Below are 55,969 nucleotides of genomic sequence, written 5' to 3'. Positions count from 1 at the left end.
GCTGCACTACGGCGCCCCAGAGAAGCAGGATGTTGATGCCGCTATAGCTTCGACCCGTGCTGGCATTCTTCGGCAAGCCGAGCGGGGCTTTCGCAGCGGACGTTCCCCAGGGCCGCACCCAGGGCACGCGGCCCTCTTCCAGCTCGGCGATGATCTTGTTGGTGATTTCGTCGTAGAGGTTCGCCCTCGCCGAGCCGGCGCGTCGGGTGCGATCATATCTGGACATCGCGGTTCTCCGCGACGGGCGCCGGAAACCACTTCTCCAGCTTCCAACCCGTCACGGCAAACCCCGTCCGCACTCTCACTCTCAGGGGGCGTTGCGGGGCCTCCCCGCAAAAGGGGGTGGCCGGCAACGCAGTGCCGACCAGGGGGAAGGCCTTCCCCCGCATAGTCGTAAAGCCGTATAGGCGGAACGCAGGATTTCAGAACGCGAACACCACCTGTGCATTCGGCTTGCGCAACCGCGAAACGGGCCTGGAAACGCGCGGGCAAGGGTCGAAGCAGATCTTCTTCCTCTCCACATCACATCCAGCCAAGCCACGCGCTGCTTACGTCCCGACCCGGACCAACTGACGCTCAAAATAGCGTTCAACATCCTGGTTCACCTCAATTGCCAAGGTCGCAAAGGCCTCAGGCCTCCCCGTGACGCAGAGTGCCAGATCCCGGTAACATGGAACCATTTATCCCTGGCATGTAAGATGATGGTTTCGCATTGCTTGAGCGATATGACGATCACACTCCTCAGAAGAATGACGCTTTATGCGTTGGCGGTTTTAAGGCACCGACACGCATTCCTTCGACCCAAGTGTAACTGCTAATTATAAAGCTATGGCTTTCAAATATGGTCGCTTAATAAATTCCTGGCTTTATCAATTGAATTAATATATCAAGTCATAACTTGATAAATACTCATCTTTAATAAAGTCACAAGTTTATGAAACCCGCGATTCGGAACAGAGCCCGGGATCGGCTCGACAGCAAACTGGCGTCGATCAAACCAATCGACAGGTTCGCCAGGCCATCAAAAGGATGGGTCCGCGCCATTCGCGACGCGATCGGCATGACGGGCGCCCAGCTCGGAAAAAGGCTTGGCATGACCGCCCAGGGCATTGTCAGCCTCGAGCGCTCTGAGGCGGGTGGCACGATCCAGCTCAACACGCTACGTCGCGCTGCTGAGGCGATGGACTGCGTGCTTGTCTATGCGCTCGTGCCCAAGACAAGCCTCACCGAGATGGTCGATCACAGGGCGCGCGAAATTGCCTTGCAAGCACTCGGCCGCGTCTCGCATTCCATGGCGCTCGAGGATCAGCAGGTCGATCGCGACCTGGAGAAGCGCATCCAGACCTATATCGAGACGGCGTTGCGCGATCGCGATCTCTGGGAGACCACGTGAGCGACGTCTTTGCACAGCCCGACGATGCAACGCCCCTTGATGCAGAAGAGCGAGAGGGACTGCTGCAGACGTGGATCACGACCCGTGCCGACCCTCAATGAAGCTGAGCAGGCGAATATAGATGATGCGGTCGCCTGGATCGATCGCCGCCGCAGTGCGGATCTATTGACCGAAGGTTTCGTTTTCGAGCTGCACAAGAGGATGTTTGGAGATGTCTGGTCGTGGGCTGGCTCGGTCCGGAAAACCGGAAAGAATATCGGCATCGACCCGCAACAAATCCATCTGCAACTCGGCGGCTTGCTGCGCGACGTCCAGTACTGGATTGGGCACGGCTCCTTCTCGCCCGATGAAATCGCAGTTCGGCTTCATCACGGGGTCGTTGCCATCCACCCCTTTCCCAATGGAAATGGCCGTCACGCTTGACTCATGGCGGATCTTCTCATCGCCCGGCTCGGAGGTGAGCCTTTCAGTTGGGGCGGCGGAACTCTGCGTGACATCGGAACTCTTCGCGCCGAATATATCGCCGCGCTGCGCGCTGCCGACAATCACGATTTCGCGCCGCTGCTGGCGTTTGCGAGAAGCTGATGATCGCGGTTACGTCCCAGTTTGGCGATGCCAGCTTCCGACCGTTGCTGAGCTTCGTACGTGAGCATCGCGCAACGATCCTCGAGCAGTTCACGCCGACCGACTTTTGCCTGGCGTTGATCGACGGTCGAAATCAACCCGATCTTGTTACGGAGGCGCTAGCGCTCTTGGCCCCGCCTGAGCCCGATGTTCAAGACTATGCGATATCGAGCGCCTACGCTCGTCTGATTGGGGAAGATGTGCGCAAGGCACTCTCAGAACCGCGACGAGGCCGATCTCGGCACCGAGATGCCTGGGATCGGCGGCTTTCTTGAAAAGGATGGTGTAGACGACCGCCTTGTTTTGGAAGGCAACCGCTGCGATCTCGGCGGGCAGCGTGAACACCACGTGGAAATAGGGCACCGGCAGAAGTTCGCTCGCACGCGCGGCCAGCCAGTCCCGCGCCACCGCGGCCTGGCACTTCGGGCAGTGCCGGTTGCGGCAGGAATTGTAGGCCACACGCACCGCTCCGCAGGCCCGGCACCCCTCGATATGGCCACCAAGCACGGCGGTGCGGCACAGCTCGATCGCGCTCATCACGCGCCGCTCGACGCGGCCCAGATGACCGTGATGGGCTTGCCGATAGGCTTCGCCATGGTGGTGGAAGATATCCGCCACCTCCAGTCTCGCCGACATGGGACTGCGTCAGTTCGGCGGCACCACTTCGATCTTGAGCCGGTCGAGCGGGTTTTGCGTGCGCCGAATGAGACCGCTGGAAACTTCGGTGTAGCACCGTGCTTGACAGGTTGTTGTGGCCGAGCAGAACCTGGATGATGCGGATGACGATGCCGTTCTCAAGCAGATGTGTTGCGAAGGAGTGCCTAAGCGTGTGCACCGTCACGCGCTTGCCTATGCCGGCGGCGGCCCGCGCCGACCTGCAGGCGGCATGAAGAACCGTAATGCTGATCGGGCCGGACCCGTCGCGGCGGGGAAACAGCCAATCGGGAGGCCGCGCCAGCCACCAGTAGATTCGCAGGATATGCAGGAGTGCGCGGACAGCATCACTTAGCGGTCCATGCCGCCCTTACTGTGGCGGACCCGAATGACACCGCGCTGGCGGTCGATGTCGGCCACCTTAAGGCTGACTACTTCGGAAACACGTAGACCCGCCAGATAGGCCGCAGTCAGTGCCGTGCGCGCTTTAAGCGTTCGGTCCACGCAAAAATGTCCTCGAAATCCAATACCAAAATCCTCCAAAGAAACGCAAATTCAGCCACTTCCAGGAGGAGGTCAACAAATCAAACGATTGCCCTTGGCTCCGCGTAACGCCCAGATGCTAACGCACGATCATCCGGCTGCCGATCAAGCGGCCACGGTCATGTATGGAGAGTATGAACCAACCAACCCCGAGCAACAATGGATTGCTGCTGTGAAAATTTCCCGCCTAAATCGATTTTTTCCACTTTTAATTTAGTCGAAGATTAGATAGCAAATAAACAGACTAGCAATTTTTACGAGGGTCTAGGTATGATTTTGACGGGTGAAGCCGAAAAAGTAAGACCATTTATTGGCGTTCAGACTGTCAACGACACACTTAAAACGCGTATATCGAACTTCCTTAAAGGAAGTGCCGCTGAATCTAACAGCAACTTGCGGGAAGACATTATCAGATGGATTTTCGACGAGGATTTTCTGGTCGTCAACATCGCGAATTTTTGCTCAAATCTACAAAGTTTTCGCGAATTCTGCATTCAACTTTCGGAACTTCTTGGGACGTTGATGATCCAAAATGATGCCGGCGATACCGTCATTGAAGTGTTTAACCGGAATGTCGGCAGGATTGAGCAAGGAGCCCGATATCACCAGACACGGCAAGGCGGGGACATTCACACCGATTCCGTCAACCGTATCGAGCCGATGGATTACCTGGTGCTGGGGTGCGCGGCACCGGCCTTGATCGGCGGCGAAACGATCCTGCTTCGGGCACAAGATGTCGTGAACGAACTCGCGCATCTGCCGGACGTGCTGAATATCCTGCGTTCCAAATTCTATTTCGAGGGACGGGGAATGTCTTCGGACGTTCAACTCTTCGAACTCCCCGTTCTCTCCGAAAAGGATGGAAAGCCCAGATTCCGGTATCTCCGTTCCTATATTGCATCTGCTCACGAAAGGGCGGGTGAACCCCTGACGGCTGATCAGGAGTATGCCTTCGACGTTCTGGACTCCGCGCTGGAGACTTCCAGCCTGCAGTACCGCGTAACACTTCGCGCGGGCGACATCCTGATCGCCGAAGACACGTCGGTTTTTCATGGACGGACCAGTTTTGTCGACGGTCCCGTTCCGGGAGGCTGGGCGCCGCGAAGGCACATGCTTCGCTGCTGGATTTCCTGACCTCCTCTCATCGATCCCGTTGTGAGTTCATCAACAATGTCAAAGTTTTCCTTGGCCATCGTCGGTGGCGGCCCAAATGCACTTTATTGTATCGAGCGTTTGCTTGCGCGCACCGAAAAGAGCCCGGCACTCGCGAAGCTTCTGTCAATCCATGTCTATGACGCGCAGGGAAATTTCGGAGCTGGGTGTCACTACCCGGACCAGCCGGTCACCAACCACCTGAACAGGATAGCGTCGCAGATTTCCTTCGGTGCGGACGAAAGCAACCGGGATCAGGTTTCGGCATTGTTGCCGGAACATCGGCGGGAAACGCTTTTTTCCTGGTGCATGAAACAATACGCAGAGACCAGGAATGAGCGTTACAACGTTTCTGAAAGAGAGTGGGTGGACAGGGGACTGTTCGGCGAAGCGTCCTGTGACGTCTTCAAACAGTACGTTGCCGCCCTAAAGGCGCATGGTGTGAAGGTCGAGCTTGTCCGGGACAAGGTCACCGGGGTTCAAAAGAAGGGCGAAGAGTACCTTCTGAGCCTGGAAAAAGGTGGCCTCCCAGCCCGGCATGCGGCAATCATGCTGTGTACGGGTCATCCCATTTCTGAACAAAGCCAGGCATCCCGCAAAGATTCGGCAAATGGTGAGGCGAACTACGTTCACAGCGTCTACCCGATCGAGCGTATTGACGCAGATGTCATCAAGCCGGGTGAAACGGCGATATGCAAGGGAATGGGATTGGCCGCGATCGACGTCATCCTGAGGTTGACGGAGGGGCGCGGCGGATATTTCGTTCCGACCGGCGATACCGTCCGGCCTCTCAGATATGTGCGCAGCGGTTTCGAGCCGAAACAAATCTTTGCTTACAGCTCGACCGGAGTGTTTCTGTTCGCACGGGCCTATAACGAAAAGCTCAACGATCCCGATCTTTTCGAGACGGGTCATTATTTCACGCCAGGCTTGATCGACCGTTTGCGCCAGTCCGTCGGGATCGCAGCTCACGACCCGCGCGGAAACGAAATACGTCAGCTGGACTTCGGGCGCTTCGTTCTTCCGGTCATGGTGCTGGAAATGCAGCGGATCTACTATCAGACCCTATTCGGAAAGCCGGAATTCGAAAAGTTCCGAAGCGAAGTTGATACTCTCGTCGACTGGTTTGCCGACGGTGGCGCGCAGAGCTTCGATAGCATCAATGCGGCGCTGCACGGATTGTCCGAACCCGTGGAAAGATATTTCACGGAGCTCGCCGGGCGCCTGTCCCGCGCACTGGACGGAAGCGAAGGCCTGGCCGAAACGGATGTTCCGGCACTGTGCGCGTTTGTCAGGGTCTATGCGGGTCGACGCGTGCAAGAAGGCGAACCTTTGGCCGTGCTGGCCGAGGCGCGGACAATTCTGGCCGAGCCTTCGCCGTTCCTCCATGAGCCGTGCCCCATCCGGCATGTGTTCAAGTGGACCGCGTTGATTGAACCGCTGAAGACTTTCCGGGACGCACCCCGGGAAGCCCTGCGGCAGTCTGCCTATTCTGCCTTTCTCAAGGACCTGGCGGAGGCGACGCAGGGGAACATATCCAATCCCCGGAAAGCCGCGATCGACGGCGTTTGGCGCGATATGCGCGATACGGTCAGATATTGTGTCGAATTTGGCGCGCTGCTGCCGGATTCCCAGAAGTTTTTCATGAACACGGTGCACCGGATCACCAACCGGGTCGCCGTCGGCACTTCGCTGAAAATGATGACCAAGATCATGGCGCTGGTCGATGCTGGCATTCTGGATCTGTCCTTTGGACTTGCACCTGATCTCGAGGAAACGTCCGGCGGATTTCAACTGTCCAGAAATGGAGGGGCGGAACGCGTCCGCGGGCAGGTCCTGTTCAATGCCTCTGTTCACAAGTTCGACCTTTCGCGCACACAAGACCCGCTTTACCGCTCGCTTGCCGAGAACGGACTGATCCGCGAATGGGTCGTTTCGTCGACTGACGGCGGGCGGTTTGCAACGGGTGGCGTCGAAGTCGATCGCCAGACCAATCTGGTGGTTGGCGCTGATGGTCTTGTGAATCCCCGCATCGGGCTGCTCGGCACGCCAAGCGAAGGACCGCTGTATTTCCACCTCGCTGCGGTTCGACCCTACTGCGCCGATCCCGTGATCGCAGACGCCGACAAGGCAATCTCCGCATTGCTGCAAAACCTTCAGGAGGATCTCCCGGAATACGGAGACCTCTGCTTCACGGGTGTTTCCGCAAAAGACAAGGAGTTGCGACCATGACGACGACGCTGGAGGAATTCCGGGACGCTTTCCAGACCTCCGAGCTGCTCGTTTACGCGAACGAGAGCTGGACCTGGTCCGTCCGTCCACAGCAGTCGACCTTAGGCGCATCCGTTCTTTCGCTGAACCGTTTTGCCGCACGCATGTCGGATTTGACGGAGCGGGAGGCGCTGGATTTGCGCGATGCGCTCACGAAGATGGAAGCCGGACTACGCAGTGCCTTCGGGTTTGAAAAATTCAATTACCTGATGCTGATGATGGTGGACGACCATCTCCATTATCACTGCATTCCCCGCTACTCCCAACCCAAGGACTTTGGCGGACGAGCGTTTCCGGACACGGGCTGGCCGAAGTTTCCGGCACTGGGTGACGATGCCGCAAGCGGTGACCAGGCGGTTCTCAAGGCAATCGCCGAACACCTGAAAAAGACGCTCTAGGGGAACCGATGTTTTTTTGTCCTTTGAATAATCCCGATGCGCCATTTGCGATTGCTTTCGTCGGTAATGACGGCGCGGGAAAAAGCACGCTGTCGAAGGCAATTCGTTCAGAACTCGAAAATCGGGTTTCGGTGAAGCGCATCGACAAGTGGGATGTTATCCGAGAGGATATTTATCCCGAATATTCCTTTATGGGCAACGATCTGCCGCTGCTGCGCCGGTGCACGTCACAGATGCAGGAGGTGACGCGGACGCTGTTTTTGTTCTGGACCCTTCACGGCACCTTGAAACCGGAAGTCCTCCAGGGCTGCGATGTCGTGGTGCTTGACGGCTACTGGCCGAAACATGCCGCCTCCGAAATCCGCTATTCGGGACAGACCGCATTGGTCGAAGCCGCCGTTCAGGCGATGCCGGTTCCCAATATCACTTTCTTTCTGGATATCGAGCCGGCCGAGTCCTATCGCCGCCGGTCAGAGGATGGCGATATTCCGCTGGTTCCCTACGAGTGCGGTCTGGATCAGGACCTGTCGGAAACTTCGTTCCTGCGCCATCAGGGCGCGGTGCGGGACCAGCTCATCGACTGGAGCGAAAAATTCAACTGGCACCGTATCGATGCCGCGCGTCCCTGCGACGAGATACGTGCCGAAATACTGGACCTGATATCCATGGCTCTACAGGAGAAAGCAGATGCTGCAGCATAAGATTGCGCTGCCGGTCAACGCGACAGAGAGCAGTGTCTACGACCTGTGCAACATTTCGGCTGACGCATATCTCCGGGAAACCGATGTTGCCTTTGCCGGCGGTTCGATCGTCGAGGGTCTCGGAAACCGGTTTTCGGACGTCGATGTTCACGTGATCACGGATCGGTACCGCCTGTCGGAAGAGATCGACGTCGCCCGTCACTATCGTGTGCTTACGCCGTCGCGAAGCATCGTCAAGGAGGGCGATACCGGCCAAGAGATTTTTCTCATTCACACCCTGATCCCGGGCACGCAAATCAAGGTCGATATTGAATATCGCACATATGAAGGTCTCGATGCGCTTGTCGACCGTCTGCACGAGGTATTCGACTACGCAGTCAACTCGCCCCTGCTCTTGACCAAGGACATCGACCACCGGGAAAAAGCCTTCCTGAACCGGCTGTTCACCGGGATCACACTCCACAACGAAGACAGACTGGCCGATATTCGCAAGGCTATTGGCAAAGACCGGTTTCTGTATCTTCTCTACCGCTGGAAAGCCTCGGATTTTTCGGTCCTTATCGACTTGATCGGCGCCTATGAACAGGACGAACTCGAGCGGGCCTGCGATCTGGCGCGCGAACGGCTCATTGCCGAGTTCCAGGCATTCGTTCATCTGGCTGGCTGCACGAATTTCAATCGAAAGTGGCTGCTGTCCTACGCCCGTAAAGTCTCGATCGATCCGGGCCTGCTTGCGCGCTTCGAGCGGTTGTTTCTGCTGGACGGATATGACCTTCGGCAGAACCCGCGAAAATATGTGCGCGACACCGTGGATTTTGTCGACGACGTGATGTTCGCGTCGGAAGCCTATCTTACCGGATCGCAGATCTATCCACGAAAGGAGGCGGTGCTGAGCGCCATAGACGCCACTCTCGAAGGTGTCGACGACGCGTATGCACACAGTGAAGCGGAATACAGGAAGAAGGCCTATGGCGTCGCAGGCAAACCGACATGGAGGCAGTTTGAGCAGCCATGAGCAGCCGCGTCCCCGTCATCGGAATCTCCTGCTGTTTTCGCACGATTGACGTCGCGAATATCGGAGCGGTCCGCCATCACACGGTCTACGAGATGTATGCCGACTATGTGCGGGATATTCTTGGTGCAGCGCCGGTTCTGATACCGGCCCTTTACAAAAACGCCGGTCCTGAGGTTCTCGGCGCGCTTCTGGACACACTGGACGGCCTCCTGCTTACGGGCAGCCCCTCCAATGTCCGCTTGAGGCCCGATCCGTCCAGCAAGGACGGGTTCAGTGAGACCGAAGACTTTGTGGGCGGAGAGGATACGCGCCGAGACTGGACGACGCTGCCGCTGTTGAAACGCGCCCTGGAGCGTGGACTGCCGGTTCTCGGGATCTGCCGTGGCATGCAGGAAATGAATGTTCTGCGCGGGGGCAGCATGATCAATGAATTGCATCTCAGGCAAGGCAGGATTGATCATCGCTCCGACAAGACAGTGCCTTATTGGGAGCGGTATGGCCCGGCGCATCCCGTGATACCGCAACCCGATAGCTGGATCGCGGACCAGTTGGCCAAAGCCGGTAACGGCAATGCGCCGGTAGTGGTCAATTCACTCCATACGCAAGCCGTCGACAAACCTGGAGCGGGCATCTCGGTCGAACTCCTGGCCGAGGACGGAACGGTCGAAGCCATTCGTATCGCCGACGCCGGCAATTTCGCATACGGCGTTCAATGGCACATCGAATGGCACCACGACGATGCAGCCGTCAACAGGATCATTTCGTCGGCGTATCTTGAGGCGTGCCGGTCGCACGCCGCTTTGCGAGGCAAGGCCCCGATATGAACCTGGTTGCGACAACCTCAGAGGGACGGCCTTCACGGATTGCTTCTTCCTGCACCGGTGGCTTCGCCGACGATGTTAAAATCTGGAAAGGGATGCCCGATCCGGGAAAGATCTTTGTCAGCGACAAGCGGGCAAGTTCGGGTTCTCTGTGTCTGCCCCTGGGCCTTGACTGCAGCTCCTATGTGGCAAGCGTCGCCTTTCCCCGCACTCAAGGGTTCCAGCCCGATGCGGAACTTGTTGCGCGGACCTATGGACAACTGGTGGCACTCGCCGTCGAGGCAGGATGCGGGCGTCTGACGCTCGTGCCTCCGGATGCTGCCGAACACGTCCTGCCCTGCCTGGTCGAGGCCCTCGTCCGTCAGGACATGGCTGGAGCAGGCACGCTCGAGCTCAATCTGTCGGCCTTTCCGGAGAACATTCGCCGGCAAGCTGAACGAGTGGCGCAGGGAAAGTCGCTGGCGCGGCAGATCACGGAAGCGACGCCTGACCTTCCGGTCTTTGAGTTGGCCGAACTGGCAGCTCACACACTGGCGACGGCCGGTGTAAAGGTTGAAGCGGTCTCCGAGAAAGCCATTTCCGAAGAGTACCCCCTGCTTTCCGCTGTGGCAGCCGCAACTTCCGCCAATCCGGATCGCCGTCCCAGCGTCTTGCGGATACAGCTTGGCTCCCCGAGTGCCCGGCGTGCTCTCTTTTGCGCCGGCAAGGGTGTTGTCATGGATACCGGCGGGGTGGACCTAAAGCCTGCAGGCCAGTTCGGTATGTCGCGCGACAAGGGAGGAGCCGGAGCGCTTGCCGGCTTCCTTCTGGCGGCAGCCGGGGCAATGCCGGAAGATCTCTTTATCCGTGCGGAACTGGCTTTCACCTGGAACGGTCTCGGCGGTAACGCCATAACGCCGGACCATTGCCTGACATCTGCAAGTGGATTGCGGGTACAGGTCGGCAACACCGATGCCGAGGGCCGCCTTCTTCTGTCCGATGTTGTCGCCTCCCTCTTGTCGGCCCGGGCGGCCGCTTCGGCCCAGTCAGCCGATTTCATAGCGCTCGCGACGCTGACCGGCCACGCCGGGAGAGCATTCGGCAAACGAAGTGTTCTCGTCGGCGATGACACAGCACAGCAGCGCGGGCTTGACCGAATGCTCTTCGATGCGGCATCCCGTATGGGCGAACGGGCGGCAGTCTCTCCGTTGTGTCCGGAAGACTTTGACGTGATGCGGTCTGCAAGACCGGGGATCGATCTTGTTGCCGCAACTCCGGCCAATTCGGTCTCGACACCGCGCGGCCACCAGTATCCCTGTGCTGTCATCAAAAAATTGTCCGGCTGGTTTTCGAAACCTGTGCCGGAAGCCGATTGCTTTCTTCTTGCTGACATAGCCGGGGCGAATACGCGTTCCGACGTTGTGGGCCAACGTGCGGGTGCGCCGATGGTCGGGGCTCTGGCCGCCCATTACCTGTTCACCGAGGAGGCAGCAGCATGAAAGCCGTGTCTCCCAAGCGCAGCGTTGTCATCAAACTGGGCGGTGCATTTTTCTCGGACAAGAACAAGCCCGGAGTCGTTCACCACGAAAAACTGTCCAGGTTCTGCACCGATCTCGCCCACGTGTTGGAGAATGACACCAGATCGGCCGGGGTGTCCGTACTTCTTGTATCGGGAGGCGGCAGCATCGGTCACCACGCAGCAAGCCGCTACAAGGTTACGGAAGGGGCCCTTGGCTGCGACCTTCGGAACGTCTACCGGATGTCCAGGGCCATGTTCGAGATGAAGTCGGACCTGTGCGAACGCTTCGCCGAGCTTGGCGTCGCTGCGTTTCCGCTGCAGGAAGCCGCCCTTTTGTCGGTGAACAGCCGAGGGACGCTCGATCTGGATATTTCCCAGCTCGGACTGATCATCTCGCTTGGCATGATGCCCGTCATGTCAGGGGGCTTTGTCTTCAGCCAGTCCACAGGTGTTACCGCGTTGAACGGTGACCGTCTTGTTATGCAACTGGGACTGGAGCGGGACCTGGGCGTCGAAAGAGCGCTCTTCCTGTCTGGAGAGGACGGGTTGCTGGATGGCGATTTGAACCCTGTCGCCGTTCTTTATCCGGACCAGCAAGCGTTCGCGATGCAGCTCGTGCGTGATTTTCCACGCGCTGGATTGGATGTCACCGGCGGTATGCGCACGAAACTCGAAAGTTGCTTTGCTCTTGCGCGGGCCGGCGTTGAAACAAGGATCTTCTCCGGAAACTCCTGCGTTCGTGAAACGCTTGCATCCGCCCTCTTTGGCCAATCGGACGCCGGAACTCTGTTCCACCCGGAAAAAACAAAACAATATGAGTGTCTTCAGCCATGATCATTCCCGCTGAAATCTGGTCGTTTGTCGTTCTGCTCAGTGCCGTCACGCTTGTTCCAGGGCCGAACGTCATCATCGTTGTTCAAAACGCCCTGCAGGGGGGACTCTCTGAAGGCATCAAGACGATATTCGGCAATCTAACGGCGCTGTTGGCAATGGCTGCCGTGGCCGCGTTCGGTCTGGGGAGTCTATTCCTGATATATCCGCAGTCGTTGACGGTGTTGAGGCTGCTCGGTTCGGCCTACCTATTGTATGTCGCCTGGAATCTCAGCCGCAGCGCCCTGAAATCGCTGGGCGATTCGGTAACCGTCAGTCTGGACGCCGGAATTGCCGGGAAGCGGAACAGCTATCGGGACGGCTTGCTGATCTCGTTTTCCAATCCAAAGGCCATCATCTTCCTGATGTCGGTCTTTCCTCAGTACATTGACCCCTCACAGAGCCGCTTCGGCCAATTTGTTGCCTTGTTCGGCGCTCTGATCGCGGTCGTGTTCGCAATCCATTTCGGCTTCGCAAGCCTTGGTGCGCAACTCCGGCGCACCGGTCGCATGAAAGCCGTTCTGATCGCAACCAAACTTGTCGCAGCGGTGCTTCTCGCCGTGTTTTCCATCGCAACCTGGAAATCCATCTTCTTCTAGACAGGAGACGTCAAAATGTCTGAACCGAGCACTCTTGGTATCGATCATTTGGGCCTGAGCGTCAGGGACCTCGATGCCAGCAGGACCTTCTTTGAAAAAGCGCTGGGGTGGACCCAGTTCGGTGGCAACCCGGATTATCCTTCAGCCTATATGACTGACGGCACTTCCAAAATCACATTGTGGCAGTGCAAGGGCGACGCGATCAACGGATTCAACCGGCACAGCAATGTTGGTCTCCACCATCTCGCCCTCAAGGTGCCGACGGCCAATGCATTGCGCGAGACCTTCGAATCCGTGCGCGCCTGGCCGGGCGTGGAAGTCGAGTTTGCTCCAGAGTTTTCCGGAACGGGGCCGAAAGAACATTTCATGATTTACGAGCCCGGCGGAACGCGGCTCGAAGTTTCCTACGATCCACGCTGAATTTTCAAGGTCTCCCTAGGGGAAAGAAAGATGATTGAAGACGTTTCTTCCAAAAGCAAAAAACTGAAAGACATGTTGACGAGCAACTCGCTCGAATTTCTTATGGAAGCTCATAACGGGCTCACCGCAAAGATCGTGGAACGGACGGGTTTCAAGGCCATTTGGGCTTCAGGATTGTCGATTTCTACCGCCTTCGGTGTTCGCGACAGGAATGAAGCCTCCTGGACCCAGGTCCTCGACACGGTAGAGTTCATGTCGGACTCCACGGAGATTCCGATCCTTGTCGATGGAGACACCGGGTACGGCGACTTCAACAACACTGCCCGGCTCGTGAAAAAGCTGAGCCAGCGGGGCATCGGCGGCGTTTGCATCGAAGACAAACTGTTTCCGAAGCAGAATTCGTTTGTCGGCGAAAAACAGCCCCTGCTTTCAATTGACGACTTCACGGCAAAAATCAAAGCGGGCAAGGACGCGCAGCGGGATAACAATTTCTGCTTTGTTGCCCGTATCGAAGCGCTGATTTCGGGATACTCGATGCAGGAGGCCCTGGACAGGGCGGATGCCTACAGATCCGCTGGTGCCGATGCCATTCTAATCCATTCAAAAAAGTCCAACGCTGACGAAATTGCCGAATTCTGCACCCGGTGGAACAACGCGTGTCCCGTGGTGATCGTCCCCACCAAATATTATCAGACGCCGGTTCAGGTTTTCCGCGACCTCAATGTTTCGGCCGTCATCTGGGCAAATCACAACATGCGCGCGGCGGTATCCGCGATGTCCCTGATTTCTCAGCAGATCTTCGAGCGCCAGTCTATCGACGGCGTTGAAGGCACGATTGCAACGTTGTCCGAGATATTCGAACTGACCGGCGAGCATGAGTTCGAGAGCTATGCAAACAAGTACCTGACCTGAGGAGCGCGTCGTGATTACAACGGTAAACTGGGCGTCCGCATTGATTGCTGCCGGTTACAGGTTCGCCGCAGGTGTTCCCTGTTCCAGCCTCGCGCCGTTGCAGAATTTTTGTCAGAACATGCCAGAGGCAACCTACGTTGCCGCCCCGAATGAAGGCATGGCCGTGGCTGTTGCCGCCGGCGCTGCAATGACGGGTCAAAAGTCCCTCGTTCTCATGCAGAACTCAGGACTGGGAAACGCAGTCAATCCACTCACGTCGCTGGTGGAACCTTTCAAGGTGCCGACACTTCTGGTTACAAGCTGGAGAGGAAAGCCCGACACCAAGGACGAACCGCAACATGCCCGGATGGGACTTTCGACGCACGCGCTCCTCGACGCCTTGAATATTCCCTGGTTCGAATTGCCGGAAGACGAGGCGGCTGCTCTCGCACAGCTGCGCAAAGCCATAAGAACCGCAGAAACCGGACGCAGGTGTGCAGCGATAATCGTTCCCGATGGACGTTTTACCAAGGTTATGGACCAGAGCTCACAGTTGCCGTCTCCACGGCGCGGACATTTTACGGATCTTCGCGAAGGTGGGGAAGCTCCCACTCGCTTCGAAGTCCTGAAAAAGCTCACAAAGGACGTTTCCGGCGGCACTCTGAAAATCGCCACCACCGGCAAAACGGGAAGGGAGCTGTTCGTCGCGAATGACGGCCCGCAGAATCTCTACGTTGTCGGATCCATGGGACTGGCATCCTCCATCGGTCTTGGCATGTCCATGGCGTCGGACAATCCGATAATGATCCTGGACGGCGACGGTGCGGCGTTGATGCATCTCGGAGCACTGCCGATGATCGCGGCTTATGCGCCGCGCTCTTTCGTACATCTGCTTCTTGACAACGGTTGTTACGATTCCACCGGAGCTCAACGAACCTTGTCCGGAAGTGTGCCATTTGCCGAGATGGCAGCCGGCTGCGGCTACTCCGCAAGCTGTTGCGTGGATTCCCTGAACGGGCTTTCAGAAGCGCTCGCCGCGAACCCAGGCGAAGGACCGGTGTTTGTCCATGCCAGGATCCGTCCTGGCTCATTGGCCAACCTGCCCAGGCCGGACAAGACACCGGCCGAAGTGCTGCAACGCCTGCAACGCCATTTCGGTTTCGATGCTCTCACTGAGCCGAAACTGATGAGTACGGATGCCTGATCGAAATCACTGAAAAGACCAGATATGCAATCATATTTGTTTACACCCGGACCGCTGACAACCACCGAGACTGTTCGCAATGCGCAATTGCGGGACTGGGGATCGCGGGACACGGAATTTATCGCGTTGACAAAACGTGTCAGCGAACGTCTGGCCTTCATTTCCAATGCCGGTGACAGTCACGTGCCGGTTCTCCTGCAGGGACCGGGCACCTACGCCGTGGAAGCAACGATTGCGACACTGGTGGCCCCGGCGGACAGGCTCCTGGTCCTGGTGAACGGCGCCTATGGGCACCGGATCGCGGAGATCGCCCGCCGGCTCAAGCTGAATGTCGAAATAATGGAACAGGACGAATTCCATTCTATCGACCGGGAAGCTGTGGCAACGTACCTGGAAGACAGGGGCCCTTTTGATTTCATGGCAGTCGTTCATCTCGAAACGACAACAGGGTTGCTCAACCCAATCCATGAGCTGTCCGATCTGGCGACCCGTTTCGATGCTGGTTTGATCGTCGATGCCATGAGCAGTTTTGGCGCTTATCCAATCGACTTGCAAATGCTGAGATGCAGCGCTCTCGTCGCTTCGTCGAACAAATGCCTGCATGGGGTTCCAGGCTTGTCCTTTGCGATATGCAACAGGAAGACCCTCCACCAGAAAGACCACAGCGCCCCGTCGCTCAGCCTTGATCTCAAGCATCAGGCCGACGGCTTCGACCGGAGCGGAGAGTGGCGCTTCACGCCCCCGACACACTGTCTGGCCGCATTTGATCAGGCGCTGGATGAATTTCTCGCAGACGGTGGAGTGCCTGCCCGGCGAACCCGGTATGCGCGCAATGCAAATATTGTAAGTACGCGGCTGAGAACTCTCGGCTTCAACTTGGTTCTCAAGGAAAGCTGCAGGTCGGATGTCATTCTGACATTTGCCTACCCGGAGGGAGACTGGTTCGACTTCGATCGGCTGTACGACACGCTGGCAAGTCAGTCCTTTTACATCTACCGGGGAAAACTCACCCGAACGGAATCGTTCAGGATCGGCTGTATCGGCGCCCTCGACAGCGGGCACTTCAATGCAATGCTTGATCTGTTCGCCTCGGTTGTCGAGGAGATGAAGACCGGCCCGAAAACGGTGGTGTGCGTAGGTTAAGGAGCCGGAGGCTGGTTCAGAGGCACCTGTTTCCCATTTTTGATCCGAGAGAGAGGACAGGCTCCAAGCACGGATATTTTTATTGCCAACACCAAAATTCTCCGATGATGGCGCGATTGCTGGCGAATCCATGATGAGATTAACAATTAAAACGATCACTCTCTGTTCCCCGAGATGCGCAAATGTGCACGCTCGGGCCCCTTGTCTTCATTATCACCCACTTCGCCGTCGTGCTTAGGGTGTCATTTCGACCTCTGCGGAACCGAACCGTAAATGTCAGCTTCTGACAGTTCAGCTTTGGCGCAATGCGCGCCGGGCAGACGGCGTAACACCAAATTTAGCCTGAAAGGCCCGGCCGAAGGCTTCCTTAGACGCATAGCCAACACGTTCGGCGATGGCGTCAATTGGGAGGTTCGAGTGCAGAAGCGCTTCATCTGCCTGCTCAAGCTGTAAAAAGGCAAGGGGGCCTGGCGCCGATCGGCATCGCAAGCCGTTGAAGTCACATATGCTGACGGGGTCATTCGGTGGAGCCGCTCCACACCGCTGCACGGCTTCGGCGAGTTCATAGTCATGGATCCGGCCGTAGTCCGGACAGTGACGGCGCGCAGGTCGACCCGACCGTTGTCGGTCTCTAACGTCTTGATCTGTTCGGCCCGGTTCGAGGCCAGACCGTATTGCAGGTTGATGCCGGCAAGTGCTGCAGGAAGCTGTCGGCGATAGGCTCCCGGCGCGCCCACCAAGCTGGCCAACTGGCCGAAGGACTAGTGCGTCGGAGCGACGGGTGCTTCCGCACCGGGCAAATGCAGTGCCATCCGCTCGGGATTGTCCCGGGTCGCTTCGACTTGGATCACCGCACTCTCCACCACACGAGACCGGCTGCGCTCGGAGCGCACACGAACCGACTGGGTCAGGTCGTCCAGAGGCAGATAGCGTTCGTCGTCGGGCCGCGAAAACCACTCCGACGACACGCGGTCGATCCGTTCGCCGCGCGAGACGTCCACCTTGTAGCCGCCGCGCGCTTCACTGCGGCCATCGAGAAACTCAACCTAAGTCATTGGAAAATATCTCCACGACGGGCACCGAAGGCGCTCCTCCAGCTTTCAACCCGTCGCGGAGGTCACTCCCGCACTCTCACTCTAATTCCTCAAAGTACATCGAACGTTGTTGCGACCCTCTCTTCGTTTTAAAATCAGATTACAACTCGGTTAAAGGATCAGTTCCTTCACTGAGAATCAGGAGATATCGCCGATAGCCAAACACACGTCCCCGCTTGCGACCAGTCACCTCTTCGACGATACCCAGCCGCTCCAGGTCCGCGAGTGCCGCATTTACGGTTGGCATGGTAAGCCCTGTTTGCTCGACGAGTTGCCCAGCAGTCAAAAAGGGATGTTGTTGAAGAAGGTCATGAAGACGCAAGGCCGAGCCTGCCCGATCGCTCTGAGCAGTTATTATTTCCCGATCCTCTTTGAACAACTCGACAATGCGGGTTGAAGCGTCGAACGCCTGGTTCGCCGTTTCTGCAATGCCTTGAAGGAAAAATTCGAGCCAGGCCTCCCAGGCTCCTTGCTCTCGCACCTCCTGCAGAAGACGATAGTAGTCGCACCTGTTCGATTTCAGATACAGACTGAGGTAGAGAAGCGGCCTTTTCAGCACCCCGTGGACGCATAGGTAAAGCGTTACCAATAGCCGACCGATACGGCCATTACCGTCCAGAAAGGGGTGAATAGTCTCGAATTGAACATGGAGCAAGCCAGCCTTGATCAGCGCAGGCAGCTGAGATCGATCCTCATGCATAAAAACTTCAAGCGCTTCGAGACAATTGTCGAGTTCATTGACGGGCGGAGGGACAAACAGTGCATTGCCCGGACGATTGCCGCCGATCCAGTTCTGAGAGCGCCGGAATTCTCCCGGGTTCTTGGTTCCTCCGCGTCCGCTTTCGAGCAGGCGGGCATGCATCTCCCGGATGAGCCGAAGCGAAAGTGGTAGTTCATTCAACCGCTCCAGGCCATATATCATCGCATCGACGTAATTCGAGACTTCGCGAACGTCATCAACCGGCTGCCCGGCCTGTGCCTCCGTCTCGAAGCGCAAAAGGTCAGTCAAGGTCGATTGCGTTCCCTCAATCTGAGATGAAAGCACGGCCTCTTTTCGGACGTACATATACAGGAACAATTCCTGACGTGGCAGAATGGTCGTGATGCCATCGAGCCGGCCGAGAGCCCTTTCGGCGCTGGTCAGGTGCGGGAGGAGTGGCAGAATGTCAATTGGCGGGTTTGGTGGCAGCGGCGAAGGCACAAAGGCTCGTACCGTCTCTCCTCCGACACTTGTCTCTACAAATCGGCCCAGCCGCGAATCTGTTGCGTGTGTCTCTGCCATCTTTTCAATATGGACGGCGCGCCTTATTTAAGCAATTGCCGCTTGGCTTAAATAGAGATCATGCTAAGGTAAGTCGGCTTAATTAGCGATACGAAGGTGACAAGGGAGCTACGCACGTGAGCACGACAATGGCTTCACGAGAGCCATATAAAATGAAGCAACTGTGCTCAAGGAATGCGTTTGGCGGACCTGAACCAAAGGGCTGCAAGTTGCCTGCAGGTCAAAAAATTGCTGCGCCGCACACAAGGCAAAATGCCTTCGGTTGCTTCCCCCCTGCTTCCCCGCTTACGAAAAAGGGGCCGGGGAAGCAAAAAACGCCCCGAAGGGCGTTTTCTAAGCCTCAGAAATCACTGAGGAAATTTGGAGCGGGCGATGGGATTCGAACCCACGACCCCAACCTTGGCAAGGTTGTGCTCTACCCCTGAGCTACACCCGCATATGTGACCGGAGCGCTTTGGCGGGACCGCCTCTGCGTCGGTGGCGCAGTATATGAACTAAGCCGGAAAGGATTGCAACAAGGAATTTGAAGAATTTTTTTTAGCTGTCTTTGCTGTGGACGGACTGTGCATTCCAATCACCAAGCCGTTGGAAAATTGCCGCTTTTCAAGGCGTTTTCTCCTTGTCCCGGCAGCTTGAAACAGGCTAGACAGCCCGGAGCTGAGACAACACCGGGAAAATCATGCCAGCAACACGCGCCGAATTGATGGCCTTTTTGAAGGACCTGAACATCGAAGTGACCACGGTCGACCACGCCCCGGTGTTCACCGTGGCCGAGTCCGGCGATCTGCATGAGACGATCCCGGGCGGGCATACCAAGAACCTGTTCGTGAAGGACAAGAAGGGCCGGCTGTTTTTGATCGTCGCTCTTCATGACGCGGAAATAGACCTGAAAAAAGTGCACCAGATCATCGGCGCCCAGGGCCGGGTCTCCTTTGGCAATGCGGATCTTCTGGGCGACGTTCTGGGCGTCGAGCCCGGCTCAGTCACCCCGTTTGCCCTGATCAATGACCGCGCGGCGCAAAAGGTGACGCCGGTTTTTGACGCGGCCATGATGCAGCACCAGATTGTCAATTATCATCCTTTGAAGAATGACGCGACCACGACCATCCGCGCCGGGGACTTGATCACCTTTGCCAAGGCCTGTGGCCATGAGCCGAAGGTGCTGGCGGTCAGTGCCGAGGCGCAGGAGGCCGGGCTCTGAAAGCCCGCGGGAAAAAGACGGTTTTGGCCGGATGTGGCCGGTTCTTGGAAGGAATGGCCTTGAGCCCTGGAGGAAAGCCTCTTCCCATGGGTGAATAGTAAACAAGGCTTGAGAAAAGCGCCGGGTTTGTATTTCCGGGCGCAGCGCTCCATGTTAGGAGCACCTTTATGGATGTAAGCATGACGACAGGCCGGGGGCACCCGAACCGGCCGGACAAACACGAGGCGGGCAGATGAGCAATGGCAACTACAGCGTCGGCGGCCAGGTGAGCGGCGGCTTCGGCGCCAGCATGGGCGGCGGTGGATATGGCGGCCAGGGGCATGGTTTCAGCGGCGGTGGCGGCGGCAATGACGGCGGCGGCAGCGCGCCGGGCGGCGACCTGATCTTCGACGTGACCACCCAGACCTTTCTAGCAGATGTTCTGGAAGCCTCCCGCACCCAGCCGGTTCTTGTTGATTTCTGGGCGCCCTGGTGCGGCCCGTGCAAGCAGTTGACGCCGATCATCGAAGACGCCGTGCGCGCTGCTGGCGGCACCGTCAAGCTGGCCAAGATGAATATCGACGATCATCCCGAAATCGCCGGGCAGATGGGCATCCAGTCCATTCCTGCCGTGGTGGCCTTCAAGGACGGCCAGCCGGTGGATGGCTTCATGGGCGCTCAGCAGGAAAGCCAGGTGAAAGCCTTTATCGAGAAGCTTGGCGGTCCGGCCCCGGCCAATCAGGCCGACGCCTTTCTGGAGCAGGCAGCGGAGCTGTTGAGTGCCAAGGATTTCGGCCAGGCCGCTCAGCTTTTCGGCGCGGTGATGCAGATGGAACCGGACAATGTTGCCGCCATTTCAGGCCTTGCCCAGTGCTATCTCGGCGCCGATGAACTGGAGCGGGCCCGGCAGGCGCTGGAGCTGGTGCCGCAGGACAAGCAGACGGACGAGGCCTATGTGGCGGCCAAGGCGGCGCTGGACCTTGCCGAACAGGCAGCCTCCCTCGGCGACCTTGCCGAATTCCAGGACCGGATTGCCAAGGACCCACTGGATCATCAGGCCCGGTTTGACCTGGCCCTCGGCCTTAACGGCAAGGGCGACAAGGAAGGCGCGGTGGATCAGCTGATCGAGATCGTGCGCCGGGACCGGGAGTGGAACGAGGACGCCGCCCGTAAGCAGCTTCTGCAATTCTTTGAGGCCTGGGGCTTCAAGGATCCGGCAAGTAATTATGGCCGCCGCAAGCTTTCCGCCGTTCTGTTTTCTTGACGGCTGCCGGTTCTGACACATCTAAAGGCAACGGGCCGGAGAACGTTCCCCGGTCCCGGGAGAACAACAAGAAGGCGTGAAAATGCAGGCGGGAAATGCCATCTACGACACCATCGCGGACCTCCCCCCGGTTCTGCCTGTGTTTCCCCTGCCGGGCGCGCTGCTTCTTCCCCGGACCCAGCTGCCGCTGAACATTTTTGAGCAGCGCTATCTGGACATGATCGACACCGCCCTTGCTGGCAACCGGCTGATCGGTATGGTGCAGCCTGCCAGCGCGAATGGCAGGACCGCCGGCGGAACCGGCTCCAACGCAGACCTTGACGCAGGCTCCGACCGGCCGGTTCTGTCCAGCGTTGGCTGTGTCGGCCGCCTGACCAGCTTTCAGGAAACCGGGGATGGCCGCTATCTGGTCACGCTGCAGGGCATCACCCGCTTCGCCCTTGGCAAGGAAGTGACCGCCTACAGCACCTTCCGCCAGGTGGAATGCGACTTCGCCCCCTTTGCCCGGGACCTGACCTGCGGTGATGGCGAAGAGGATGTCGACCGCACCGGGCTTTTAAAGACCTTGCGCAACTATCTGGACGCCAACAATCTGGAGGCGGACTGGCAAAGCGTGTCGGAAGCCGAAACCGAGGTACTGGTCAATGCCCTTTGCATGATGTGCCCCTATGGCCCCCAGGAAAAACAGGCTCTCCTGGAAGCCCGCGACCTGAAGACGCGGGCGGAAACCCTGATTGCCATCACCGAAATGGATCTGGCAAAGTCCCAGAACGAGGGCGGCTCAACGCTGCAATAGCTTTGCAGAGGCCTGCCGTTCCGAACCACGTCATGACCTGATTTCCTGAAGAAAGACACGCCAATGACCGACCCGAAGGATGCCGAGGACCCGGCTGACCGGCCCGTTGACCGCAAACTGCTGGAATTGCTGGTCTGCCCGGTGACCAAATCCTCTCTGGACTATGATGCGCAGGCCAGGGAACTGATCTCCCGCGCGGCCAAGCTCGCCTACCCGATCCGGAACGGCATCCCGATCATGCTGCCGGACGAGGCCCGCAAGCTCGACGACTGATACCAACCTCACTAGATAGGAACCGATCTGACCGTGTTTGGGGACTGTTCGTCAAGGAGCAGGTTGCAGGGCGATATGGTTTATCGTTCAAAACCTGGGACGCAGCTGAACAGTCCTCAAACACGGCCTCGGTGGCCTGCTCCGGCCCGCCGGACTGCGTTGCGCCGCTTGAACGGCCAACCAGGCCGTCCTGCGCAAAGCGCCTTGACGGCCAATCCGGACCAGCGCAATCAGATGGGTTTCTATCTATTCAGGTTGGTATGAAGCACTCTAGCGGCCTCAAGAACAAACGGCAGGCTTCGCTTCTTCTTTCTTCAACAACGTCCCCTGAAGCCGTTTCCCGGCAGCCCGCCGGGATACGATGTGCCCTGACCAGGCCGGCCCCAATCAGGCTCAAGGCCGCGGCGGCGGAAAGAACGGGAGTGAAAAATACGGCTCCCGCAGACCAGCCCTGTGCCGTTCTCAAGAACATCTCTCCAGCCCGCATTTCTTTTACATGTCTTTTGCAAACTTTGCGGCTTAGAGCCTCGTGCGATCAGTCTGCACGATTTGACCGGATCTGCTTTGTCTGCTGAGGAGGCGGATCGCGCGCCTTGGTGTTTCCCACCACAAGTGCGACCCAACGATGTCAGCGGGCAAAGCAGACCGGCCCCTCGGGTGATGGAACGCAGCCCATCGGCGGCGTTGCGTCGCTTGACCGATACACCGCATCCCGCTGCGCAAAGTGCCTTGCCGAAGGATCTGCTTTCCAGCATCAAATGGTGCAGACTATTCGCACGATGCTCCTGACCTTTTTCTCAAGCCCCACAATCACGAAAGATCCTTTCATGGCAGATCTGGACAGAACCGACCGGAAGATCCTGCGGCTCCTGCAGCTCGATGGGCGGCTAACCAATGCGGAGATTGCAAAGGCCGTCAATGTCAGCCCCGCCACCTGCCACCGGCGCCTGCAGCGGCTTTTTGACGAAGGCATTGTGTCCGGCATCACGGCACGGGTTCAGCCCGACGCGGTGGATTTGAGCGTCCAGGTGCTGGTGGGAGCGGTTCTGGAGAAATCCACGCCCGAAAGCTTTGAGGCCTTCGAGGCGGCAATTCTCAAATTTCCCTTCGTTCTGGAATGCCAGTGCGTCGCGGGAGATTTTGACTATTTCCTGAAAGTGCGCGTGAAGGACATTGCCGATTTCAACACCCGTCACCGTGCCCAGTTGCTCACCCTGCCCGGCGTGCGCCAGCTGCGCAGTTTTTTTGTCTTGAAAGAGGTCATCGAAAACGCGCCGCTGGACTTTTGAGACAGAGCCCCTTGCCGCAAAAAGGCGCCACCTGCCCGAAAGACACCGCCTAAGCAGCAAAAAGCCCGAACCACCACCCGACCCGGGCTGGCTTGATCAGCCGGATCTCTATCAAGTGCGGTTGGTCTTCAGACTCAGTATCCGCTTACAAGGGGCAGAATGTTGATGACGATAATCTGCCGGAGGAAGATGATGCCGAGCAGCAGAACAACAGGAGAAATGTCGATCCCGCCCAGATCCGGCATGAACCTGCGGATCGGCCGCAAGGCGGGCTCGGTCAGATTGTAGAGCACCCGCCCGATCGAATTGATCAGCTGATTGCTGGAATTCACGATGTTGAAGGCGTAGAGCCAGGAAAAGATCGCACTGGCAATGATCACGTAGGTATAAAGCTCCAGCGCGATAAGGATAACATTGAATAATGCGGTCATGGTCTGGTCCGTTGCCGTTATGAGTTCTTTGCACCTTCATGTAGCTCCCGGACCGCATACCTGCAAGATCGCCGGGACAAGAAGACCCAATTGTTTGCCGTCCTGACACCGCCCGGACCACCAGCTCCGATGTGTGCGGTGCCAATATGCAACACTTGTTCAAAACCCGGTTTCCTTAGGGTTTGAGTAAGGCGGCTTCGTGTTATCTTTGCGGCCAATGTTTTCCAATTGGATGTGGCCGAATGTTCAAACTCTTGTCGCACGCCGCGCTTGCCCTGTCGCTTGGCGCCCTTTCCCTTGGGGCTGTGTCCGGCACAGCTCAGGCCCAAAGCGGTGAAGTGTCCGCTCAAGATGCTACACGGCAATTTGTGATCGATCTGGGCATTGGCGCCATTGTGAAGCCAAAATATGAATCGGCCGATTCCTATCTGGTCTATCCGATGCCGCTCGTCTCGGTCGGCCGGTTCTACCTGCCGGGCCTCGGCCAGGTGGTTGACGGACGCCGGCGCACCGGTGTGTTCTTCTTTCCATCCTTCAACTATATCGGCGAGCGCAAGGCAAGCGACAGCTCGGACCTGACCGGAACCGACAAAGTCGACTGGGCTCTGGAACTCGGTCTGGGCGGTGGATTCCGTACGGAGCATTTCCGCGCCTTTGCTGAATTGCGCCAGGGCATTAACGGCCACCACGGCCAGGTCGGCCAGCTCGGTCTCGACGGCATCATTTATCCGGCCGAGAAATGGGAACTCAGCATCGGCCCGCGCGCCGCGTTCGCGTCTGAGGACTACATGGAGACCTATTTCGGCGTGAGCGCCCGGGAAGCTGCCAACAGCGGCGGCCGCTTGAGCGAATATGATCCGGGCGCCGGCTTCAAGAGCATCGGTGTGGCAGCCCGCGCGAGCTATGACTGGAACGATGATGTGCGCCTGCACCTGCGCGGCGGCTATGACCGGCTGGTGGGCGATGCCGCCGACAGCCCGATTGCCGATGCCGGCAGCAAGGACCAGTTCAGCATCGGTCTCGGCGTGACCTACCGCTTCGCTTTTGACGTCTTCAATTAAGCGCGGTCAACCGCACTTCCAAAGGAGCCCGGCCTTCGAAAGAAGCGCCGGGCTTTTTTGAGCGTGCCGAGCAGCCTGCGCACCGCTGCCCTGCCCGTCTCGCTCACGCCCGTAAATAAAACAAGCAGGCCGAGCGTCAGTAAGAACAGTCGGGCAGCGTGATGCCCTTGGGCAGTTTGGTCGTCTTATCGCCGCACGCGCCCAGAATGCGGCCCGGATCCAGATTGGAGGCCCCGGTCAGGTCGGCGCCCACAAGACGGGTCCGGCGCAAAAGAGCACCGTCAAAATCCACCCCGGTCAGATTGGCGCCGGTGAGATCCGCGCTCACCAAACGCACCCCGGAAAAATCCGCATTTGAAAAATTCGCGCCGACTGCCTTGATCCGGTCCAGCTTGGCATGGCGCAAACGGGCGTTGCTGAGATTGGCGCCGGATATGTCACCGCGCTCAAAATTGATCTGATCCATCTTCGCCCCCTTGAAGGAGGCCCCTGGCGCCATGGTGCGGATAAAGCCCGAACCGCGTAGATCCGCCTCGTCAAATATGGCCCCGTTAGCCGTGCTCGCATTCAGGTCCGCATCCCTGAGGTCAACATCCGTCAGATTGGCCCCGGAGAGATCGGCCTTTTCCAGGTCAGCGGAGCGCATGCTCGCCCCGGAAAAATTGGCCCCGGAAAGATCGGCCCGTTCCGCTTCGGTCCGGCGCAGATCCGCCCTGCGGAAATCCGCTCCTTGCAGAACCGCTTCCTTCAGATCCGTTTCCCTCAAATTGGCCCGCGAGAAATCAGCCTGCTCTACGTTGAGATAACGCAATTCGGTCAGCTGCAGATCGCATCTGGAGCAGCCCGCATTTTCCTTGATTTCCGCCATCTTCTTCTCGTCGCTGCCCGCGAGGGCCGCATTTGAAAAGGACCAAAGGGCAACAACGCCCATGAAGCCGGCCAGAAAATGCGTAAACCTGTCGCTCATGCTGACACCTTTGTCTCCGGTATTCCCAGAAAATGGGAAACAATCCCGGCAGTCTAAAGACCAGGTCTTTTCAGAAAATTGAGATGTAACAAATAGAGCAAAAAAGCCTTTGGGGAACCTGCCAAACCGCCAGAAACAGTCTTTAGAACAGCAACGGTAGAACTCGTTACGCCGGCCCGGCCCCCGGATAGAAAGGGGTGGAAGAAACGGGCGGGGTCGCAGGTGCCCGCTTCTTCCAACCACATAAGGCGCTGACGACGCACAACCTGACAATCAGCGTGACCAGTCAAACGCAAAAGCCTTGCCAATTCGTTTTGATCTCACCTTTTCCAGATCTTGGGGCATCGCCTCAGAAGAATCACAAGATATTGACGCCGTTAAGGAAGAATTCACGATACCCGCATTGCATTCTGCAAGGCCGCTTGCGAACAGGGCTAAGAAAAGGTTAACGGACGGAGAGCCGCCCTAGCCGAATTCTTCCCTGAGATCCACGGTCGACCGGTTGCCAATGTCGTCGTAATGCACATCCAGCCAGTCTTTTGCCGTCTGGCGCCCCAGATCGCGCAGCTCGGTCAGAAAGGCCCATTCGGCATTCATCTTGGAAGACGCCTGCAAGGGCTTGAGCTCATGCGCGGAGATCCGGTGCATATGCACCTTCATATAGTCTTCCGACGACAGTTTTCCTTCTTCGATCAGACGGGTGACAAAATCAATCGCCCGCAATTCCCGCAGCAGAGTGGAATTGAAGGTGATCTCGTTGAGCCGGTTGACGATTTCCCGGGCAGACCGGGGCACCTCGCGCCGTTCCGTCGGATTGATCTGGACAAGGACCACATCGGGCGTGTCGGAGTTGTAAAAGAGCGGGTAGAGCGGCGGATTGCCCATATAGCCCCCGTCCCAATAGGGCTCGCCGTCAATTTCAACGGCTTGGTAAAGCTGAGGCAGACAGGCCGAAGCCATGACCGCGTCGAGCGTGATGTCCTCTTCGCTGAACACCCGGATCTTGCCCGTAAAGACGTTGGTGGCGGCCAGATAAAGCTTCAGGCCCACGCAGGCGCGCACCTTCTCAAAATCAACCATCTTCTCAACCACATCCCGCAAGGGATTTAGATTGAGCGGATTGAATTCATAAGGCGAGGCGAAGCGGGACAGGACGTCGAAATAAAGATAGCTCGGCGAATAATCCAGGCTCCAATTGCCGAGCAGCACGTCGAAGGGCGAACGGCGGATCGGGCTGAACCGGGCTTCTCCGCTGACCTCGCGCCAGAAGGCTTCCAGGCTGGCTCGGGCCCCGTCTTCGCCCCCGGCCTCCAGCCCGCTGGCCAGAACAACCGCGTTCATGGCCCCCGCAGACGTGCCGCTGATCGCTTCGATCGACAGGCGGCTGTCTTCCAGAAACCAGTCAAGCACCCCCCAGGTGAAGGCGCCATGGGCGCCTCCCCCCTGCAGGGCCAGATTGATTGTCTTTGTGGAGGCCATGACAGGGTCCTTTCGCTCCGGAACACCGGACAGGGTCAGTGGGCAGGGTCAGTGGGCAGTCCAGCCGCCGTCAATCGGCAGAACAGCGCCGGTGATGGAGGCGGCCGTCTGCGAGCACAGGAACACGGTGTAGCCGGCCACCTGATCGATGGTCACGAATTCCTTCGTGGGCTGGGCCTTCAGGAGCACTTCCTTCTTGACCTCCTCCTCGGTCATGTTGCGCGCCTTCATCGTGTCGGGGATCTGCGCTTCCACAAGCGGCGTCCAGACATAACCCGGGCAGACTGCATTCACCGTGATGCCCTGCTCGGCCACTTCCAGCGCAACCGTCTTGGTCAGTCCGGCAATGCCGTGTTTGGCGGCCACATAAGCGGATTTATAGGGCGAGGCGACCAGCGCATGGGCCGACGCCGTGTTGATGATCCGGCCCCAGCCGCGCTGTTTCATGCCCGGCAGAGCCGCGCGGATCGCATGAAAGGCGGAGGACAGGTTGATTGCAATGATCGCGTCCCACTTCTCGATGGGAAACTCGTCGACCGGTGCCACGTGCTGGATGCCCGCGTTGTTGACCAGAATGTCGACCGAGCCGAACTCCTTTTCCGCATCGGCAATCATACCGGCAATCTCATCGCCCTTGAGCATGTTGGCCGGTGAATAGGCGCAGCGCACCCCAAAATCCGCCTCGATGGCGGCACGGGTCTTCTCGATCTCGGCGCCGTCCCCCAGGCCGTTAATGACCACATTGGCGCCCTGCTCAGCAAAGGCACGGGCGCAGCCAAGCCCGATCCCGGAAGTGGATCCGGTGACTACAGCGGTTTTGTTGGAAAGCATGTGAGAACTCCCGGGAATTGAAAACTAACGAGGGGCACACCCCTCCGCATCATGTAACCACTAACCGCTGCGCTGCAACATCCCAATGACGAATTGCGCTGAATAGCGCCAGACTGCCGCAGAGGAAGGCCCGCCGTGTAACAAAATCATCGTCGCCCTTCTTGTGATCAGTCCCGCTTCAGCGTGCGGGCCCCTGCAAGCGCTTTGCGCGCCCGGCTGCGGGCCGCATCCCGCTGAGCTTCTGCCTGTGCCACATCCGACGGGCGCAGCCCCAGGCGTGCTGCGAACCGCTCCCGGATCAAACCGTAAAAGGTCGCGTGCAGGCTGGCGAACACCCAGACGATGATCAGCATGGAGCCCATCGGAAAGACCGCTGAGCGGATCTGCTGCCAGATCTGGCTGGCGGGCAAAAGGCCATCGCTGACACTCAGCACGAATCCCCAGACAAACACCAGAAACCCGGCCAGCAAACTCATGACCAGAGCCGCAAAGGCCATAGCCCAGCCGAGCCCGGATGTCGCCCGCCAGCTCTCCTTGAGGGTCAGGGGATCGTCAACCGCCGCCGCCGGCAGAACCACGGAAAGCCGCTGCACCACCATCAGGGCAATGAAGGGGGCAAAGACCATCAGCAGCCCGCCGATGCCCGCTGTGACGGCGGCCAGAAGGGCGGATGCGATCATCAGGGGGATCAGGGACACAAAGCCGATCAGGCCCAGCACGATCTGGTAGACAATCACACTGATGGTGCGGCGGCCAAAAGAAACCGGAAAATCCTTCACCCCGATCAAAATCCGGCGGACATAGGCAATGGCAATGGCAAACCCGATCAGGATGTTGGCACACGCGGCCAGCGCCCGCAGCGCTCCTTCATCCGCCTTCATAACCGGCTCGGTCATGTAGGAGACGGTCGAAAAGCCTGCAGCCGGCATCAAAGATGCGCCAATGGCGAAATTCAGGGCCAGAAGCAACAGCATATAGGCCCAGCCTGTCTTGAACAGCGTGCCTGTATTGTGCTGCGCCAGGGAGACAGCCCGTTCCAGAACAGTGATGAACATTCGCGCCCCGCTTCTGATCTTTTTCCATCAGGGCCAGTCCATACGCCCCTGCCCGTATAGCAATCTCAACTGATAGAAACCGATCTGATGAAACTGGTATCAAGTCAGAATTTAGGGGAGATCACCTCAGACTTGAAGGGGCAGCGCGGCCGTGGGCTCGGCCCCCGGGTTCCGGGCCACAGATCGATTGAACGCCGCGGCGATCACCGCAAGCAAAAAGACAAACCCAAGCGACAGCAACAGGGATTTGAGGGCAAACCAGACCAGAGCAACCCGGGCAACAGCCTCTTCCTCCAGCAGCCCGTTGACCATCAGCGGCAGCTGATATGAGTTGAAATATAAAACGGCCCACCAGACAGGCAGGAGAAGGCCGCCTGCCGTAAGCGCCATCGGCCATCCAAATCCTCTAGCCTGCCGGAAAGCTGACAAGCTCCCCCAGGGCTGACCGGAGACCGCGGCTGGCAACACGAAGGCGACCCGCATCAAAGCAGGCAGCAGAAGGAGAAGCAGCACCCCGGCCAGCACAGACGGAACGAGAGTGATCATAAAAACGTAGTCGCCCAGGCCGTAATAAACCTCCAGAAAAGCGGGCACCCAAGTGTTTTCCGACAAATATCCGCGCAACGAAAGCCACTGATAGACGAGGACCACGTTGCCTGCCGTGACGTTCTGGACCAGCCAGAGCACCGCTCCTGCACAGCAAGCACCACACAGACAGGTCAGTGCACCGGAAAGCGATACCGGAGCCCTCCGTTCCGCAACGGACGAAAACCAGAGAGCGGCTGCCACGCCCCAACACAAGAACCCTGCGGCGGTGTAGACGATCGGGACCACCCCTTGAAAGCCGGGATCCAGAAAAAACACGATGTAAAACCCCAGGAAGACGAAAACCGTCTCATGAAAATTGAAAAAGAACAGTAAGATCAGCAAGCTGGACGCAAGACCTGCATTCGTGACCATCAAAGAAAAGCTGTCTTTGATCAGACGTCCCATCACCTTGAACAAAATTCACTCCATCTGTCGGCAGCCCCACGCCGACGCACTTGAGCACGGATTTAGGCAAAGATTGTCAAAATTTGCAATTGAAAAGACCCCTTCCGCCAGCTTTCAACCGCATGCCCTTGCGGCCCTTTTCGCAGCAAAAGCAAATCCGATACTGGAAACTTTGTCCGATTTCCCTCATATGGTGGGCAAAAGCGACAAAACCGGTTGGCTGCCTTGATGATTGATGATTTTGCAAAACCACTGCCCCGCCGCAGTTCCGTGGGTGTCATGGTCGGCAATGTGAAGGTCGGCGGCGATGCCCCCATCGTGGTCCAGTCCATGACCAACACGGACACTGCCGACGCGGATTCAACAGTGGCCCAGGTTTCGGCGCTGGCCCGGGCGGGTTCTGAAATTGTCCGCATCACCGTTGACCGGCCCGAAGCTGCGGCACAGGTTCCGCATATCAAGGAACGGCTGCAGCGGATCGGCATTGATGTGCCCCTTGTGGGCGACTTCCACTATATCGGCCACAAGCTGCTGACGGACTATCCGGACTGCGCCGCCGCGCTCGACAAATACCGGATCAATCCGGGCAATGTCGGTTTCAAGGCCAAGCGGGATACCCAGTTTTCCCAGATCATCGACATTGCCCTCAAACACGGCAAACCCGTCCGCATTGGCGTCAACTGGGGTTCACTTGATCAGGAACTCCTGACCCATCTGATGGACGAGAACAACAAGAAGGACGCACCGGTTTCCGCTGCCGCTGTTCTGCGGGAAGCCATCATCCAGTCTGGCCTGATGTCGGCAGAACGCGCCGAAGCGCTCGGCATGGGCAGGGACAAGATCATCCTGTCTGCCAAGGTCAGCCAGGTTCAGGATCTGATTGCCGTTTATGCGGATCTGGCACGGCGCTGCGACTATGCGCTGCATCTCGGCCTCACCGAGGCCGGCATGGGCACCAAGGGCATTGTATCGTCCGCCGCCTCCATGGGCATCCTGCTGCAGCAGGGGATCGGCGACACGATCCGCGTGTCCCTGACCCCTGAACCGGGCGGCGACCGCACCCGGGAAGTGCAGGTGGCCCAGGAGCTGCTTCAGGTCATGGGGTTCCGTGCCTTCGTGCCTGTTGTGGCCGCTTGCCCCGGCTGCGGCCGGACGACCTCAACCGTCTTCCAGGAACTGGCAAGCGAGATCCAGGACCATATCCGCGACTCCATGCCCATCTGGCGCGAGCAATATCCGGGCGTTGAAAGCCTGAATGTCGCGGTGATGGGCTGCATCGTGAACGGGCCGGGCGAATCCAAACACGCCGATATCGGGATTTCCCTTCCCGGCACCGGCGAAACTCCGTCTGCGCCGGTCTTTGTCGACGGCGAAAAGGTCACCACCTTGCGCGGGGCCGGCATTGCCGACGAATTCAAGCAAATGGTTCTGGACTATATCGAAAAGCGGTATGGCACCAGTCCCACGTCCTCCTCCGACGCGGCCTGACCGGGCCAAGGGACCCAAACATGATGCAGCAGCCGGGCGTGCCCGAGCCACAGAAAAAGCCGCTCCTCGTCATCACCTCCCAGGTGGTGCGCGGCGGCATCAGCGGCCGCGGCCTGACTTTCGCGCTGGAGCGGACCGGCCACGATGTCTGGTTCCTGCCCACCGTGCTGCTGCCCTGGCATCCGGGCCATGGCAAGGGCACACGGATCGTCCCACCGGCGGACAGTTTCGCGGATCTTGTGGAGGATCTGGCCGGCTCTGCAAAATTGTCCGAGCTCGGCGGCGTCATGACCGGCTATCTGGGATCTGCCGATCAGGCAGAGCCCATTGCCCGCCTCGTGAAGGCGGTCAAAAAAGCCAATCCGGATGCGCCATACCTGTGTGATCCGGTAATCGGCGACCATGGCAGCGCCTCCGGCGGCGGCCTTTACGTGCCCAAAGCCACAGCCGAGGCCATCCGCGACACGCTGCTGCCGCTTGCCGGTATCGCCACCCCGAACGCCTTTGAGCTGGGCTGGCTCACAGGCCGGGATGTGACCAGCGAGCTCCAGGCGCTTTCCGCCGCGCGCTCCCTCGGCCTTGACCGGGTTCTGATCACCTCGTCACCGGCCCTGCGCCGCAACGCAATCGCCAATCTTCTGGCCGGTCCGCGCGGCGCGGTTGCGGCGGAACACGCGGCAATTGACGCCCCGCCCAACGGCACCGGCGACCTGATGGCCGGACTGTTCCTGGCCAATCATCTGGCCGGATGCGACGATGAAGAAGCCCTGAAACGGGCCTCCGCCTCCGTTTTTGAGCTGGTTGCGCGCAGCGTGAAGAAAGGCGCCGACGAATTGCTGTTTGCCGAAGAACAGCAATCCGTGGTCCGGGCCATGGCCCTGGTCACCTCCCGGCGTGTGCTTGAAACGAAAGCCCGTGCCTGAACACCAAGACATCCGGGTGGCCGGGGTCGATGGCTGCAAGGCCGGCTGGGTGGCCATCTCGAAAAGCCTCTCCGGCCCGGCGGATCCGAGCCTTGAGATTTATCCTTCGTTCGACACCCTTTTGCTGGCTGAGCCGTTCCTGACGGTCATAGCAACAGACATGCCGATTGGCCTGCCGGACAGGATCGGTCCCGGCGGGCGGGGGCCTGAAAAAGCCGCCCGCGCCCATCTGGGCCTGCGCCAGTCCTCCGTCTTCACCGTGCCTTCCCGGTCCGCCGTTTATGAAGAAGACTACCGGGAAGCCTGCAATACGGCCCTGAAAACCTCAGACCCGCCCAAAAAGGTCTCCAAACAGTGCTTCTATCTCTTTCCCAAGATCCGGGAAATTGACGCCGTGATGACGCCTGCACTGGAGGCCCGTGTCTTTGAGGTTCACCCCGAGCTTGCCTTCTGGCGGCTGAATGGCGGACAAGAAATGAGCCTGCCCAAAAAGATCAAAAGCCGCGCCAATCCGGCCGGGCTTGACCAGCGCAAGGATCTTCTGGCCACCCACGGCCTGCCGCAAACCTTCCTTGACCAGCCTCCGCCCAAAGGCTGCGGCCGGGACGATCTGCTGGACGCAGCCGCCAATTGCCTGATTGCGGAACGGATCTTTCACGGCACGGCCGAACCGTTTCCAAGAGACTTCCAGCGCGATGGCAAGGGCCTCAGAATGGCGATCTGGGCGTGAGCTTCGAAGACAATGGACACCGGGTGTCAACAGGACAGGAGTGCCCGGACTTTCAACCCCTTGAGGCCAAGGACCGGCGCGGTCCGGCCGCTCGAAGCAGAAAACCGCAGCTTTTTCCTTTCCTTTTCGCTCAAACCTGCTAAAAGGCGCGCCGCCCATGGATATGGGCCACCGGTCGCAGCCTACCCGGTGCCAGCGAAAACAAGGGACCACATCGTTGAAAGCACTTGTCATCTGTTCCGGCGGAATGGATTCCGTCACCCTTGCGCATAAAATGGCGCAAGACCATCAGCTTGTCGGCCTTGTCTCTTTTGACTATGGCCAGCGCCACAAGAAAGAACTGGCCTTTGCGAAGGCCTGCGCCGAGAGGCTGAACACCGAACATATCCTGATGGATATCACCACGATCGGCCGCCAGCTGACCGGCTCGGCGCTGACAGACAGCGTGGATGTGCCCGATGGGCACTATGCCGAAGACACCATGAAGATCACCGTGGTGCCCAACCGCAATGCGATCATGCTGACCATTGCCTATGGCATTGCCGCCGCACGGGGCGCCGATGCCGTGGCGACGGCCGTTCATGGCGGCGACCACTTCATCTATCCCGATTGCCGGCCCGCCTTTACCGAAAGCTTTGAGACCATGCAGCGCCATGCGCTGGACGGCTATGCGCAGATCCGCCTGTTCACACCCTATGTCAATCGCAGCAAGGCGGATATTGCCGCCGAAGGGCTCGCGCTTGGCGTCGACTACCGGACCACCTGGTCCTGCTACAAAGGCGGGGACAAACATTGCGGGCGCTGCGGCACATGCGTGGAACGGCGCGAGGCCTTTCACCTGGCAGGCGGCATCGACCCGACCGACTATGCCGACCCTGAGTTCTGGAAAGCGGCCTGCCATGTATAGGATCACCAAGGAGTTTCACTTTTCCGCCTCCCACCAATTGAAGGGGCTTGGAGACGAACATCCATGCGCGCGCTTCCATGGCCACAATTATGTGGTCGAGGTGGAGCTTGCCGCCAATGAACTCAACGCCGTTGGCTTTGTGCGCGACTACAACGAACTAAGGGCCTTGAAAGACTATATCGACAGCACCCTGGACCACCGCCATCTGAACGACGTGCTGGGGGATGACTGGGTAACCGCCGAGCGGCTTGCCCGCCACCTGCACGACTGGTGCAAGGCCCTGTGGCCGGAAACCATGGCCGTGCGGGTGAAAGAGACCCCAAAGACCTGCGCCGAATACCGGCCGCTGGTCTATGTTCCCGTGGAGGCCCGACCATGATCGGCAGCACTATTCGCGTCAACGAGATTTTTGGCCCGACCATCCAGGGCGAAGGCGCCCTGATCGGCCAGCCGACCGTCTTCGTGCGCACCGGCGGCTGCGATTACCGCTGCGCCTGGTGCGACACCCTGCATGCGGTGGACGGCCGGTTCAGGGAAGAGTGGGTCCCCATGACCCCCGCCGCCATTTTGATGCAGGTGGAGATCCTTTCCGGCGGCACCCCGCTGATGGTGTCCCTGTCCGGCGGCAATCCGGCGATCCAGCCCTTGGGCGGCCTGATCGCCCTTGGCCGCGCACAAGGCTACCGCTTTGCCCTGGAAACCCAGGGCAGCATCGCAAAGGACTGGTTCAACACGCTGGATGTTCTGACCCTCAGCCCCAAGCCACCTTCAAGCGGAATGGAGACCGACTGGCAGAAGCTGGCGGAATGTGTGGACGCGGCCGGGTCCGCCCCCCGGATTGCGCTCAAGATCGTGGTCTTTGATGAGGCCGACTATGCCTATGCCAGAGACACGGCTGCGCGCTACCCGGATCTGCCTCTTTATCTGCAGCCCGGCAATCACACGCCGCCTTGCCCGAACGGGGAGACGGGCGCCATCGACATGGGCGGCATATTGGAGCGCATGCGCTGGCTGGTCGACAAGGTCACGTCCGACCGGCTCTATTCGGCCACCGTCCTGCCCCAGTTGCACACGCTGTTATGGGGCAATCTGCGCGGAGTGTAAGAGAGTGAGGGAGCTGCCGCTCATACTCCCTCCTCTTGAGGAGGATGCGGCAGCAGCAATGGCAGCTGAGACATGCAGACAGCCAACTCTCTTCAGGCTGTTCCGGCCTTTGAGCCGGGACCTGCCGCAGGTTGGGGGTGGGGCTTTGGAGAGCAGAGGCCCTGCACCAGGTGCGGGACCGCGCCGGGCCAGGAAGGCTGACGCAGCAAAGACGTTCCGGGGGCTGCGAAGCAGGGGCAACAGTGCCCGTTTCCCCGGCAGGCAGATACACGACGCCAGAAATATCATCATGTTCCAACCTCACCATAAGGCCCGTCCGGGAGACACCCATGTCCGACAAGAGCATTTATGAAAACCTGACCCAGCTCGGGTCCTCCACAGACCTGCCGGATGATCCGGACAAGGCGGTTCTGGAAAAGGTGCCGAACCCGCAAGCCGGCACGCTCTACATGGTCCGGTTCGTTGCCCCGGAATTCACCTCGCTGTGCCCGATCACAAGCGCGCCCGATTTTGCCCATCTGGTGATCGACTATGTGCCAAGGGCGTTTCTGGTGGAGAGCAAGTCGCTGAAGCTCTTTCTCGGCGCCTTCCGCAATCACGGCGCCTTTCATGAAGACTGCACAGTCTCCATCGGCAAGCGCCTCGTGGATCTTTTGGACCCGGAATGGCTCAGGATTGGCGGCTACTGGTATCCGCGCGGCGGCATTCCCATCGATGTCTTCTATCAGACCGGCCCGGCCCCGGAGGACGTCTGGATCCCGGACCAGGGCGTAGCCCCCTATCGCGGGCGCGGCTGAAAGACACCCGCTTTCAAGACTCGCTGCCGTCCCGGACCAAAGGCCCGGGCGGCGAAGTCCTGCGTCAGCTCAGGCGGCCGGGGCGGGCGCCGGGCCGGGACCGCTTGTCCGGTCTCCGGCAAGCGCCTTGTCTTTGATTTCCTGAAACTTTCCGGACAGGCCCGACAAGTGCTGATCCCAGTCGGGGCTCGGCCTCTGACCGGCAGTGACCTTGAAGAACACCTGCATCATCAGCGTGACCGCCAGCGGCTCAAGCACTGCCGCCTTGACCGCCCAGGCAAAGATGACGGCAAAGACGAGACCGCCCGCCCCCCAGGAGCCGGGCATGACATAGGCAAGACCGGCGGCCGGGACCAGCATCACGAAAAACACCACAAAGGCCAGGAAATAGGTCAGGAGCGCGATAAAGGCCGCGTTTTTCAGCATGACCTTGTAGTTCTGGCCATAAAGCACAAGGGCCTCGCGGGCCGACGCCCAGGCATTGTCTGAACGGGTCCGGATCGCGTGCGCCAGAATAACCTCATCCACGAAGCCAACGGCCACCTTCAAGAAGGCCCGCAGCAGCGACGCCAGGCCATTCAGCCCGGGAATGGGCAGGAGGGAGGCAATGCCCTCGATCAATCCGCTGATAGCCCGCACCACGCCCTTGATCAACTGGTCCAGCGCAAACAGAGCGCTGGACTGGACAAACCGCTCCTTCACCACCGAGGCGCCATAGACAATCTGTCCTTGGCCACCAGGCAAATCCTTGCCCTTCAGCAGCTCAACGAGCACGGCAATATGCCCGGCCTTAACCGTGTAAAGCAGGTATTCGCGCAGGAAATAAATCACGGTGGAGGTGAGACCAAGCCCGGCAACCCCACCCCAGACTGCAAAACTGGCCTGGCTATCTGGACCGCCCAGCCAGCCGATCCCGTAGCCAATCCCGGCTCCCAGGCCGGTGACAACCACATAGGCCACGGCGAAACCGCCATAAATCAACGCTCTGAAAATCAAATAAGGATGGGTCCGCACCATCAGCCCAATGGCGCGGCTCAACTCAAATTCCCACATAAACCCGTCCTGTTTGCCTCTTGCTCCCGCAACAATCGGCGGACTGTAGAGACGGACGCTGGCCGCATTAAGGCAAAGACACTGCTGAAATAGCGCTCACCCGCCAATGATGTCTTTCAGGTAATGCTCGGAAAAATCCGTCTCGATCTCGATCCACAGCGGCGGATGATCCGACATTTGCCAGGTGCGCCATTTCCGGTAGCGGGCTTGCGACGTGGTAGCGGCGAATTTCGGATTTTTCTCCTTGTCCTTTTTGGGCACATATTTGCTGTAGAGCTTCCGGTCTTCCGCCGTATCGGTGAACACATCCTCGAACATGTCGATCATGCCACCGGCCGTCACCTTGAACCGGTCATCCTTCACCCGAGTGGCGATCTGATCGTAATAGTGATCATCCTCGGTGCGGACCTTGTCGCCGTCGATCTGTTCGGGAACCACAAAGTCATTGCTTTTCAACGCTTCCATGGTCTTGTGTTCCGGACTGACCACGTTGAAGTCGCCCAGCAGAATGTAATTTTCCACATTGCCGAGCGTGTCCCGGGTCTGCCTGTTGTCCTTGTCCTGCCGGTCGGCAAAGAACTTCACCAGCCGCTTGATTTCCTCAATGCGCCGCTTCAGTTTGGCGCCGGATTCGCTGCCGAAATAGATATGCACGGTGCACAGGCTGAACTTGAACCAGCCGGACTGGAACGCCACCAGAAACGGCGTTCGGGCCAGCTGATTTTTCACGCTCACCGTCTCGACACTGCCATCTTCGTTCTTCTTGGTCTTCTCGCTCACCACCAGCTGGCCACCCGGCAGAACGACTTCACCGGCGATCTTCCGGAACCAGACTTTTTCCGTGTTGTAGAGATAGGCCATGCGCTCATTGTTGCCGCCCGGTCCCTCGGTGGCATCGGTGACGATATAGTCCCATTCCCGGCCCAGAATATCCATCAGCGTGCGCAGCGGTTCCAGATCCCGGTTGACCTCCTGCAGCGCCACCAGATCGAAATGGGAAATCATCTCGGCAAGATAGTAGAACGTTTCCGGGAGCCGGGGCCCCCATTTGAATTTGTTGGAATCGAAATCGCGAATGTTCCAGGTTGCCAGAAGCAGCGTCTCATCCCGCTTGCGATCGCGCAGCGGTTTCAATCTCTTGCGGATCGCCAGCAGCCGCTCGGCACAGCGCTTGGCCTCGGCCTTGTTTTTAATACGGCGAAGACCTGTATAGTTCAAAGACATATTGAGAACTCCCACTGTAAAAACAAACAATAAAAAGATGCATCTTGCCCAAAGCAAGAAAAGCACCTGAAATCAATGCCAAAAGTCTCTCAAATTTAAACCGGGAGAGGAAGGAAAAAAGTCCACACGTCAGATTGCATTTTCTGGTTGTATTTTTATTCGGCTAAGAAAATGAGCCCCGCGGAAACCGCCAAGTCCATGCTCTGACGCAGCAAATCTCAGCGCCGAGTCCAGCCGCAAGCCTCAAAATGGGCGGCTGGATCAGTAGCATTCCATGACCGCTGCTGCATGTTCAAAAGCCCCATCCGCCAGATCCTGGGCGGAAATCGTGACATAGAGGATGCCCGCATCGCCCCAAAGCCAGTTCATGGCCGTGTCGCTGGCAACATGCAACAGTGTCACATGGGAGGTTGGGCCGGTCTGAGGGGCGGACTGCAAGGCATCAAAGGCCCCGCCGGACCGGTGCGCCCGGTTGTCGTAAAGATGCCGCCAGCAAGGCAGGAACTGCGCCAGAACGTCTTCCGGCACGAGGTGCCGCCGCTCCGGATCGGTGTAGTAGTCGGCAACATACTCCCAAAGCCGCAGATGATTGACATCATAAAGGCTCCAAAGGGAGATCTGATCCTCATCGGCTGCAAAGCGCTGCCGGATGCTGCTGAATTCCCCAAAATCCAGAAAGTTGAACTGGCTGGTCCGCGTGTATTTCAGATAGTCCTGAATGCCCCGCCACTCTGCCGGGGTCAACGGAGTGTCCAGCGCGTCCTTGTTGAACTGAGCTCGCATGTCTCGCAGATCGCGCAAGGCGTTCTGGCGCCAGATGTCATTGGCCCTGGCCGCGTCCTCGCAATAGGTGCGCAGGGCCTCGGCAGACGGATAGCGCTCCAGAAGCGCAGCCAGCCGCTTCTGACTGTCGAGCCGCCCCTCCATATGCCGCAGGCGCTCCTGATCGTCTGCCCGCTCCGCCCTGTCCGCTTGCTCCAGAGACAGGCGCAGATCCGCAATGGCCTGCTCCTGCGCGGGAAGGTCCGGCACAAGCCTTGCAAAAGCCTCTGAATCGCGCAGGCCCTCCACAACCGTTTCTGGGAGATCAGGCTTCAGCGGATGTTTGGCCAGCCGCGCAGAGATGAACGACAGCACGGCCAGCGCCATGCGCTCGGTGAAAGGGCCAGGTGCGGGCGGGTGTTGGTCGTCCGACACGTCCAGCCGGGCATAAAGCGTGCTGGCAAACCCCTCAGGCGTCACTTTCAGTCCCTTCGGATCCGGAATGGCATTGGGCACCATCACCAGATCCAGCGGCCAGCGGCGCCATAGGGCCGGCACGTCGCCGGTTCCCTGCAGATAGCCATAGTCAGACCCCGCGCAGACCCCGTCATGCACCGGCCCGAGATCTTCCGGCGGCTGGCGTTCCACGCCAAGGGTCCTTGTGTGAATGACCCGGCAGCCATTGCCGTTGCCATCGAGTGCGCAGGTTCTGGGATTGACGAAAAACAGCAGCCAGCCATCGCGCGGCCCAAGCCCGCCCCACAAGTCCTCGGGAAGATCGGAGCAGCAGAGCTGCGCCAGAAAATGCAAGGGCACATCTCCCTTGTGCAGCTGGTCCGGCATGGTGGCCCGGGGCCAGGGCACGGTTTCCGGCATCATCGGCAGGCCGCCGAACCAGGAACGCGGCGATTCATCGGACCGGATCGGCACCTGCCGCCGAAGCACCGCCGAGACGGTTTCCACCACCTGGATCGGTTCGGCCAGCGCAGCCGCGCCTCCCGAAATCCGCACCCCGGTACCACAATCGAAGTGCGGCTCGGGCAGAGAAGGGACGTCCGGCACAGGCTGGGCGTAAGCCTGTCGGGCCCGTCCAGCCTGACCGGCGACAGCGCCTCCGGCCCGCCGGAGCCGTTTCAAGGCCCGGAATTCACTTTGGGCGAGCACCGCCTGCACCCGGTCGGTCCCGACAAACAACTCCGCTGCCTGCCGCCTGCGGCGGCGGCCCATCAAGAATTCGCGCAGACCAGACAAAAGCAACCAGAATATGAAAGTAAATATGATTAAAATTAAAAGCAAAACAGAAACAAACAAAATTCCTGATTCATCGGTAAAACTAACAGTCATTACATCTTCCAGGCATCGTTTCTTTCCGTAAATCACTTATGTATTAAAATATTAAGGCGTCGTAAATTCTGATTTACGGATTTTATAGTTCGTCAAATCTAGAAAAAACTTTGAAAAATCAACAAACCACAACGGGCCCCGAAGGGCCCGCACAACTCAAACTCCAACAAAGATCAAGCCGGATCAGCCCGCCACAAGATTGCGGAGCACGTAGTGCAGGATGCCGCCTGCCTTGATGTATTCCAGTTCGTCCTCCGTATCGACACGGCACAGGCATTCGATGGTTTTCGTGGTGCCGTCCTCATAGGTGACCTCCACATCCATCATCTGGCGCGGCTTGATATCGGCGACGCCGGTGATGGTGACCCGCTCCGTGCCTCGAATGCCATGGGACTGCCAGCTCTCCCCTTCCTTGAAGGTGAGCGGCAAGACGCCCATGCCCACCAGGTTGGAGCGGTGAATGCGCTCAAACGACTGTGCGATGACGGCACGCACACCGAGCAGCTTGGTGCCCTTGGCGGCCCAGTCCCGTGACGAGCCGGTGCCGTATTCCTTGCCTGCAAAGACAACCAGCGGCGTGCCGGCGGCCTTGTATTCCATACAGGCGTCGTAGATCCACTCCTTCTTGCCATTCTTCATGGTTACCCCGCCTTCAACGCCGGGCACCATCTGGTTCTTGATGCGGATATTGGCGAAGGTACCGCGCATCATGACCTCATGATTGCCCCGGCGCGAGCCGAAGGAGTTGAAGTCCTTGCGGGCCACCTGATGCTCGCTCAGATACTGGCCTGCCGGGCTTTCCGCTTTTATGGCACCCGCCGGGGAAATGTGGTCGGTGGTAATGCTGTCCAGAAAGAGCCCCATGACCGCTGCGCCGTTGATATCTTCCAGCGGTTTGGGCTCCATGGTCATGCCCTCGAAATAGGGAGGGTTCTGCACATAGGTCGAGGAGACCGGCCAGCCATAAGTCAGGCCGCCTTCCACCTTGATCGCCTGCCATTGCGCATCTCCTTTAAAGACGTCGCCATAGCGTTCGCGGAACATCTCCTCGGTAATGGACGCCCGGATCAGACTGGTGATTTCCTCCGCCGTTGGCCAGATATCCTTCAGATAGACCGGATTGCCGTCCTGATCTTCGCCCAGCGGGTCTTTGGTGATGTTGATGTTCATGCTGCCCGCAATGGCATAGGCCACCACCAGGGGCGGTGATGCCAGATAATTGGCACGCACATCCGGATTGACCCGGCCTTCGAAATTGCGGTTGCCCGACAGGACCGAACAGGCGATCAGGTCATGGTCGGTGATCACCTGCGAGTAGGCCGGATCGAGCGGACCGGAATTGCCGATACAGGTGGTGCAGCCATAGCCGGCCAGGGTGAAGCCGAGTGCGTCCAGATCCACCTGCACGCCGGCCTTGGCCAGATAGTCGGTCACCACCTGGGAGCCCGGCGCCAGCGATGTCTTGACCCAGGGTTTGACCTTGAGACCTTTTTTCAATGCATTGCGAGCCACCAGCCCGGCCCCGATCAGAACCGAGGGGTTGGAGGTGTTGGTGCAGGAGGTGATGGCCGCAATCACCACATCGCCATTGCCCAGCTCATGATCCTTGCCCGGCACCGGAACGCGCGTTGTCAGCGCATCGGCCTTCTTGAACTCCTCGGCCATGGTTGTGGCAAAGCCTTCGGCCGCATCGGCCAGATTGATCCGGTCCTGCGGGCGTTTCGGGCCGGAGATGGAGGGAACAACCGTGGAAATATCCAGTTCCAGCGTATCGGTGAAGTCCGGCTCCTCGCCGCCGGAGCGGAACATGCCCTGGGCCCGGGCATAGCTTTCCACCAGAGCCACCCGTTCCTTGTCGCGGCCGGTCGCTTCCAAATATTTGAGCGTATCGCTGTCCACCGGGAAGAAGCCGCAGGTTGCTCCGTATTCCGGAGCCATATTGGCAATAGTGGCTGCATCTTCGAGCGACAGATTATCGAGGCCCGGGCCATAGAATTCGACAAATTTGCCGACAACGCCCTTCTGGCGCAGCATTTCGACCACCCGCAGCACCAGGTCGGTGGCGGTGATGCCGTCATTCAGCTTGCCGGTCAGCCTGAAGCCGATCACTTCCGGGATCAGCATGGAAATCGGCTGGCCAAGCATGGCCGCCTCCGCTTCGATGCCGCCGACACCCCAGCCCAGAACCGCCAGACCGTTGACCATCGTGGTATGGGAATCCGTGCCAACCAGCGTATCCGGATAGGCAATGGTCTCGCCGCCCTCCTCCCGGGTCCAGACCGTCTGGGCCAGATATTCCAGATTGACCTGATGGCAGATGCCGGTGCCGGGCGGGACCGCGCGGAAATTGTCAAAGGCGGACTGACCCCAGCGCAGGAACTCGTACCGTTCCCGGTTGCGCTCATATTCCAGATCCACATTCTTCTTGAAGGCATCCTGCGTGCCGAAATAGTCGATCATCACCGAATGGTCGATCACCAGATCAACCGGCACCTGCGGATTGACCTTTTCCGGATCCCCGCCCAGCTTGACGGCGGCATCGCGCATTGCCGCCAGATCCACCACCGCCGGAACACCGGTAAAATCCTGCATCAGGACCCGGGCAGGGCGGTAGGATATTTCGTGGGAGGACGTGCGGGTTGTCAGCCATTGGGCACAGGCAAGAATGTCTTCCCTGGTCACCGTGCGCCCGTCTTCAAAGCGCAGCAGGTTTTCAAGCACCACTTTCAGCGAGAATGGCAGTCTGGAAACCCCGTCGAGGCCGTTCTTTTCGGCCTCGGGAATGGAAAAGTAAGTGTAGGTTTTTCCCCCGACCTGCAGGGTCTTTTTGGATTTGAAGCTATCAAGGGACTGGGTCACGGCGTGCGATCTCCTTAAGGGTCCGTGGCCTCCGCGCCGTCTCCGGCCGGCGGCCTGTCACAATCTCTGGTCGCTCCGCCTTGGGAGCTCTGGCCCGTTTCAGGGCTTTTTTGGATCGGCCCGTTTCGGGCCTTTGTTTTGTGCCGGCGCGCCAGACAGTCACAGCTCATCCTTGAGGTCACGCCGCTTTGCCGCCCCATCAGAATACTCAGGCCCGGTCTTTAGAACACCTGCACCAGCCCCCAGAAAATGGGGCTGACAGCCTCCTGCTGCAAGGAGTTGACCGGTGATTGTTGAAGCGCCTCTTTATTTTGCATACAAAAGTATACAAAATCCAGATCCTTCTGGATTCATACCAAGCGCAGCTGATCCTGACCCATCTGCCCGCGCTTGGTATAAGGTATGTCCCAATATTTCCAGAACCGCGTGTGCGGCAAAAAACTCACAGTCCTCGCCCGCCGTAAAAAGATCGGCAAAGCTACCTACCCTTCTGGTAACCGGCAGGTTATGGTGCCTTTAATCCGCACTCGGTATCAAATGCATCATGCGTCTTTTTTTGATTATTGCGTTTGTCTTCGGCCTTGCCGCCTCAGCATTTCAAGCCAGCGCCCAAACCCCGGCACAAGACCCTGTCGAGATCGGCGACGCCGGGAAGGCTTATCTGAACGCAGTCCGCCTGCGCGGGATCTCCACAGACGTGAGCTATTACGACCCTGACGGACCCGCGCCCGCGCTGGACACACAGCAACAACCCGAAACAGAAAAGCAGGACGAGACAAGCCCGGAGAGGGTCACCATGTCCCGCTGGACCGTGGGTCTCATCGCTGGTCTTTTCCTGGCCGGGATTGTCTATGTGATCCTGCGCTTTGGCGGCGACATTGCCATTTCCCTGGACCGGGACGCGGCCAACCCGGACCGGCAGCGGCGGCACATGAAGGGGGCTCCCCCGGCCTGGGCGGAAAAGCTGGGCTCCTTTCAGGACATCATGAAGATTGAGGACCGGCGCCGCGCCCTGGTGCTCCTGACCCAGAAACTGCTGGCAACGCTTGCCACCGGCCACGGCGTTTTGATGCAGCGCAGCTGGACCGCGCGCGACACGATTGGCCACATTCCGCTTCAGCCCGCACAGCAGTCCCTGTTGCGCAGCCTCGTCCTGACCAGCGAGCGGGTGCAGTTCGGCGACCGGGACGTGTCCGAGGACGAGTTCAGCGCCCATGTCTCCTCCTGTCAGCAACTGCTTTCGGCCGGCACCGCATGAGCCAGACCGACACCAGCCCACGCGCCGGCGGCCCGCGTCTTGAGGTGGTGGCCATTGCCGCGATCTGTGTGATCGCGCTTCTGGGGCTTTGGTATGTGCTGTCCCAGCGCCAGCAGAGCCTGCGCAGTTCGGCAGCCGGTCTGGATGGATTGCAGGTTTGGCTCACCGCCAATGGGGTCAACAGTTACAATTTTGCCGGCGGCTGGCCGATTGACGAAACATCGGTCGATCTTCTGATCCTGCCAATTTATGATACGGCGCTTGGCATCGCACGCGAGCGCCCCACCACAAAGGAAGCCTTGCTGGAGCAGCAGGACGAATATGACCTTGATCCGGTCCAGATCCGGCTCAAGGCACATAAAGTCCCGACCCTGCTCGTGCTGCCCAAATGGCGAAGCGGCATGCGCCTCACCGGCCGGGCGCATCCGGTTTTGTTACTTGAGGCCAAACGGGTCGAACAAACCCTTGCCGCCCTGACCAGAGGCACACCGGAGCTGACCCAGTCCGCAAGCCCGTTCACCCCCTTCCGTTTTAAAGACCCGCAGGGCCGCAACCTGACGGCTGAGATCTACAGTCCGCAGACCTTCAAGAACGCGGACTGTACCCCCTTGATCGGAAGCCCCTCCGCCATGATCCTGGCGGACTGCCCGCTCAAGATCGGGAAAGATGAACAGGAAGACGGCGGCCGCAACCGTGTGCTGATCCTGTCAGACCCGGATCTGATAAACAATCACGGCTTGCGCCTTGGCGACAATGCCCGGATCGCCCTTGGCTTTCTCTCTGAACGGAAGGACGAGGGCAACATCGTGATCGATTACAGCCGCAGTTCCTGGCTGCGCGATCCGCGCTCCGAACCGGAACGTGAGCGCACCTGGTCAGACCTTGCTCGCTTTTTCGCCCCCCCCTTCCTGATCCTGTGGCTCGGCGCCGGCCTGCTTCTGATCCTGTTTATGTGGCGGGCCGCGCTGCGCTACGGCCCCGTTCTCCGTGAGCGCACCGGCCAGGGGGCCAGCAAGGCGCTTGCGGTGGCCGCCCGGGCGCGGCTGATGCGCCTGACAGGTCAGGACGGCGCGCTGGTGCGCGACTATGTGGCAGCGCGGATTGCCGCGGCCGCCGCCGCTCATTTCGGCCCGGCCCATGCCCGGCAGGACACGTTCCTGGGCTATGCGGAACGGCAATATCCGGCTGAAGCCCCGAGGCTTCGTGCTGTACTGGACCAGGTGCGTGACCTGCCCGCCCGTATTTCACCTGCGGATGCCATTCACCTTATTGACGAATTCGAACAGGTTTTGGAGCAAATCACCCATGACGCTTGAAGTCCTCCGCCAACGGACGGATGCCCTGAGAGCCGAGATCGGACGCACGGTTCTCGGTCAGGAGAACATCATCGACCTCCTGCTGATCGCCCTGTTCGCCCGTGGCCATATCCTGCTGGAAGGCCCTCCGGGCACCGCAAAGACCTTGCTGGCGCGCAGCTTCTCCGCCGCGCTCGACCTTGAGTTCGGCCGTATCCAGTTCACCCCGGACCTGATGCCCGGCGATGTTCTGGGAACCTCCATTTTCGATTTCAGAACCAACGCCTTCGTGCTGACCAAGGGCCCGGTCTTTTCCCAGGTGCTCCTGGCCGACGAGATCAACCGGGCCCCACCCAAGACCCAGGCCGCCCTGCTGCAAGCCATGAACGAGCGTATGGTCAGCATTGACGGCACGGACCACTCGCTGGGCTCCGATTTCATCGTGGTGGCCACACAGAACCCGATTGAGCAGCAGGGCACCTATCCCCTGCCCGAAGCCCAGCTCGACCGGTTCCTGTTCAAGCTCATGATCGACTTCCCCCCAGAGGCGACCGAGATGGCCATCCTGCGCCAGCACGCCGCCCAGCCGCTGGAAGCGGGCAGCGAAACCTCTGGCCTGTCCAAGGTGCTGGACGCGGCAGCCCTTTCGGAAACCAGAGCGCTGATCGACGGCATCATCCTGAAGGACGACATTCTCGCCTATATCCTGCGTTTGGTACGCGCGACCCGGGAGAACCCGGAAATCGCCTTTGGTGCGTCCACCCGGGCGGCCGACGCGCTGGTCAGCGCCACACGGGCCGCCGCAGCCCTCAACGGGCGCGACTTCGCGATTCCCGACGATGTCAAACGGCTTTTCATCCCCGCGCTGCGCCACCGGATCGTACTGGGCCCGGCGGCCGAAATTGAAGGCCGCAGCTCCGATCAGGTCCTGGACAACATTCTCAACCAGATTGAGGCCCCCCGCTGATCCGGCCCTCCAAAAGACTGCTCGCGCTGGGAACGGGCGCCCTGTTGATCTCGCTGTTTCTGATCCTGGCGAGTACGGCCCTGCGCGACCTGGCACTGCTGCCCTGGCTGCTGCTTGGGCTGGCCGTGGCCTTCGACATGGCCACGTCCTTGAAGCGTCCGCAAAACCTGTCATTCGAGGCGCCACCGGACATCTTTGTCGGCGAAACCACCCAGCTCCAGCTGCGCCTGGACCACGCACCGCAGGCGCTGCAGGCCAAGCTTGACTGGCCCGACGGCCTCAGCGGCGGCCGGATCATTCCGTTTCAGACCGGGCCGGGCGGCTCTGCCGCCGCGACTGTGCCCGTGCGCGCGGTCCGTCGCGGTCTGTGGCCGCTGGACCATCTGTGGCTGTTCTGGGGGTCCCGCTTCGGCCTGCTGGAATTTGTTCCCCGGCTGAAGCTGGGGGCCACCTTGCGGGTCATTCCCAACATCCGTCAGATCCAGTCCGGCGAGATCACCACCACGGTGCTGTCGACCCTTTACGGGGTCAAGGACAACCGGGCGCTTGGGGAGGGCTCGGAATTTCATCAGCTCCGCGACTTCATTCCGGGAATGGACATCAAGTCGATCGACTGGAAACGCTCCGCCCGGCGCCGCTCGCTGGTGGCCAAGGAGCTGCGGGCCGAGCGCAACCATCATGTGATCATCGCGCTCGACAACGGCTACCTGATGCGCGAGGAAATCGGCGGCCTGCCGAAGATCGACCATGCGGTGACCGCAGCCCTTGCCACCGCCTGGGCGGCCGCTGTCGGCGGGGATCTGGTCGGCTATTATTCCTATGATGTGCGCCCGCGCACCTTTTCAGCGCCCGCGCCCGGGCGGACCGCCTTTGCCCGCTTGCGCAACTGGACGGCGGAGCTGTCCTATGTGAGCCGCGAAACCAACCACACCCTGGCGTTGACCGAGCTGAATGCGCGCACGCCCAAGCGCAGCCTGATCATCGTCTTCACCGATTTCATCGACACCACATCGGCCGAACTCCTGATCGAGAATATCGGTATTCTGGCCAAGCGCCATTTGCTGATCTTCGTGGCGATCCGCGATCCCGATCTGGAGGCCATGGTTGAAACCGCGCCGGATGATCTGGAAGGGGCGGCAATGCTGGTGGCGGCCAACCAGTCGATCCACGAGCGCCGCCTTGTGCTCGAACGGCTGGCCCGCCTGGGGGTCACCATTGTCGATGCCAAACCCAACACGGTCACCGCCCGGCTTATTTCAGCCTATCTGGATATCAAGGCGCGGGAGATGATTTGATGAACAATCAGGATCTCATGCGCTCCGCGCGGTTCCGGAAAGAGCGGGAGGCGGACTGGCAACGGTTGGAGCGGCTGGTTCTTGCCGCTGAACGCATGGGGCTGCAGCATATGGACTATGCCCAGGCCCGGGATCTTGCCTCGCTCTACCGGCAGGCGACCACGTCCCTGGCCATCGCCCGCGAAATTTCCCTCGACAAGGCCCTGCTCGGCTATCTGGAAGCCCTGACCGCCCGCGCCTATCTGTGTGTCTACGCCCCCCAGGAGCGTCTGGGCGGCCTGTTCCAAAAATTCTTCACCCGCAGCGCGCCCCAGGCCATGCGCCGGTCCTGGCCTTTCCTTCTGGTCGGTTTTCTGACCATGGCACTCGGGGTGCTGGCCGGCTATTTGCTCTATTTCGAAAGCCAGGACTGGTACTACGTGTTCATGCCGTCGGAACTGGCTGGCGGGCGCGGCCCGGATGCAACGGCCGAAGCCCTCAGGGCCGTGATCTATGATGAAGACCCGGATTCCTCGGGCCTTGGCGCCTTTGCCTCCTACCTCTTTTCCCACAACACCCGCATTGCGATCTTTGTGTTCGGCCTTGGGGTCTTTGCCTGCTTCCCCGCCCTCCTGCTGACCTTTTACAACGGCCTGATGCTGGGGGCGTTCCTGGCCCTTCATGTGGACCGGGGCCTTGGCCCGGACATTGCCGGCTGGCTGTCCATCCACGGCGTGACGGAACTGTCGGCCATCTGCATTGCGTGTGCAGGCGGGGTGCAACTGGGAACAGCGCTGCTCTTTCCCGGAGAGTCCTCCCGGATTGCGGCCCTGCGCCATGCGGGCCGGGATGCGCTCAAACTGGCGCTTGTGGCCGCGTTGATGCTGCTGGTTGCCGCCTTTCTGGAAGGCTTCGGCCGTCAGCTGGTTCAGGACATTTCGATGCGCTTCATCATCGGCTGGGGCATTGGTCTGTTGTGGCTGACCTGGTTTGTGTTTGGCGGGCGGGAGCACAGATGATCCTGAAGCTGCGCAAAAAGACCCCCGGACAAAACAAGCCGCCCCGGGATCAGCTGATGCCCCCGGAGGGCGTGCCCCTGACCATGCAGATTGCCGGGGTCGGGGTCCGGCTTGGCGCCCAGACCCTGGATATTGTCCTGACGGTTCTCGCCTTTGGCAGCTTCATGGTCGTGCTCGCCTTTGTCGGCATCACGGGCCCCCACACGATCACCGCCATCGGTGCGCTGTTGTTTTTCGCCATCCGCGTTCCCTATTACATTCTCACCGAACTGCTGTGGAACGGCCAGACCCTCGGCAAGCGGATCATGAAGATCAAGGTTGTCTCCCATGACGGCGGACCGCTGACGACCCATGCGCTGGTTCTGCGCAATATGATGAAGGAGGCGGAAGTCTTCCTGCCTGGCACCCTTGTCCTGATGCTGGATGCCGACTCTCCGGTTGCCTCTCTTCTGGCCTTCGGCTGGATCCTGACCTGCCTCCTGATCCCCGCATTCGATCGCTACAAGCGTCGCCTTGGCGACATGATGGCGGGAACCCATGTCATCCACCTGCCTGTTCCGGTCCTGCTGAAGGATCTGGCCAGCGAGGCCAGGGTGCTGGACACGAACCGCAAGGAATTCGTGTTCCTGTCCCACCAGCTGGACCATTACGGCGCATTCGAGCTGCAGACGCTTGAAACCCTGCTACGGGCCCAAAGCAGCGCACCCGGTGGCGACAGCGCCGCCCAGCGCGCCCAGACCATCGCTGCCATTGTGGAGAAGATCCGCAAGAAAATCGGCTATGCCCAACCGGTCCCCCCCGCTGACCGGTTGAAATTCCTTCAGGCCTTCTACAAGGCCCAGCGCGAACACCTGGAACAGCGTCAGCTCTTCGGTGACCGGCGCCAGAACAAACATTATGCAACGGAAGGGAACGGCTCATGAGTTTCGTGACCAGACCTTGCCGCCCCCTCTCTGAAAACCCGTCCTCCTCAAAACCAAAGCCTTTTCCATTCTCTTAATACCAGTGACTTTTCTGCAAAGGACCCACCCCATGACCGATATGTCCGCCCGCCCGCCCAAAGCGCCGCTCGGAATTGGTTCACTCGTTGGCGAGAGCTTTTCCATCCTGTTCGGCAAATTTCCGCAGATCTTTCTGATCGCCTTCGGCCCCAGCCTGGTCGGCCTGATCCTGTCCGGGGCCTTGCTCGGCTTCAGCGTCGTTCTTGGCACCAGCGCCCCGGACCTCAGCGCTCCAGGGGCCGGTTTCGGCTTTGCGGTCTTACTGACAATCCTTATTTCCATTGTTGTCTACGGGATCACGACAGCGCTCCTGATCCAGCTGGCCTATGACGCCAAGCTGGGGCGGCCCATTCAACTGGGGCGGTATTTCGGTCCCGCCATGGCCGCGCTCGTCCCGCTTGTCGTGCTCGGGCTTGTGGTCGGCATTCTCTTCATGCTTGGCCTGATCGCCCTCGTCATCCCCGGCCTCTGGGTCTATGCGGTGTTTGCCGTTGTGGCGCCTGCAGTGATTATCGAAAATGCCGGGTTCAAGGCCATGAGCCGCAGCCGCGAACTGACCAAGGAATACCGCTGGCCCATTGTCGGCGCGATTGTGCTGCTGATGATCATTTCCATCTTGATCAATATTGTCGCCGAATTCCTGACCGGCATCATCTCCGCCATTTTCGGAAGCTTGATCCTGGACATCATCCTGTCTGCAGCCATTTCTACAATCGGCGCCGGCCTTGGCAGCATTCTGGTGGCATTGATCTATGCCCGCCTGCGCGAAATCAAGGAAGGTGTCAGTGTCGGCCAGATTGCGGCCGTTTTCGACTGATACGCACCAAACCGGACGGCAATGCTTCCGCAGCGTTTTTTTGCAGCAGACATCGCCGTCCGGCTTTTTGTTTTGAGTGAATACGGATCTCGTTTGATAGAAGTCCATTTTTGCACTTTTTAAGGAGGACTATCCCTTGGCAGATATAGCGCTAGACCAGCCCAAAGCCCCGCTTGGCGTCGGCACCCTCATCAGTGACAGCTTTTCCATCCTGTTCGGCAAGTTTATCCAGGTCATTCTGATCGGCTTTTTCCCGACCCTGATCGGATTTCTGATTTCCGGTCTCCTGATCGGCTTCAATGCGGCGCTTGGCCTGGAAACGCCTCAAAACCCAGGAGCTGCCAGCATCTTTGCGAGTCTCCTGTCCATCGTGGTCAGCATGGTTGTCTATGCCATCACGACCGCGCTGCTGGTACAACTGGCCTATGACGCCAAACTGGCCCGTCCGATTCAGATTGGCCGCTATGTCGGCCCGGCCCTCAGCGTTGTCGTCCCCCTGACGGTGATGAGTATCATCCTGACCATTCTCTCCGGCATCGGCCTCGCGTTGTTCATTGTTCCCGGCATCTGGATCTATGCCGTTTTCTCTGTCTTCGCCCCGGTTGCGGTGATTGAGCGGGCCGGGTTCGGGGCCATGATCCGCAGCCGTGAACTGACCAAAGAATACCGCTGGCCGATTGTCGGAGCGCTGATCCTGGCCGCCATTCTCTCCATGATCCTCTCGCTCGCCGCCTTCTTTGTGGTCGGGCTCATCGCGTCTATCGGCACTCTTGGGCTTGTGATCGGGGTCATTCTGTTCACCGGAATTTCCGCACTGGGCGCAGGCTATACCAGTGTGCTGCTTGCCCTGATCTATGCCCGCCTGCGCGAGATCAAGGAAGGCGTCAATGTCGACCAGATCGCAGCCGTGTTCGACTGACGCTCCCCAAACCTGCGCAGCAAAACCGGTTCTGGCTTTTGCTGAAACCGCGTAGATGTAAATACAAACAGAACGTGCATATCCCGATCTCTGCGAAAAAGGGGGTATGCGCTCCCCGGCCGCCGCGTTCCTGCGCGGCGGCTCTCCGGGCCCGGCATCGGATCCAAAACGACCCCTCCCCCACGAGCCTCAAAGCAAACAGGTTTTTTCAACGTGCAACAACCAACGGACACGACTGCGGATATCGCCTCTTCCGATATGGAAACCCCCAGTGACGCGGGTCAACCTGCAGCGGCACCGGTCGTTTCCCCAAAAGACCATCTCGGAGTTGGAACGCTGGTCAATGAGAGCTTTTCACTTCTCATCAGGAACGCCTTCAAAGTCATTCCTGTCTGCGCCATCCCGCTCTCGCTGGCCATCCTTCCCTACTACATGCTGTCGTCCAGTTTCAGTAAAATAGGCCTTTCAGCCCCCTCTCTCAGCAATTTCGGGTATTTGCCGGCTCTTATTGTCGTGCTTCTTGGCATTGGCCTCGCCCTTTCGCTTTCCGCAGCCTGCATTTCCAAAATGACTGCCAACATCAAACGGCAAAGCTCAGAACCTTTCTGGCGGCAGCTGGCGCCAGCTTTAAAGGCAACACCCAGTATCTTTCTGACAGGGGTCGCCGCTTGCTGTGTCCTGGCGCTGGCTCAGATCGCCATGGCCGCCTTGATCAGCATTTCGCAGCTGTTCGCAGTTCTAACCATCCCCGCCATCGCAGCGCTTTATCTTTGGTTTGTGGCTGCCTGCTGTCTGATCCCCGCTGCAGCGGTGATCGAAAAGGCCGGGTTTGGCAGCGCAAAACGCAGCATCCAACTCACAAAAGGCTATCGGCTCCAGGTTCTTTTGGCTCTTTTTGTCGCGTCTGTCAGCACGATCCTGATGCAACTCGGACTGTCCGTTGTGGAGACGCTGCTGACACTGGTTGTCACCAAATTCTCGTTTGGAGCGGCCGTCGCAATCAAGGTTGTTACCAGTATCAGTATATTGGCACTGATGATCGGGTTTATGGTCGTTGTGACCACGCTCCTCTATCTGCGCCTGCGCGAGATCAAGGAAGGCGGCGGGCTTGACCAGATGGAAGCCGTTTTCGAGTGACCAGGTCTTGAGCTTTGGGGCCGTTTCTCCAGGACCTCAATCCGGTTTCCGTAAACACCGCCCCCAATTGTTTCCGGATTTGATACCGATTAAGGCAAGCGAATTTGCTTGCATGCTACCTGCCTGAAAACCTAACAAGACATGTGGTTGCCTCACGCGGAGCGCTGTTCTGAAACTCATAGCCGAAAACCTATCCATTGACCGGGGCGGACGCCGGGTGTTTCAGGATCTGTCCTTTACGCTGGACCAGGCAACGGCGCTGATCGTGACCGGCGCCAATGGCATCGGCAAATCCTCGCTCCTGCGCACCCTGGCCGGACTGGTGCCGCTGACCGGCGGAACCTTGCACCTGGACGGCTGCGACGCCGGTAAGCCAATGCACGAGCACGCCCACTATTTCGGCCATCAGGACGCGGTCAAACCGGCGCTGTCCGTTCTGGAGAACCTGAGCTTCTGGCAAAGCTTCACAGCGCCCAGCCAGGGTGAACTGTTTACGGGCGACACCACCCCCCCTCTGGCCACCCTCAACAGGCTCGGCATCGGTCACACCGCCCATTTGCCCGCCGCCTATCTGTCTGCCGGGCAAAGGCGGCGGCTTTCGCTGGCCCGTCTGCTGGTGACCCCGCGCCCGCTCTGGCTGATGGATGAACCCACCTCCGCCCTCGACAAGGCGTCCGAACAGCTCCTGCTTGGCCTTATGTCAGCGCATCTTGCCGATGGCGGACTGATCGTGACCGCAACCCATACCGATCTTCCCCTCTCCCCGGCCAGGGTGCTCCATCTGGCCGCAGCCAATCAGAACCGGGCAGTTAGTGCGGAGGATCTGCCATGACCCCTGGCTGGGCCTTGGCGCTGTTCCGGCGCGACTTGCGCCTTGCCGTGCGCATTGGCGGCAGTGCCCTGGTCGGTGTGCTGTTCTTTCTGGCGGTCGTGACCGTCATTCCCTTCGGCGTCGGACCGGATCTCAATCTGCTGGCACGGATCGGACCGGCCATCCTGTGGATCGGTGCCCTTCTGGCCAGCCTGCTCGGACTGGACCGGCTGTTTCAGGCGGACAGGGAGGATGGCACTCTGGATCTGATGCTGATGGCCGGCCGGCCGCTTGAGCTGGTGGTGCTGATCAAATGCCTGGCCCATTGGGTCGCAACGGGCCTGCCTCTGGTTGCCGCTGCCCCGCTTCTGGGCCTCTTTCTCAATCTCGACCCGGTGTCCATGGGCGCCGTCACCCTGACCCTGCTGGCCGGAACGCCTGCCCTGACGCTGATTGGCGCCATCGGCGCAGCCCTGACAGTCTCCCTGCGCCGGGGAGGCCTGCTGCTGGCCGTGCTGGTCGTGCCGCTGGCCATTCCGGTCCTGATCTTCGGCGTCAGCGCGGCAGACGCGGCCATTCACGACCCCGTGCCCTTCATGACGCCGTTCCTGATCCTGTGCGCCCTGACACTGATCTCCACCGTGGTCGGGCCGGTCGCCTCCGCAGCAGCCCTGCGGTTTTCCGCCGATTGAGACAGGACCGGAGGGCGGGAACGGCGGGACAGCCTCCGCGCCCTGTCAGGAGTGGGGCGGGGCCTCAACCCATCACATTTGCGCTATCTGGCAAGCGCAGGGTTTGCAGCGCCGCTGCTGCGCGCGCTGCCCTGAAAGACCAGCGCCTCATTCATAGCGGAATTTCGCTATCGATCAGCCCCCTTGGACGGTCGTCCCCGAAAAGCGTCGGCACGTTTGACCAAACGCAATGCGCCGCAGCAAAGCCTCTTCCATTGAAGTTGCAGGGAGAGTGACGTAAATAAGACGCTATGGCATTTTGGGAATATGCAAATCCGACCCGCTTTTTGAGACTGGTGCAGGCTGTCCTGCCCTGGCTGACGGGCCTGTGTGTGCTGACCTTCGCCGCCGGGCTTTATATGGCCTTTTTCACAGCTCCCCAAGACTACCAGCAGGGCAACACGGTGCGCATCATGTTCATTCATGCGCCGGCCGCATGGCTCTGCATGATGTGCTATTCGGTCATGACCCTGTCCTCCATCGGCACGCTTGTGTGGAAACACCCTCTGGCCGATGTCTCCGCCAAAAGCGCCGCGCCGATCGGCGCGGCCTTCACCTTCATGGCTCTGGTCACGGGATCCTTGTGGGGCAAACCCATGTGGGGCACCTATTGGGTCTGGGATGCGCGCCTGACCTCGGTTCTGGTGCTGTTCCTCATGTATCTCGGCCTGATGACCCTGTGGCGGACGATGGATGACCCGATCAAGGCAGGCAAGGCCGCTGCGGTGCTCACCCTTGTCGGCGCTCTCAATCTGCCCGTCATCAAGTTTTCGGTCGACTGGTGGAACACACTGCACCAGCCTGCAAGCGTTGTCCGGCTGGACGGGCCAACGATTCACCCGACCCTCCTGTGGCCGCTTCTGGTCATGGCCACCGCCTTTACCCTGCTCTTTGTGGTCCTGCACCTGATGGCGATGCGCAATGAAATCCTGCGCCGCCGGGTGCGTACCCTGCGCAGGCGGGCCGCAGAACAATCTGTTTCCGGCCCCGCCTCGGCGGCACCCCAGGCTGCGGAGTGAGCACATGGATTTTGGACCCCATACCGGTTTTATCCTGGCCTCCTATATCCTCTGCCTTTTGACGGTGCTCGGGCTGATCCTGTGGGTCCGGATTGACAAAGCCCAGCAGGAGCGCGCTCTGAAGGACCTGGCCGAGCAGGGCATTTCCCGTGCCCGGCCCACAGACACATGACAGACATGGACAGACACGGCCCGCACGACACCCCTCCTCAGGACGCCCCCCCGGAGACCATATCGGAGACCATACCGCCGCACACGGACACAGCCTCTACGGCGGAAAAACGTCCTCTGCCGGTACTGGTGCTGCTGCCGCTGATCGTCTTTGCCGCGCTGGCCGG

General features: G+C 59.3%; 55 protein-coding genes, 1 tRNA gene and 4 pseudogenes (2 of these 60 cut by a window edge). 43 read left to right on the top strand and 17 right to left on the bottom strand.

The genetic code is table 11. The annotated features are described in order from the left end of the window. Positions 1-226 carry the 5' end (the start) of an ArdC family protein gene (locus ACXAIC_RS09285; RefSeq protein ID WP_475176375.1) on the bottom strand. It extends 581 nt beyond the left edge of the window, so only the first 226 of its 807 coding nucleotides appear in the window; the start codon lies at positions 224-226; the stop codon falls past the left edge of the window. 708 nt (positions 227-934) lie between these two features. Between ACXAIC_RS09285 and ACXAIC_RS09280 the strand changes: the two genes are divergently transcribed. Both ACXAIC_RS09280 and ACXAIC_RS09275 read left to right on the top strand, forming a co-directional pair. Next, positions 935-1,393, top strand: a complete 459-nt coding sequence (locus tag ACXAIC_RS09280) for a mobile mystery protein A (RefSeq protein ID WP_475176370.1) — start codon at positions 935-937, stop codon at positions 1,391-1,393. Then, positions 1,390-1,978: pseudogene (locus tag ACXAIC_RS09275) on the top strand (mobile mystery protein B). Before ACXAIC_RS09280 ends, ACXAIC_RS09275 begins: the two are co-directional and overlap by 4 nt. Before the next feature lie 255 nt (positions 1,979-2,233). Here ACXAIC_RS09275 and ACXAIC_RS09270 read toward each other — a convergent pair. Continuing rightward, positions 2,234-2,653: pseudogene (locus tag ACXAIC_RS09270) on the bottom strand (IS91 family transposase); the annotation flags it as partial. A gap of 154 nt (positions 2,654-2,807) precedes the next feature. After that, positions 2,808-3,175 (bottom strand): annotated as a pseudogene (locus tag ACXAIC_RS09265) (tyrosine-type recombinase/integrase); the annotation flags it as partial. A gap of 309 nt (positions 3,176-3,484) precedes the next feature. On the opposite strand from ACXAIC_RS09265, the gene ACXAIC_RS09260 reads away from it, so the two are divergent. The 13 genes from ACXAIC_RS09260 to ACXAIC_RS09200 all read left to right on the top strand — a co-directional run bounded on the left by ACXAIC_RS09260 (position 3,485) and on the right by ACXAIC_RS09200 (position 16,197). Then, on the top strand, positions 3,485-4,348 hold the full coding sequence (locus tag ACXAIC_RS09260) for a TauD/TfdA family dioxygenase (RefSeq protein ID WP_475176366.1): 864 nt from the start codon (positions 3,485-3,487) through the stop codon (positions 4,346-4,348). Between the two features lie 36 nt (positions 4,349-4,384). Next, positions 4,385-6,598: an FAD/NAD(P)-binding protein gene (locus ACXAIC_RS09255; RefSeq protein ID WP_475176364.1), complete on the top strand. Its 2,214-nt coding sequence runs from the start codon at positions 4,385-4,387 to the stop codon at positions 6,596-6,598. Then, positions 6,595-7,035 (top strand): HIT family protein, encoded by a 441-nt coding sequence (locus tag ACXAIC_RS09250; RefSeq protein ID WP_475176361.1) that lies wholly within the window; start codon positions 6,595-6,597, stop codon positions 7,033-7,035. Before ACXAIC_RS09255 ends, ACXAIC_RS09250 begins: the two co-directional genes overlap by 4 nt. A gap of 8 nt (positions 7,036-7,043) precedes the next feature. Continuing rightward, positions 7,044-7,736, top strand: coding sequence for a dTMP kinase (locus tag ACXAIC_RS09245; RefSeq protein ID WP_475176356.1), 693 nt, complete (start codon positions 7,044-7,046; stop codon positions 7,734-7,736). Then, a complete protein-coding gene (locus ACXAIC_RS09240; RefSeq protein ID WP_475176351.1) occupies positions 7,723-8,751 on the top strand; it encodes a hypothetical protein in 1,029 nt (342 codons plus the stop codon). Before ACXAIC_RS09245 ends, ACXAIC_RS09240 begins: the two co-directional genes overlap by 14 nt. Next, on the top strand, positions 8,748-9,575 hold the full coding sequence (locus ACXAIC_RS09235; protein ID WP_475176347.1) for a gamma-glutamyl-gamma-aminobutyrate hydrolase family protein: 828 nt from the start codon (positions 8,748-8,750) through the stop codon (positions 9,573-9,575). Before ACXAIC_RS09240 ends, ACXAIC_RS09235 begins: the two co-directional genes overlap by 4 nt. A gap of 92 nt (positions 9,576-9,667) precedes the next feature. Further along, positions 9,668-11,050 (top strand): M17 family metallopeptidase, encoded by a 1,383-nt coding sequence (locus ACXAIC_RS09230; RefSeq protein WP_475176342.1) that lies wholly within the window; start codon positions 9,668-9,670, stop codon positions 11,048-11,050. Then, positions 11,047-11,904 carry an amino acid kinase family protein gene (locus ACXAIC_RS09225; RefSeq protein ID WP_475176339.1) on the top strand — a complete coding sequence of 286 codons (858 nt, stop codon included), beginning with the start codon at positions 11,047-11,049 and terminating at the stop codon, positions 11,902-11,904. The genes ACXAIC_RS09230 and ACXAIC_RS09225 overlap by 4 nt, the downstream gene beginning before the upstream one ends. Further along, positions 11,901-12,539: a LysE family translocator gene (locus tag ACXAIC_RS09220; RefSeq protein WP_475176337.1), complete on the top strand. Its 639-nt coding sequence runs from the start codon at positions 11,901-11,903 to the stop codon at positions 12,537-12,539. Before ACXAIC_RS09225 ends, ACXAIC_RS09220 begins: the two co-directional genes overlap by 4 nt. A 15-nt stretch (positions 12,540-12,554) precedes the next feature. After that, positions 12,555-12,959 carry a VOC family protein gene (locus ACXAIC_RS09215; protein ID WP_475176336.1) on the top strand — a complete coding sequence of 135 codons (405 nt, stop codon included), beginning with the start codon at positions 12,555-12,557 and terminating at the stop codon, positions 12,957-12,959. 30 nt (positions 12,960-12,989) lie between these two features. After that, positions 12,990-13,871, top strand: a complete 882-nt coding sequence (gene aepX / locus ACXAIC_RS09210; RefSeq protein ID WP_475176333.1) for a phosphoenolpyruvate mutase — start codon at positions 12,990-12,992, stop codon at positions 13,869-13,871. A 10-nt stretch (positions 13,872-13,881) separates the two neighbouring features. Continuing rightward, a complete protein-coding gene (aepY, locus tag ACXAIC_RS09205) occupies positions 13,882-15,054 on the top strand; it encodes a phosphonopyruvate decarboxylase (protein WP_475176330.1) in 1,173 nt (390 codons plus the stop codon). A 24-nt stretch (positions 15,055-15,078) separates the two neighbouring features. Next, positions 15,079-16,197, top strand: a complete 1,119-nt coding sequence (locus ACXAIC_RS09200; protein WP_475176328.1) for a 2-aminoethylphosphonate--pyruvate transaminase — start codon at positions 15,079-15,081, stop codon at positions 16,195-16,197. A 291-nt stretch (positions 16,198-16,488) separates the two neighbouring features. Here ACXAIC_RS09200 and ACXAIC_RS09195 read toward each other — a convergent pair whose 3' ends face one another. The 4 genes and pseudogenes from ACXAIC_RS09195 to ACXAIC_RS09180 form a co-directional block, all read right to left on the bottom strand. Then, complete coding sequence (locus ACXAIC_RS09195; protein ID WP_475176424.1) at positions 16,489-16,746, bottom strand: helix-turn-helix domain-containing protein; 258 nt, start codon at positions 16,744-16,746, stop codon at positions 16,489-16,491. Beyond that, positions 16,738-17,198 (bottom strand): annotated as a pseudogene (locus tag ACXAIC_RS09190) (DUF932 domain-containing protein); the annotation flags it as partial. The gene ACXAIC_RS09195 and the pseudogene ACXAIC_RS09190, both read right to left, overlap by 9 nt. Positions 17,199-17,391: 193 nt before the next feature. Next, positions 17,392-18,573, bottom strand: a complete 1,182-nt coding sequence (locus tag ACXAIC_RS09185) for a Fic family protein (RefSeq protein WP_475176324.1) — start codon at positions 18,571-18,573, stop codon at positions 17,392-17,394. Positions 18,574-18,934: 361 nt separating this feature from the next. Further along, positions 18,935-19,009, bottom strand: a tRNA-Gly gene (locus ACXAIC_RS09180). A 243-nt stretch (positions 19,010-19,252) separates the two neighbouring features. On the opposite strand from ACXAIC_RS09180, the gene ACXAIC_RS09175 reads away from it, so the two are divergent. The 5 genes from ACXAIC_RS09175 to ACXAIC_RS09155 all read left to right on the top strand — a co-directional run bounded on the left by ACXAIC_RS09175 (position 19,253) and on the right by ACXAIC_RS09155 (position 23,375). Next, complete coding sequence (locus ACXAIC_RS09175) at positions 19,253-19,774, top strand: prolyl-tRNA synthetase associated domain-containing protein (protein WP_475176322.1); 522 nt, start codon at positions 19,253-19,255, stop codon at positions 19,772-19,774. A 232-nt stretch (positions 19,775-20,006) separates the two neighbouring features. After that, positions 20,007-21,017 carry a thioredoxin gene (gene trxA, locus ACXAIC_RS09170; protein ID WP_475176319.1) on the top strand — a complete coding sequence of 337 codons (1,011 nt, stop codon included), beginning with the start codon at positions 20,007-20,009 and terminating at the stop codon, positions 21,015-21,017. An 82-nt stretch (positions 21,018-21,099) separates the two neighbouring features. Further along, on the top strand, positions 21,100-21,813 hold the full coding sequence (locus ACXAIC_RS09165; protein ID WP_475176315.1) for an LON peptidase substrate-binding domain-containing protein: 714 nt from the start codon (positions 21,100-21,102) through the stop codon (positions 21,811-21,813). A 63-nt stretch (positions 21,814-21,876) separates the two neighbouring features. Beyond that, positions 21,877-22,086 carry a Trm112 family protein gene (locus tag ACXAIC_RS09160; RefSeq protein ID WP_475176310.1) on the top strand — a complete coding sequence of 70 codons (210 nt, stop codon included), beginning with the start codon at positions 21,877-21,879 and terminating at the stop codon, positions 22,084-22,086. Between the two features lie 827 nt (positions 22,087-22,913). Next, positions 22,914-23,375, top strand: coding sequence for an Lrp/AsnC family transcriptional regulator (locus ACXAIC_RS09155; RefSeq protein ID WP_475176306.1), 462 nt, complete (start codon positions 22,914-22,916; stop codon positions 23,373-23,375). A 134-nt stretch (positions 23,376-23,509) separates the two neighbouring features. Here ACXAIC_RS09155 and ACXAIC_RS09150 read toward each other — a convergent pair whose 3' ends face one another. Further along, positions 23,510-23,806, bottom strand: coding sequence for a YggT family protein (locus ACXAIC_RS09150; RefSeq protein ID WP_475176302.1), 297 nt, complete (start codon positions 23,804-23,806; stop codon positions 23,510-23,512). 242 nt (positions 23,807-24,048) lie between these two features. Between ACXAIC_RS09150 and ACXAIC_RS09145 the strand changes: the two genes are divergently transcribed. Then, the gene (locus ACXAIC_RS09145) at positions 24,049-24,867 is read left to right on the top strand and encodes a MipA/OmpV family protein (RefSeq protein ID WP_475176298.1); all 819 of its coding nucleotides are present in this window, start codon (positions 24,049-24,051) and stop codon (positions 24,865-24,867) included. Positions 24,868-25,003: 136 nt separating this feature from the next. On the opposite strand, the gene ACXAIC_RS09140 is transcribed toward ACXAIC_RS09145, so the two are convergent. From ACXAIC_RS09140 to ACXAIC_RS09120, 5 genes are all read right to left on the bottom strand, one after another. Beyond that, a complete protein-coding gene (locus ACXAIC_RS09140) occupies positions 25,004-25,834 on the bottom strand; it encodes a pentapeptide repeat-containing protein (RefSeq protein WP_475176292.1) in 831 nt (276 codons plus the stop codon). Between the two features lie 465 nt (positions 25,835-26,299). Next, the gene (locus tag ACXAIC_RS09135; RefSeq protein WP_475176287.1) at positions 26,300-27,313 is read right to left on the bottom strand and encodes a patatin-like phospholipase family protein; all 1,014 of its coding nucleotides are present in this window, start codon (positions 27,311-27,313) and stop codon (positions 26,300-26,302) included. Positions 27,314-27,361: 48 nt separating this feature from the next. After that, positions 27,362-28,144 (bottom strand): 3-hydroxybutyrate dehydrogenase, encoded by a 783-nt coding sequence (locus ACXAIC_RS09130; RefSeq protein ID WP_475176282.1) that lies wholly within the window; start codon positions 28,142-28,144, stop codon positions 27,362-27,364. 167 nt (positions 28,145-28,311) lie between these two features. Then, positions 28,312-29,199 (bottom strand): 4-hydroxy-3-methylbut-2-en-1-yl diphosphate synthase, encoded by an 888-nt coding sequence (locus ACXAIC_RS09125; RefSeq protein WP_475176278.1) that lies wholly within the window; start codon positions 29,197-29,199, stop codon positions 28,312-28,314. 126 nt (positions 29,200-29,325) lie between these two features. Next, complete coding sequence (locus ACXAIC_RS09120; protein ID WP_475176274.1) at positions 29,326-30,159, bottom strand: hypothetical protein; 834 nt, start codon at positions 30,157-30,159, stop codon at positions 29,326-29,328. Between ACXAIC_RS09120 and ACXAIC_RS09115 the strand changes: the two genes are divergently transcribed. The 8 genes from ACXAIC_RS09115 (at position 30,152) to queF (ending at position 36,141) form a co-directional block, all read left to right on the top strand. Then, positions 30,152-30,421: a hypothetical protein gene (locus ACXAIC_RS09115; RefSeq protein WP_475176269.1), complete on the top strand. Its 270-nt coding sequence runs from the start codon at positions 30,152-30,154 to the stop codon at positions 30,419-30,421. The genes ACXAIC_RS09120 and ACXAIC_RS09115 overlap by 8 nt on opposite strands. After that, on the top strand, positions 30,421-31,680 hold the full coding sequence (gene ispG, locus ACXAIC_RS09110) for a flavodoxin-dependent (E)-4-hydroxy-3-methylbut-2-enyl-diphosphate synthase (protein ID WP_475176263.1): 1,260 nt from the start codon (positions 30,421-30,423) through the stop codon (positions 31,678-31,680). Before ACXAIC_RS09115 ends, ispG begins: the two co-directional genes overlap by 1 nt. Positions 31,681-31,703: 23 nt before the next feature. Beyond that, positions 31,704-32,603 carry a pyridoxal kinase gene (gene pdxY, locus ACXAIC_RS09105; protein ID WP_475176420.1) on the top strand — a complete coding sequence of 300 codons (900 nt, stop codon included), beginning with the start codon at positions 31,704-31,706 and terminating at the stop codon, positions 32,601-32,603. Next, positions 32,596-33,333: a DUF429 domain-containing protein gene (locus ACXAIC_RS09100; RefSeq protein WP_475176259.1), complete on the top strand. Its 738-nt coding sequence runs from the start codon at positions 32,596-32,598 to the stop codon at positions 33,331-33,333. Before pdxY ends, ACXAIC_RS09100 begins: the two co-directional genes overlap by 8 nt. 217 nt (positions 33,334-33,550) lie before the next feature. After that, on the top strand, positions 33,551-34,240 hold the full coding sequence (gene queC, locus ACXAIC_RS09095; protein ID WP_475176252.1) for a 7-cyano-7-deazaguanine synthase QueC: 690 nt from the start codon (positions 33,551-33,553) through the stop codon (positions 34,238-34,240). Beyond that, entirely contained in the window at positions 34,233-34,619 is a 387-nt protein-coding gene (locus tag ACXAIC_RS09090) for a 6-pyruvoyl trahydropterin synthase family protein (RefSeq protein ID WP_475176244.1), read from the top strand. The genes queC and ACXAIC_RS09090 overlap by 8 nt, the downstream gene beginning before the upstream one ends. Beyond that, the gene (queE, locus tag ACXAIC_RS09085; RefSeq protein WP_475176236.1) at positions 34,616-35,344 is read left to right on the top strand and encodes a 7-carboxy-7-deazaguanine synthase QueE; all 729 of its coding nucleotides are present in this window, start codon (positions 34,616-34,618) and stop codon (positions 35,342-35,344) included. Before ACXAIC_RS09090 ends, queE begins: the two co-directional genes overlap by 4 nt. Positions 35,345-35,673: 329 nt before the next feature. Then, entirely contained in the window at positions 35,674-36,141 is a 468-nt protein-coding gene (gene queF / locus ACXAIC_RS09080; protein WP_475176229.1) for a preQ(1) synthase, read from the top strand. 69 nt (positions 36,142-36,210) lie between these two features. Here the strand turns inward: queF and ACXAIC_RS09075 are convergent, their stop codons facing one another. From ACXAIC_RS09075 to acnA, 4 genes are all read right to left on the bottom strand, one after another. Further along, entirely contained in the window at positions 36,211-37,194 is a 984-nt protein-coding gene (locus ACXAIC_RS09075) for a hypothetical protein (RefSeq protein WP_475176224.1), read from the bottom strand. A gap of 96 nt (positions 37,195-37,290) precedes the next feature. After that, positions 37,291-38,418, bottom strand: coding sequence for an endonuclease/exonuclease/phosphatase family protein (locus ACXAIC_RS09070; protein ID WP_475176218.1), 1,128 nt, complete (start codon positions 38,416-38,418; stop codon positions 37,291-37,293). Positions 38,419-38,679: 261 nt separating this feature from the next. Continuing rightward, on the bottom strand, positions 38,680-40,374 hold the full coding sequence (locus ACXAIC_RS09065) for a DUF1963 domain-containing protein (RefSeq protein WP_475176212.1): 1,695 nt from the start codon (positions 40,372-40,374) through the stop codon (positions 38,680-38,682). Positions 40,375-40,707: 333 nt separating this feature from the next. Next, the gene (acnA, locus tag ACXAIC_RS09060) at positions 40,708-43,383 is read right to left on the bottom strand and encodes an aconitate hydratase AcnA (RefSeq protein ID WP_475176207.1); all 2,676 of its coding nucleotides are present in this window, start codon (positions 43,381-43,383) and stop codon (positions 40,708-40,710) included. Between the two features lie 544 nt (positions 43,384-43,927). Between acnA and ACXAIC_RS09055 the strand changes: the two genes are divergently transcribed. From ACXAIC_RS09055 to ACXAIC_RS08990, 14 genes are all read left to right on the top strand, one after another. Further along, positions 43,928-44,641 carry a DUF4129 domain-containing protein gene (locus ACXAIC_RS09055; protein ID WP_475176204.1) on the top strand — a complete coding sequence of 238 codons (714 nt, stop codon included), beginning with the start codon at positions 43,928-43,930 and terminating at the stop codon, positions 44,639-44,641. Continuing rightward, complete coding sequence (locus ACXAIC_RS09050; protein ID WP_475176202.1) at positions 44,638-45,957, top strand: hypothetical protein; 1,320 nt, start codon at positions 44,638-44,640, stop codon at positions 45,955-45,957. Before ACXAIC_RS09055 ends, ACXAIC_RS09050 begins: the two co-directional genes overlap by 4 nt. After that, positions 45,947-46,903 (top strand): AAA family ATPase, encoded by a 957-nt coding sequence (locus ACXAIC_RS09045; protein ID WP_475176198.1) that lies wholly within the window; start codon positions 45,947-45,949, stop codon positions 46,901-46,903. The genes ACXAIC_RS09050 and ACXAIC_RS09045 overlap by 11 nt, the downstream gene beginning before the upstream one ends. A 44-nt stretch (positions 46,904-46,947) precedes the next feature. Further along, the gene (locus ACXAIC_RS09040; protein WP_475176195.1) at positions 46,948-48,198 is read left to right on the top strand and encodes a DUF58 domain-containing protein; all 1,251 of its coding nucleotides are present in this window, start codon (positions 46,948-46,950) and stop codon (positions 48,196-48,198) included. Next, positions 48,198-49,196, top strand: coding sequence for a stage II sporulation protein M (locus ACXAIC_RS09035; RefSeq protein ID WP_475176190.1), 999 nt, complete (start codon positions 48,198-48,200; stop codon positions 49,194-49,196). The genes ACXAIC_RS09040 and ACXAIC_RS09035 overlap by 1 nt, the downstream gene beginning before the upstream one ends. Next, complete coding sequence (locus tag ACXAIC_RS09030; RefSeq protein WP_475176184.1) at positions 49,193-50,119, top strand: RDD family protein; 927 nt, start codon at positions 49,193-49,195, stop codon at positions 50,117-50,119. Before ACXAIC_RS09035 ends, ACXAIC_RS09030 begins: the two co-directional genes overlap by 4 nt. Positions 50,120-50,228: 109 nt before the next feature. Beyond that, a complete protein-coding gene (locus ACXAIC_RS09025; protein WP_475176179.1) occupies positions 50,229-51,014 on the top strand; it encodes a hypothetical protein in 786 nt (261 codons plus the stop codon). 136 nt (positions 51,015-51,150) lie between these two features. Continuing rightward, positions 51,151-51,933 (top strand): hypothetical protein, encoded by a 783-nt coding sequence (locus ACXAIC_RS09020; RefSeq protein WP_475176175.1) that lies wholly within the window; start codon positions 51,151-51,153, stop codon positions 51,931-51,933. A 213-nt stretch (positions 51,934-52,146) separates the two neighbouring features. Continuing rightward, a complete protein-coding gene (locus ACXAIC_RS09015) occupies positions 52,147-53,070 on the top strand; it encodes a hypothetical protein (protein ID WP_475176169.1) in 924 nt (307 codons plus the stop codon). Positions 53,071-53,239: 169 nt separating this feature from the next. Then, entirely contained in the window at positions 53,240-53,902 is a 663-nt protein-coding gene (ccmA, locus tag ACXAIC_RS09010; RefSeq protein WP_475176415.1) for a heme ABC exporter ATP-binding protein CcmA, read from the top strand. Then, the gene (ccmB, locus tag ACXAIC_RS09005; RefSeq protein WP_475176164.1) at positions 53,899-54,573 is read left to right on the top strand and encodes a heme exporter protein CcmB; all 675 of its coding nucleotides are present in this window, start codon (positions 53,899-53,901) and stop codon (positions 54,571-54,573) included. The genes ccmA and ccmB overlap by 4 nt, the downstream gene beginning before the upstream one ends. 290 nt (positions 54,574-54,863) lie before the next feature. Continuing rightward, complete coding sequence (locus ACXAIC_RS09000; protein WP_475176159.1) at positions 54,864-55,631, top strand: heme ABC transporter permease; 768 nt, start codon at positions 54,864-54,866, stop codon at positions 55,629-55,631. A gap of 4 nt (positions 55,632-55,635) precedes the next feature. Then, positions 55,636-55,803 carry a heme exporter protein CcmD gene (ccmD, locus tag ACXAIC_RS08995; protein WP_475176156.1) on the top strand — a complete coding sequence of 56 codons (168 nt, stop codon included), beginning with the start codon at positions 55,636-55,638 and terminating at the stop codon, positions 55,801-55,803. Between the two features lie 5 nt (positions 55,804-55,808). Then, positions 55,809-55,969, top strand: partial view of a DsbE family thiol:disulfide interchange protein gene (locus ACXAIC_RS08990; protein ID WP_475176412.1) — the 5' end (the start) only. It continues 511 nt past the right edge of the window; the window shows 161 of its 672 coding nt (coding positions 1-161); its start codon is at positions 55,809-55,811; its stop codon lies off the right edge, out of view.

Source organism: Roseibium sp. AWQ4_254 (genome assembly GCF_056161025.1).
The sequence above is the reverse complement of the archived record's forward strand: the minus strand, read 5'-3'. Positions and strand labels throughout refer to the sequence as shown.

What these genes read in the sequence shown, in the direction of transcription:
- ACXAIC_RS09280 (WP_475176370.1), top strand. Translation starts at nt 935, where the DNA reads ATGAAACCCGCGATTCGGAACAGAGCCCGGGATCGGCTCGACAGCAAA.
- ACXAIC_RS09260 (WP_475176366.1), top strand. Translation starts at nt 3,485, where the DNA reads ATGATTTTGACGGGTGAAGCCGAAAAAGTAAGACCATTTATTGGCGTT.
- ACXAIC_RS09255 (WP_475176364.1), top strand. Translation starts at nt 4,385, where the DNA reads ATGTCAAAGTTTTCCTTGGCCATCGTCGGTGGCGGCCCAAATGCACTT.
- ACXAIC_RS09250 (WP_475176361.1), top strand. Translation starts at nt 6,595, where the DNA reads ATGACGACGACGCTGGAGGAATTCCGGGACGCTTTCCAGACCTCCGAG.
- ACXAIC_RS09245 (WP_475176356.1), top strand. Translation starts at nt 7,044, where the DNA reads ATGTTTTTTTGTCCTTTGAATAATCCCGATGCGCCATTTGCGATTGCT.
- ACXAIC_RS09240 (WP_475176351.1), top strand. Translation starts at nt 7,723, where the DNA reads ATGCTGCAGCATAAGATTGCGCTGCCGGTCAACGCGACAGAGAGCAGT.
- ACXAIC_RS09235 (WP_475176347.1), top strand. Translation starts at nt 8,748, where the DNA reads ATGAGCAGCCGCGTCCCCGTCATCGGAATCTCCTGCTGTTTTCGCACG.
- ACXAIC_RS09230 (WP_475176342.1), top strand. Translation starts at nt 9,668, where the DNA reads ATGCCCGATCCGGGAAAGATCTTTGTCAGCGACAAGCGGGCAAGTTCG.
- ACXAIC_RS09225 (WP_475176339.1), top strand. Translation starts at nt 11,047, where the DNA reads ATGAAAGCCGTGTCTCCCAAGCGCAGCGTTGTCATCAAACTGGGCGGT.
- ACXAIC_RS09220 (WP_475176337.1), top strand. Translation starts at nt 11,901, where the DNA reads ATGATCATTCCCGCTGAAATCTGGTCGTTTGTCGTTCTGCTCAGTGCC.
- ACXAIC_RS09215 (WP_475176336.1), top strand. Translation starts at nt 12,555, where the DNA reads ATGTCTGAACCGAGCACTCTTGGTATCGATCATTTGGGCCTGAGCGTC.
- aepX (WP_475176333.1), top strand. Translation starts at nt 12,990, where the DNA reads ATGATTGAAGACGTTTCTTCCAAAAGCAAAAAACTGAAAGACATGTTG.
- ACXAIC_RS09200 (WP_475176328.1), top strand. Translation starts at nt 15,079, where the DNA reads ATGCAATCATATTTGTTTACACCCGGACCGCTGACAACCACCGAGACT.
- ACXAIC_RS09185 (WP_475176324.1), bottom strand. Translation starts at nt 18,573, where the DNA reads ATGGCAGAGACACACGCAACAGATTCGCGGCTGGGCCGATTTGTAGAG.
- ACXAIC_RS09175 (WP_475176322.1), top strand. Translation starts at nt 19,253, where the DNA reads ATGCCAGCAACACGCGCCGAATTGATGGCCTTTTTGAAGGACCTGAAC.
- trxA (WP_475176319.1), top strand. Translation starts at nt 20,007, where the DNA reads ATGAGCAATGGCAACTACAGCGTCGGCGGCCAGGTGAGCGGCGGCTTC.
- ACXAIC_RS09165 (WP_475176315.1), top strand. Translation starts at nt 21,100, where the DNA reads ATGCAGGCGGGAAATGCCATCTACGACACCATCGCGGACCTCCCCCCG.
- ACXAIC_RS09160 (WP_475176310.1), top strand. Translation starts at nt 21,877, where the DNA reads ATGACCGACCCGAAGGATGCCGAGGACCCGGCTGACCGGCCCGTTGAC.
- ACXAIC_RS09155 (WP_475176306.1), top strand. Translation starts at nt 22,914, where the DNA reads ATGGCAGATCTGGACAGAACCGACCGGAAGATCCTGCGGCTCCTGCAG.
- ACXAIC_RS09150 (WP_475176302.1), bottom strand. Translation starts at nt 23,806, where the DNA reads ATGACCGCATTATTCAATGTTATCCTTATCGCGCTGGAGCTTTATACC.
- ACXAIC_RS09145 (WP_475176298.1), top strand. Translation starts at nt 24,049, where the DNA reads ATGTTCAAACTCTTGTCGCACGCCGCGCTTGCCCTGTCGCTTGGCGCC.
- ACXAIC_RS09140 (WP_475176292.1), bottom strand. Translation starts at nt 25,834, where the DNA reads ATGAGCGACAGGTTTACGCATTTTCTGGCCGGCTTCATGGGCGTTGTT.
- ACXAIC_RS09135 (WP_475176287.1), bottom strand. Translation starts at nt 27,313, where the DNA reads ATGGCCTCCACAAAGACAATCAATCTGGCCCTGCAGGGGGGAGGCGCC.
- ACXAIC_RS09130 (WP_475176282.1), bottom strand. Translation starts at nt 28,144, where the DNA reads ATGCTTTCCAACAAAACCGCTGTAGTCACCGGATCCACTTCCGGGATC.
- ACXAIC_RS09125 (WP_475176278.1), bottom strand. Translation starts at nt 29,199, where the DNA reads ATGTTCATCACTGTTCTGGAACGGGCTGTCTCCCTGGCGCAGCACAAT.
- ACXAIC_RS09120 (WP_475176274.1), bottom strand. Translation starts at nt 30,159, where the DNA reads ATGGTCACGAATGCAGGTCTTGCGTCCAGCTTGCTGATCTTACTGTTC.
- ispG (WP_475176263.1), top strand. Translation starts at nt 30,421, where the DNA reads ATGATTGATGATTTTGCAAAACCACTGCCCCGCCGCAGTTCCGTGGGT.
- pdxY (WP_475176420.1), top strand. Translation starts at nt 31,704, where the DNA reads ATGCAGCAGCCGGGCGTGCCCGAGCCACAGAAAAAGCCGCTCCTCGTC.
- ACXAIC_RS09090 (WP_475176244.1), top strand. Translation starts at nt 34,233, where the DNA reads ATGTATAGGATCACCAAGGAGTTTCACTTTTCCGCCTCCCACCAATTG.
- queE (WP_475176236.1), top strand. Translation starts at nt 34,616, where the DNA reads ATGATCGGCAGCACTATTCGCGTCAACGAGATTTTTGGCCCGACCATC.
- queF (WP_475176229.1), top strand. Translation starts at nt 35,674, where the DNA reads ATGTCCGACAAGAGCATTTATGAAAACCTGACCCAGCTCGGGTCCTCC.
- ACXAIC_RS09075 (WP_475176224.1), bottom strand. Translation starts at nt 37,194, where the DNA reads ATGTGGGAATTTGAGTTGAGCCGCGCCATTGGGCTGATGGTGCGGACC.
- ACXAIC_RS09070 (WP_475176218.1), bottom strand. Translation starts at nt 38,418, where the DNA reads ATGTCTTTGAACTATACAGGTCTTCGCCGTATTAAAAACAAGGCCGAG.
- ACXAIC_RS09055 (WP_475176204.1), top strand. Translation starts at nt 43,928, where the DNA reads ATGCGTCTTTTTTTGATTATTGCGTTTGTCTTCGGCCTTGCCGCCTCA.
- ACXAIC_RS09050 (WP_475176202.1), top strand. Translation starts at nt 44,638, where the DNA reads ATGAGCCAGACCGACACCAGCCCACGCGCCGGCGGCCCGCGTCTTGAG.
- ACXAIC_RS09045 (WP_475176198.1), top strand. Translation starts at nt 45,947, where the DNA reads ATGACGCTTGAAGTCCTCCGCCAACGGACGGATGCCCTGAGAGCCGAG.
- ACXAIC_RS09035 (WP_475176190.1), top strand. Translation starts at nt 48,198, where the DNA reads ATGAACAATCAGGATCTCATGCGCTCCGCGCGGTTCCGGAAAGAGCGG.
- ACXAIC_RS09030 (WP_475176184.1), top strand. Translation starts at nt 49,193, where the DNA reads ATGATCCTGAAGCTGCGCAAAAAGACCCCCGGACAAAACAAGCCGCCC.
- ACXAIC_RS09025 (WP_475176179.1), top strand. Translation starts at nt 50,229, where the DNA reads ATGACCGATATGTCCGCCCGCCCGCCCAAAGCGCCGCTCGGAATTGGT.
- ccmB (WP_475176164.1), top strand. Translation starts at nt 53,899, where the DNA reads ATGACCCCTGGCTGGGCCTTGGCGCTGTTCCGGCGCGACTTGCGCCTT.
- ACXAIC_RS09000 (WP_475176159.1), top strand. Translation starts at nt 54,864, where the DNA reads ATGGCATTTTGGGAATATGCAAATCCGACCCGCTTTTTGAGACTGGTG.
- ccmD (WP_475176156.1), top strand. Translation starts at nt 55,636, where the DNA reads ATGGATTTTGGACCCCATACCGGTTTTATCCTGGCCTCCTATATCCTC.